Origin of the sequence: Aurantibacter sp. (assembly GCF_042094015.1) — a bacterium.
Classification (GTDB): Bacteria; Bacteroidota; Bacteroidia; order Flavobacteriales; family Flavobacteriaceae; genus Aurantibacter.
In genome coordinates this window covers 9,281-51,058 of sequence record NZ_JBELDZ010000008.1, presented here as the reverse complement: position 1 = coordinate 51,058, position 41,778 = coordinate 9,281, and the positions used below count along the sequence as shown (strand labels likewise).

Here is a 41,778-nt window from a genome sequence, read left to right as displayed (position 1 = left end):
GGTAATGTTTACAACTGGCAAGTACAACATAACGTATTACACCATACTTACACTAATATTCATGGACACGACGAAGATTTAGAAGCTGGACGTATTTTACGTTTCTCTAAACATTCTGAATGGCAAAAACACCATAAATTTCAGCATTATTATTCTGTATTGCTTTATGGTTTATTAACTATAAATTGGGCAATTACAACAGACTTCCAACAAATGAGTCGTTATATGAAACGAAAACTATCTTACGGAAAATTCCCTAATCCATTTGTTAACTGGAGTAAATTAGTGATTTCTAAAATATTATACGTTGCCATTTGGATTGTAATTCCTATTGCATTTACTAGCTTGTCTTGGTGGAGTGTTTTATTAGGTTTCTTTATTATGCATTATGTAGCTGGACTTATTTTAAGTGTTGTTTTTCAGTTAGCTCATGTTATGGAAGAAGCAGAAATGCCTTTACCAGAAGAAGATGGCAAAATGAAAAACACTTGGGCAATTCATCAATTAAAAACTACAGTTAATTTTGGAGCAAAAAGCAAAATTATAAACTGGTATACAGGAGGATTAAATCATCAAGTAGAACATCATATATTTCCAAATATTAGCCACGTACATTACAATAAAATTGGCGAAATAGTAAAAAGAACCGCACAAGAATTCAACTTACCATACAACGAATATAAAACCACACGTAAAGCTATTATTGCTCATTTTAACCACTTAAGACAAATGGGAATAAATCCTGCTTTACAACAAGCTTAATTTACACTTATGAATTCAAATCCGTTATCTGAACGTATTTTAAATATGGCAACTTCTGCCACATTAGCTATGGCTGCAAAAGCTAGAGAACTAAGAGAAGAAGGCAAAGACATTATTGGTTTAAGTCTTGGAGAACCAGATTTTAATACACCAGATTTTATTAAAGAAGCAGCTGTTAATGCTATTAACGAAAACTACAACGGATATACACCAGTAGATGGTTATGTCGATTTAAAACAAGCTGTTATTACTAAATTTAAACGCGATAACAACTTAGAATTTACTTTACCGCAAATTGTAGTTTCTACTGGAGCTAAACAATCTTTAGCAAATGTGGCGCTAGTTATGTTAAACAAAGGTGATGAAGTTATTCTGCCTTGTCCATATTGGGTAAGTTATTCTGATATTGTAAAGTTAGCTGAAGGAGTTCCTGTAGAGGTTAAAACTTCTATAGAAACAGATTTTAAAATGACTCCTTCGCAATTAGAAGCAGCTATTACACCAAAAACTAAAATGGTTTGGTTTAGTTCGCCTTGTAATCCAAGTGGATCTTCTTACACAAAAAAAGAATTAGAAGCTTTAGCTGTAGTATTAAAAAAGCATCCAAATATTTATGTAGTTTCTGATGAGATTTACGAACACATTAATTATACTGGAGTTGCACATGCAAGTATGGCAGGAATAGATGGTATGTTTAATAACACTATAACTGTAAATGGCGTTTCTAAAGCATTTGCTATGACTGGTTGGCGTGTTGGTTACATTGGTGCTCCAGATTGGATTGCACGTGCGTGTAACAAAATGCAAGGTCAAATAACAAGTGGAACAAACTGTATTGCCCAAAGAGCTGTAATAACCGCTTTAAACGCTTCGCCAAGTAAAGTGAAGTATATGATAGATGAATTTAAAATTAGACGAGATTTAATTTTAAATCTTCTAAATGATATTGAAGGATTTAAGACCAATATACCTCAAGGTGCTTTTTATGTGTTTCCAGATGTATCAGCTTTCTTTGGAAAAACATTTAAAGGAAAAACAATACAAAATGCTACCGATTTTTCTATGTATTTATTAGAAGAAGCTTTAGTTGCAACTGTTTCTGGTGATGCTTTTGGTAATCCAAATTGTATGCGTATTTCTTATGCAGCTAGTCAAGACCAAATTATTGAAGCTATAAAAAGAATTAAAACTGCTTTAAGTTAATTTTAAGGACCTAAATAATTTTATTAAACGAGCATACTTATTAGTTTTGCTCGTTTTTTTTTATGCAAAATATATAAAAACAGAAATTAGAATTATCATAATTACAGTTAATAAAACAATCTGTTTTACACGTCTTTCAATATGTTCTTTCTTTAGCTTATTACGAAGTTTTTTAATATCTTCTTTTGTTGCTTTAGGAAAGTTATATTCCGTTTTTTTTCCACTTTGATTATGAGCTAACCCGCCAAAACCACGCTTCTTTTTGCTTAACTGACTTCTATTTGCTTTTAACGATTGGTTTGCCGCCATCATTGCTCCTTCTCCTCCCATAATTATATTTGTTTGATTATATAATATGAGTAGCTAATTTTATGAAAATGTTACAATTGTGTCAATTAAACTATTTCACTAACTAAAAAACTCAAGAAAAATAAAATAATTGACTCTTATCTATTTCTCCAGAAAAAAGGCGTCATAATAACAAGAACTGTAAACAACTCTAAACGACCAATAAACATTAAAAAAGCAGACCACCATTTTCCTATTGGTGGCAATGCTGCATAATTATTTACTGGGCTAAAATCACCTAAAGCAGGACCTACATTTCCTAAACTTGATGCTGCAATTCCAATAGAAGATTCAAAATCTAACTGCATCATAGAAAACCCCAAAGAACCTATTATAAAAGAGATAAAATAGAGAACAAAAAAGCCAAGTATATTAAAAACAATATCTCCAGAAACTGATCGCTTATTATAACGAACTGGTAAAATTGCATTTGGATGTAAAGCTCTTTTAAACTCTAAAAAACCATTCTTAATAGTAATTAAATGTCTTACAACTTTAATTCCTCCAGATGTACTACCTGCAGAACCTCCAAGGAACATTAGCCCAAAAAAGAAAACAACCAAAAATGGAGTCCACATTGTAAAATCTGCCGTTACAAAACCGGTTGTTGTTATTACAGAAATAACTTGAAATAATCCGTGTCTAAAAGCACTTTCAACCTCGCCAAAAACCATTGGATGATTTATTGTAGACAAAGAAACATCTGCTCTAAAATAAATTAAAACTGAAGCTATTAATGTGAATGCTAAAATAAATTTAGTGTATAATTTAAATTCATCATCTTTAATAATATTGGAGAATTTACCTTTAAACATATAATAACTTAATACAAAATTAGTTCCTGCCAAAAACATAAAAAAGATAATAATATACTGTATTAGTGGATTATCATTCCAAAACGCTACACTTGCGTTTTTAGTAGAAAACCCACCAGTAGACAACGTACACATGGCGTGATTAATGGCGTCAAAAAAGCTCATTCCTGCTAATTTCAACAATAATGTTTCTGCAGCAGTATATCCAAAATAAATTAACCACAAACGCTTTGCTGTATCTGTAATTCTTGGATGTAACTTATCTGCACTTGGCCCTGGCGCTTCTGCGGCAAATAGCTGCATTCCTCCAATTCCTAACAAAGGTAAAATAGCTACTGCTAAAACTATAATTCCCATTCCACCAATCCAATGTGTTAAACTTCTCCAAAATAAAACACCATATGGAACTGCTTCAATATCGTTTAAAATAGATGCTCCAGTTGTAGTGTAACCAGACATAGTCTCAAAAAAGGCATTTGTAAAATTTGGAATACTTTCTGTTATTAAATAAGGTAATGTTCCTGAAAGTGTCATTGCAATCCATCCAAAAGTTACAACAATATAACCTTCACGTTTATTTAAAACTTTTTTGTGATTTCTAGTAAAAAGCATAAAAAGTCCTCCAATAGCAATAGAGATTAACCCAGAAAGACACAACTGCAAAGTAACTCCATCCGAATAAATAAAACTAACTAATGCAGATAATAACATAAAACCGCCATTAAAAAGGAGTAATAATCCTAAGAAATAGAATATAATTTTATAATTAAGTTTTATAAACTTTCTCATAAATTACAGAAATAGTTTTTCAACAGATTTAATAGACTTTGGCAAACAACACACTACCATAAAATCGCCTTCTTGTATTTTAAAATCGCCTAAAGCAATAAATCCTTTTCCATTTCTAATAACACCACCAATAATTGCGGAACGAGGGAAATCGATATCTTTAATTAATCTATCGCAGACTTTAGAAGTTGGCTTTACTTTAAACTCTAAAAGCTCAGCATTCATATTATTCAGTTTAGTCATTGCTACAACTTCACCTTTTCTAATATATCTAAAAATATTATTTGCCGCTAAAAGCTTTTTATTAATTAAAGTATCAATTCCTATAGATTGCGACAACTCGAAATAATCCATATTCTCGACTAGAGCTATTGTTTTTTTAACACCTTTAGATTTTGCGACTAAACAAGACATTATATTTGTTTCGGAATTACCTGTAACTGCAATAAACGCATCCATATCGTTTACATTTTCTTCCTCTAAAAGTTCGACATTTCTTCCGTCTCCATTAATAACTAGAGCTTTATCAAGCTGATCTGCCAAATCAAATGCTACTTCTTTATTTTTCTCTATAAGCTTAACGTTAAAGTTATGATTACTTAAATCTCTTGAAGTTTTATAACCAATTTTACTTCCTCCAAGAATCATGACATCTTTAACTGGCTCATTAGTTTTTCCTGTCATTTTACACAGCTCTTCTCCTCCACCTTCACAAGTTATAAAAACAACATTGTCGCCATCTCTAAATTCTGTATCTCCGCGAGGAATTATGGTGTATTGTGTCCCAAAACGCTGAATTGCAATGGGAACAAAATGAAATTCCGAAAACTGTTCTGCAGCTTCTCGAACCGATTTACCAACAAAAGAAGCTGTTCTAGACAAACTTAAACTTACCATAGTTAGTGCGCCATCTTCAAACTCGTAACTGTCTTTAAACGCAGATTGATTCAATAATAGTTCTATTTCTGAAGCAGCTAAACTCTCAGGAGAAATTAATTCATCAATTCCAAAGCGGGTAAAACCAACCTCATCTTTATGTGTTATAAATTCTGTATTTGTAATACGTGCAATAGTACGTTTTGCACCTAATTGCTTAGCTATAGCGCAAACCGTAATATTAGTAGTTTCGGAGGCTGTAACACCAATAACTAAATCACAATTATCAACACGTGCGTCTTTTAAAATAGCAATAGATGTAGCATCGCCTTTTAGAACTTTAATATCTAAATGATTGTCTGCATAAGACAAACTTTCTCTATTCGTATCTATTAACGTAATTTCTTGAGATTCGTAAGATAATAATTTCGCTAAATGAAATCCTACCTCACCAGCACCAGCAATTATTATTTTCATAGTGTATATAACTAAAAGTAAGAGCGCAAAGATACGACTTTTTTTGTGCTTTAGTATTTCAAAAAAATCATTAAAATAGAATTAACAACACTATAATAATACACAAATGAGACAACTAATTATTAAAAAACCATTAATTTTGTAAAAAAAAGTTTTGGCTAAAGTTACTCCATACAAAGACAGCAATTCAAGTAAGAAAGAACAGGTTACAAAAATGTTTGACACTATCTCTGGTGAATATGACAATCTAAATCGTGTAATTTCTTTTGGAATTGATATTAAATGGCGAAACAGAGTTGTTGCGATTGTAAAAGCAAGCAATCCAAAAAACATTTTAGACATTGCTACTGGAACTGGTGATTTAGCTATTAGTTTGGCTGAAACTGATGCCGAAAAAATAATAGGATTAGATATTAGTCCTGGTATGTTAGAGGTTGGTAAGAAAAAAATTAACGCAAAAAAATTAGACACTAAAATAGATATGATTATTGGTGATTCTGAAAACTTACCGTTTGACAACAACACCTTTGATGCAATAACTGTAGCTTTTGGCGTTAGAAATTTTGAAAATTTAGAAAAAGGGTTAGCAGATATTTTAAGAGTTTTAAAACCAAATGGAACGTTTGTTATTTTAGAAACTTCTGTACCAACAAAATTCCCTTTTAAACAAGGTTACGCATTTCATTCTAAAGTAATTCTTCCTACAATAGGAAAACTTTTTTCTAAAGACAAAACAGCATATACTTATTTAAGTGATTCTGCAAATGTTTTCCCTTATGGAGAAGCTTTAAACAATATTTTACAAAAAGTTGGGTTTATAAATGTTACAGATATACCTCAAACTTTTGGAGTTGCTACCATTTATAAAGCATCAAAGTAATTTTATGAAGAAAATCACCATCTTATTAAGTCTATTTTTAGTTTGCCAAATAGCAAATGCTCAGATGTTTTCAAAAGAGAAAATTCAGCATAAAGTTAATGTGGACAAAAAACTATTGAGTTGGGGTTATTATTTAGGCTACAATAGTTTGGATTTTAAATTTGATTACAAAACGCTTGCTAAAGATATTACAACTGCAAAATCTGGAGGATTTAATGTAGGTTTACTAGGTAATTTACGAATTACGGAGCATATAGATTTACGCACAGAGCCAGGATTAGTCATTACAAACAGAGTCTTATTATTTGACGAAAGTTATTTTTCTAGTATTCCTTTTGACGACAGGAAACCATCTGATTTAGATAGAGAACTTAAAGCAACTTATGTTTATTTACCTTTAAGTCTTAAATTCTCTACAACTAGAGTTAATAACCTAAGACCTTTTGTACAAATTGGTGTTGCTGCAGCTATAAACCTATCTAGTAACGAAAAAAACCCAGATGATAATAGTAATGGTACATTTAGAACAAAATCTAATATGTCTTTTTATGAATTAGGTCTTGGTATAGATTTTTATTTTCAGTGGTTTAAGTTTTCTCCTACTATAAAAGGCGTTTTTGCTTTAAATGATGAAGTTGTTAGAGACAAAGATGTAAATAGTCCTTGGACAGGAAACATAGAACAAATGCAAACACGAGGCATTTTTATAAATTTTGTAATTCAATAATTTTAAACATAGCGTTTAAATTCACTTAAAATAATCGCTGTAGCCGTAGCGACATTTAAACTTTCTGTTTCTTGTATATTACCAAATCTTGGAATAGCTAATCTTTTGGATACTAAAGCCTCTATATTAGAAGATATTCCATTAGCCTCATTTCCCATAACTAAAATACTATTTTGAGGTAATTTATTAGTTTTATATACATTTTCCCCATTCATAAATGTCCCGTAAATTGGCAATTTTGTAGTCTCTAAATAACATTCTAAATCAACATAAGCAATCTTAACACGAGTTAAAGACCCCATTGTAGATTGTACTACTTTTGGATTATAACAATCTACAGTATCTTTACTACAAACCAACTTAGAAACCCCAAACCAATCACACAATCTAATTATTGTTCCTAAATTTCCGGGATCGTTTATAGTATCTAACACTACAATTAGTCCAGAGGCTTCTTTGTTTTCAATTACGTCTGGCAGTTTAAAGAGCGCTAAAGCTGTGTTAGGGTTTGTAAAAAAACTAATTTTATTTAATTCAGTTTCTGAAATTATAGTTTCTAAACTTGTAGATAAACCAAATGTCTCTGTAGTATATATTTGATGTAATTTAAAAGACGATTCTATAAATTCTTTTATAGTTTTAATCCCTTCTACAACAAACAAACCTTCTTGAATACGATACTTTTTTTGCTTTAAGCGCGCTATAAGTTTAATGTCGTTTTTAGTTAGCATTTGTCTATTTTTTTGTTAAAGAAAAGAAAAATATTTAGTTAAATAAAAGCTTCTTATTTAAAAAAAGTGTCAAGCAAAATAATTAATGTATTTTTGATTCTATTTCATATTCAAAATTAAATCTTTTGGCGTTAAAACCTTCATTTTGCATATTAATTTGTACTGTTTTTTTATTGAGTTCCTGCAACTCACTTAAGCGTGTAGGCAAGAATAAACATCTATTAACTAAAAATAGTATTTTAGTTAACGACACTTTAGTCAAAAATGAAACTTTAACTAACTTAATTTATCAAAAACCAAATAAAAAACTCTTAAAAACACCTTTAAGACTTTTTATTTACAACTTAGCAAGACCAAATATTGATTCTTTAATCAATTCAAAAATATATGAAAACCCTAAAAAACTAGAACGTAAAACAAAATTTTTATCTAGAAAGCAAGTCGATAAATTAGCAGAATCAAAACGTGGTTTTAATGCTTGGTTAAAAAAAATGGGTGAAGCACCGGTAATAGTAAACGATTCATTGTCTGAAAAATCCTTAAAACTTTTAAGAAGTTATTACTGGAATAATGGCTGGTTTAATGTTACTCTAGATTACGATACAAAAAAAGACAGTAATCAACGTGCAAAAACAACTTATAAAATAACTACTGGAAAACCTTATATTCTAGACTCTTTAAATTCTGATATTAAAACAGCTGCTGTTGATTCTATTTATCAACTTCACAAATCTAAATCTTTTTTAAAAAAAGGTCAACAATACCGAACAGCTAATATCTTAAATGAAAAAAAACGAATTACAGATTTAATGAGAAACAATGGTGTATTTCATTTCTCGCAAGATTATTTTCTATTTGCTATGGATACTTTTGGTATAAACAACCATACCAACGTAGATATGAAAATTACAAATAGATCTAAAAGAAGTGGAGATTCTACTATTACAGAACCTTTTAAAATCTATAAAATAAAAGACGTTAACATTTACACAAACAGTTCTTTCGAATCCAGAAACCAATCTTATACTGACACTACTAGTTTTAATGGATATAAAATATACAGTCAAGGTAAATTAAAATACAAGCCTAAAGCACTTACCAATTCGGTTTTTATTACGCCAAATACTATTTTCAAAGATAAAAACAGACCATTAACATCAAGAAAAATAAGTGATTTAAAAACTTTTAAATACCCAAGAATAGAGTATATAGAAAATATTGATACTACATTGACTACAAACATTTATCTTAATCCATACAAAAAGTGGAGTCTTGGTTTTAGTACAGAAATAACCCAAAGTAATATTCAAACCATTGGTTTTTCTTTAATACCAAGCTTAAAAGTAAGAAATTTATTTAGAGGAGCAGAAACGTTAGAACTTTCTGGATTTACTTCAATTGGAGCCTCAAAAGATGCAGCCAATAATAGAGATGATTTTTTTGATATTAATGAACTTGGGGTTAATTTAAAATTAAATATACCGCGTTTTCTATTCCCTTTTAATACTGAGAGAATTATACCAAAAAGTATGTTCCCAGCAACAAAAATAACTTTAGCAACAACAAGTCAAACTAATGTTGGTTTAGACAAACAAACTTTTAGTGGTGTTTTTAATTACACATGGTATCCTAATAACAATGTTACTAATAGGTTAGATGTTTTTAATATTCAATATGTAAAAAATCTAAATACTTCTAACTACTTTAATGTATATCAAAACTCTTTTAATACACTTAACAGTTTAGCACAAAGCAATGGTTATGTTTCAGCTGGAACTAATCTAGAAATACCTTCAGAAGCAAACCAATTTTTAGCAGATGTAACCTCTAATAGTTATGCAGTAAACAATGAAGACTTTTTAACTATTAATGCCATTGACGAAAGAAAAGAACGTTTAACAGAAGACAATCTAATTATTGCATCTAACTTTAATTATGTTAAAGATAAAAGAGAATCAATATCAGACAATGCTTTTTCAATCTTTAGATTTAAGTTAGAAACTGCAGGAAATTTAGCTTCATTATTAGCAAAACCTTTAAACCTTAAAAAAAACGAAAACAACAATTACGAATTATTTAAAGTAGGGTTTTCTCAATACGTAAAAACAGAAATAGACTATATAAAATATTGGAGTTTTGGAAACAAAAACACCATAGCTATTAGAAGCTTTTTTGGAATAGCTATTCCTTTTGGAAATGCATCTAGTATACCATTTTCTAAGAGTTTTTTTGCTGGTGGAGCAAACGACAACAGAGCTTGGACTGCCTATAACTTAGGCCCTGGGAGTTTAAATTCAAATAATGAGTTTAACGAAGCTAACTTAAAATTAACACTAAGCGCAGAGCAGCGCTTCAATATTTTTGGCGCTTTAAACGGTGCTTTATTTTTGGATGCAGGAAATATATGGAACGTATTAGATGATGTAGCCCAAGAAGAGGCTACTTTTAATAGTTTCAGCTCTTTAAAAGATATTGCAATTGGTTCTGGTTTTGGTTTTCGTTACGATTTTGATTTCTTTATTTTAAGACTAGATATAGGTTTTAAAACATATGATCCTTCATATCAAAATAAAAACAGATGGTTTAATGATTATAATTTCTCTAAAGCTGTATATAATATTGGAATAAACTATCCATTTTAAAAAAAAATGCCAAAAATATGTATCAAAAAATCACTACATTTGGCACTTAAAATTAGAACTCAGTTAAACTAAACTTAAAATGTCACACAACATAAAACCAGGAGTTGCTACAGGTAAAGAAGTTCAAGCTATTTTTAAATTAGCAAAAGAAAAAGGCTTTGCTTTACCAGCTGTAAACGTTACAGGATCAAGTTCAATTAATGGAGTATTAGAAACCGCTGCTAAACTAAATGCACCAGTAATTATTCAATTTTCAAATGGCGGAGGACTTTTTAATGCAGGAAAAGGGCTAAATAACGAAAATCAAAAAGCCGCTATAGCAGGCTGTGTCGCTGGCGCAAAACACATCCACATAATGTCAGAACTTTATGGTGTCCCAGTAATTTTACATACTGACCATGCAGCTAAAAAGTTATTACCTTGGATTGATGGTTTATTAGATGCTAGTGAACAATTTTATAAAGAAACAGGCAAATCACTTTACAGCTCTCATATGATTGATTTAAGTGAAGAACCTATTGAAGAAAATATTTCAATTTGTAAAACCTACCTAGAACGCATGTCTAAAATAGGTATGACACTTGAAATAGAATTAGGTATTACTGGTGGAGAAGAAGATGGTGTAGACAATAGCGATGTAGATGAATCAAAACTTTACACACAACCAGAAGAAGTAGCTTATGCTTATGAAGAATTAAGTAAAGTAAGCGACCAATTTACAATTGCTGCAGCTTTTGGAAATGTTCATGGTGTTTACAAACCTGGAAATGTTAAGTTAACGCCAAAAATACTAAAGAACTCTCAAGAGTTTATTTCTAAAAAATTTAATGTACCTCATAACCATATTGATTTTGTATTTCACGGTGGATCTGGTTCTACTGTAGAAGAAATTAGGGAATCTATTGGTTATGGTGTTATTAAAATGAATATTGATACAGATATGCAGTTTGCATTTACTACAGGTGTAAGAGACTACTTTGTAGAAAAAGCAGATTACGTAAAAACACAAATTGGCAATCCAGAAGGACCAGACGTTCCTAATAAAAAGCATTATGATCCTCGCGTATGGTTACGTAAAGGTGAGCAAACATTTGTAACTCGTTTGGAAAAAGCTTTCGCAGACCTAAATAATATAAACACACTATAAAAACGTATATTTAGCTATACTAAAAAGCGTTAACAATAAAATTGAAACTATGGCTTGGTTTAAAAGAAAAGACAAAGGAATTCAAACATCAACAGAACAAAAGAAAGATACACCAAAAGGACTTTGGTACAAATCACCTACAGGTAAAATTGTAGATACAGAAGAGCTTGCAAAAAACTTTTATGTAAGCCCAGAAGACGGCTACCATGTTAGAATTGGAAGTAAAGAATACTTCGAAATTTTATTTGACGATAATAAATTTAAAGAATTAAATACAAATCTAACATCTAAAGATCCATTAAAGTTTGAGGATACTAAAAAATACCCGGATCGTTTAAAAGCTGCTAAAGAAAAAACCAACCTTAAAGATGCCGTAAGAACAGCTGTAGGTAAGTCTAAAGGTAAAGATTTAGTTGTAGCAGCAATGGATTTTACATTTATTGGAGGATCTATGGGATCTGTGGTTGGAGAGAAAATAGCTAGAGCTGCAAATTACTCTCTAGAAAACAACATTCCTTTTATGATTATTTCAAAATCTGGAGGAGCAAGAATGATGGAAGCTGCAATATCTCTAATGCAATTAGCAAAAACATCTGCTAAACTGGCACAATTAGCTGATGCACAAATTCCTTACATTTCTTTATGTACAGATCCAACAACAGGAGGAACAACAGCTTCTTTTGCCATGTTAGGTGATATTAATATAGCAGAACCTGGTGCTTTAATTGGATTTGCTGGACCAAGAGTTGTTAGAGATACTACAGGTCAAGAATTACCAGAAGGTTTCCAAACCTCAGAATTTTTACTAGAGCATGGCTTTTTAGACTTTATTATGGTTCGTCAAGAACTTAAAAATAAAGTAAATCAATATATAGACTTAATTACTAATTCTCCAATTCGAGCATAAGTAATAAATTCTTTTCATTATAAGAAGCTCATTCAAATTTAGTTATGAATGAGCTTCTTTTTTATACCTCTACAATACAAGTTAATTAAATAAAAAGCTGTATATTTGCAGCTTGAAAGAAAAACTTTCAATTACATAACAATCATTTACAATAATATTAGAATGTATTTAACTAAAGAAGAAAAAGCTAAACTTTTCGCTAAGCACGGAAAATCGGCAACAGACACAGGTTCTGCAGAAGGGCAAATTGCAATTTTCACACAAAGAATTGAGCATTTAACAAAACACTTAAAGAAAAACCATAAAGATTATAACACTGAGCGTTCTTTAGTTATGTTAGTAGGTAAACGTAGATCGTTACTTGACTATTTAACTAAGAAAGATATCTTAAGATATCGTGCAATTGTTAAAGAATTAGGTTTAAGAAAATAAGATTACTAAAAGAGGCTTTATGCCTCTTTTTTTTATTAATACAACTCAAACGAAAGAGTGAAAAAATCGTAAAAAAGAAGCTATATTATAGTTTTTCATTGGTCATCGTCTCTAACTAAGACAAACAACAACTACATACAACAACACAACGACCATTGTTTAATTAAAATTAAAAACACTTTTATGATTCCAAAAGTATTTAAAGAGGTTATAGACCTTGGAGATGGAAGAGAAATTTCTATCGAAACTGGAAAGTTAGCAAAACAGGCACATGGATCTGTTGTTGTACAATCTGGAAAATGTATGATGCTATGTACAGTAGTGTCAAATTACAAACAAAGCGATGTAGATTTCCTACCTTTAACAGTAGATTATCGTGAAAAATTTGCAGCTGCAGGACGTTATCCAGGAGGTTTCTTTAAAAGAGAAGCAAGACCAAGTGATGGAGAAGTTCTAACTATGCGTTTAGTAGATAGAGTTTTACGTCCATTATTCCCAAAAGATTATCACGCAGAAACACAAGTAATGATTCAGTTAATGTCTCATGACGAAAATGTTATGCCAGATGCTATGGCTGGATTAGCTGCTTCTGCTGCTATACAATTATCTGATTTCCCTTTTGAATGTCCTATTTCTGAAGCAAGAGTAGCTCGTGTAAACGGTGAATTTGTTATCAACCCAACTAGAGCACAATTGGCAGAATCTGATATCGATATGATGATTGGAGCTTCAGCTGATTCCGTAATGATGGTTGAAGGTGAAATGGATGAAATTTCTGAAGAAGAAATGGCAGATGCAATTAAATTTGCTCACGAAGCTATTAAAGTACAATGTGCTGCTCAAGTAAAATTAGCAGAAGCTTTTGGTAAAAAAGAAACACGTGAGTATGCTCCAGAAAGAGAAGATGCTGATTTAGCTAAAAAAATAAACGACTTAGCTTACGATAAGGTATATGCAATTGCTAAAAATGGGTCTTCTAAAAAAGAACGTAGCGCTGCATTTTCTGAAATTAAAGAAGAAATCAAAGCTACTTTTACTGAAGAAGAATTAGCAGATTATGGAGATTTAGTCTCAAAATATTATGCTAAAGCAGAAAAGTCAGCTATTAGAAACTTAACATTAGATGAAGGCTTACGTTTAGATGGTCGTAAAACTGATGAAATTAGACCAATTTGGTGTGAAGTGGATTACCTACCTTCTACACACGGATCTTCAGTATTTACTCGTGGTGAAACTCAAGCATTAGCTACAGTAACTTTAGGAACATCTAGAGACGCAAACAAAATAGATATGCCATCTTACGAAGGTGAGGAGAATTTCTATTTACATTACAACTTCCCTCCTTTTTGTACAGGTGAAGCTAGACCGTTAAGAGGAACATCTCGTAGAGAAGTTGGTCACGGTAACTTAGCACAACGTGGTTTAAAAGGAATGATTCCTGCAGATTGCCCTTACACAGTACGTGTCGTTTCAGAAGTATTAGAATCTAACGGTTCGTCTTCTATGGCAACAGTATGTGCTGGAACAATGGCTTTAATGGATGCTGGTGTTAAAATGACAAGACCTGTTTCTGGTATTGCAATGGGATTAATTTCTGATGCTGAAACTGGTAAATATGCTGTATTATCTGATATTTTAGGTGATGAAGATCACTTAGGAGATATGGACTTTAAAGTAACTGGTACTTCTGAAGGTATTACTGCTTGCCAAATGGATATTAAAGTAAAAGGTTTAAGTTATGAGATTTTAGTAAATGCACTAAAACAAGCTCGTGACGGTCGTTTACATATCTTAGGTAAATTAACTGACACAATTGATGCTCCTGCAGAAAGCGTTAAAGATCACGCTCCTACAATGGTTACTCGTAGAGTGCCAAACGAATTTATTGGTGCTTTAATTGGACCTGGAGGGAAAGTGATTCAAGAAATGCAAAAAGAAACAGAAACAACTATAGTTATTAACGAAGATCCTGTTACTGAAGAAGGTATTGTTGAAATCTTAGGGGTTGGTAGCACTGGAATTGATGCTGTTATGGCAAAAATTGATGCTATTTTATTCAAACCTGAAAAAGGATCTGTGTACGAAGTTAAAGTTATCAAAATGTTAGATTTTGGAGCTGTTGTTGAGTATATGGATGCACCAGGAAATGAAGTTTTATTACACGTATCTGAATTAGCTTGGGAACGTACAGAAAATGTTTCTGACGTTGTTAATATGGGTGATGTTTTCGATGTAAAATACTTTGGTTTAGACCCAAGAACTCGTAAAGAAAAAGTATCTCGTAAAGCAATTTTACCAAAGCCTGAAGGTTTTGTTGAAAGACCACCAAGAGACGACAAACGTTCTGGAGGAAGAGATAATCGTGGACGCGATAACCGTAGAGACGATAGAAAACCAAGACCTAAAAAAGAAGATTAATTCTTATTAGTTTTATGATATTAAAAAGCTCAACAAAATTGTTGGGCTTTTTTTTATATCTTTAATAGTTAATTCATAATACTATGAACACTATAACTTTAGAGCAATTTATTCATAACAAAAAAAGTTGCATCGCAATTAAATTTCCTTACTGTTTTGAAACTAAAGAATACATAAAAAAGTTTAAAGGAGTCTATTGGACAAAAACACACAGAACATTTTATTTTTATTATGATGAAGTTAGATTAGAAAATTTTAAAAAATACATAAAAAAAGAGGGAATAGTTCTTTTAGATAATTACAAAAAAGATACTGTTCCAAGATTAAGTAATAGGACTACATTTGAACTTAAACCTTTAAATCAAGAAAAAACACTAGTCTATCGTCATTTTATAGAATTCCTAAAAGGCAAAAGATTAAGTACTAGCTCAATTGCTTCATACAGCGGATTTATATTGGAATTCCTACGTTTTACAGAGAACAAACCAGTTAACAGCCTTAATGAAAATGATGTAAGGCATTATATTGAATGGACTGTTAAGACGCTTAACTACGCTATTAGTACACATAGACAAATGGTTAGTGGGTTTAAACACTTTGCTTATTTCTATCCTGCATGCGCAATAAATATAGAAAAAATTTATATGCCTAAAAAAGACAAAAAATTACCAATTGTTTTAAGTATTGAAGAGGTTTTCTCCTTATTAAAACATGCAAAAAACTTAAAACATAGAATTATCATTGCTATGTTGTATGGTTCTGGTTTAAGAATAGGTGAATTGATAGATTTAGAACTTAAAGATTTTGATTTTTCAAGAAAACAATTACATATTAAAAATGGTAAAGGTCGCAAAGACAGATATACCACTATAGCTGAAAGCCTGTTCCCGTTATTAAAAAATTATCACATTGCTTACAAACCAAAAGTGTACTTTATTGAAAATCCTAAAGGAGGTAAGTACAGCCCTGAGTCAATTCGTTCTTTTTTAAGAAAAATCACTAAAACAGCTGGTATAACAAAAATTGTTACACCGCACACACTTAGACATAGCTATGCTACACATATGCTAGAACAAGGAACAGATATAAGACACATACAAGAGCTTTTAGGACACAGCAGACCAGAAACAACAATGATTTACACACATGTTACCAGAAAAGATTTACAACAAATAATTAGCCCATTGGATAATGCAATAAAAAAATTATCTTTACGAGATAACAGTGATGAGAATCTTACCATATCCTGAGTTATTTACGGGATATCAATGATAAAAGTTACTATATAACACGTTGGCAAACATTTGAAAATGAACAAAACCTCAATATTCTTCATTCTGATTTTAATAATCATTAGCTGTCAGAAAAAGGAAAAGATAATTGATTTTAAAAATGAGTTGAAGGGAAAAACTTTCAACGTAATGAATAATGAAAACTATCCATTAGATTTTGAATTCAAGGATTCTACTTTTGTATCATATCAATTCAATATTAGTAAAGGTTCGTATGAGATAATTAAAGAGAAAGACACTGCATTTATTTTATTGAATAATGAATTGTGTTACATCAGTCAAAGCAAAAATGAATTATTTGATTTTTTACTAATTGGTAGAATGTATAAAGACACATTTAAACTAAAAGAAAGAAAACCAACTTGGAAACTAAATGGGCTCTATGGAAAATGGATTGAGGAAAATCCAACTCAAACGGAATTAGATTCTCTTCCCTTCTACTCGATTGAAAAAACAGGAATAACTTTTCATAAAAAGGATGAACAAATTGAATCTAAATTAAACGTGAACTCATCTTACGAATACATTGAAATAAATTTAACTCATTCTTCTACGAAAATTGAAACCATGTGGAGAATAAAAAATCTGACTGACAGTACAATGGTAATTGATAGAACTACCAACTCAAGTCCAATTGAATATGGAATTCATAATGACATTAAGCTGATTAAAAAACGTTAGCCAACAACGTGTATAGCAAATTGCTCATTTTGTGTGTACTCGGAAAATCCTACGGATTTTCCTCTGGTTCGTTTTCTTTTGCTAACTTAGTTCTTACCAACGCAACTAGCCATACACGAACACGTTGCCAATAATTTTTAAAAAAATAAGGTATGTCTATGCCTTAATTAACAAAAAATAACATACTTAAAACAATATAATACTATGAAAAAAATTATACTTATTTGCATCCTTTTCTTTTTTTCTAATGGTATTAATGCTCAAGCATCTGGTCTTTTAATTTATGTTAGAATTCCTGATGGTAATGGCTCACAATACACTTCTTCTATTGATGCACTTTATTCAGATACAATATTAGTTTTAAAACAAAAAATTCAAATAAACGAAGGTATTGACCCAAACACATTTGATCTTTTATCTTTTACCGGTTCTTTACTAGAAGAATCGAGAACTATTGCTGAATATAATATACTGAATGAATCAACTATTTATTTACGTTATAATGATACTTTAAGTATTGAACAAGTTAATTTTGATGACAGTTTATCAATATTACCAAATCCAAGCATTGGACAGGTTACAATTTCTACCGAACAAATCTTTCAAGAACTTCACGTTAAGATTCTAAGCATAACTGGGCAGACTATGATTGAAAATAAATATTACAACACAAATAAAATTGCGCTAAGTTTTGAAGGAAACTCAGGACTATACCTTATTAAAATTAAGAACGAAAACGGAATAATAATAACAAAAAAAATAATTAAAGAATAGTCTAAATAATTAAAAAAAAAGATTTGATAAAAAAACTAATGGCAACAACGGGATATAACTTATAAAAAAGCATTAAAATTAAACACTACATCTTAACTGCTTTCAATTCAAAAATTAATGGATATAATTTATCTTTAGTTTCATAAAAACCATCTTTATTTTCAACCAAATCTGGCAATACATTATAAGGAGAAGCGTCGTGTTCTTTTAAATACTCTATATGTAATCCTGCTTCAGTTAATGCATTAATTACTTCGCTTAAACCATGATTCCAACCATACTCTTTACTAATCATTTTAGAAGATTGGTTGGCGTAAGTACCTTCATATTCTTCGTAAATAGCTTCGTCTTGCATATAGCCGTATTTCATAATAGGCTTTCCTTCTAAGTAATCAAACATCCAAACTATAGGATGAAACTCCGCCATATAAAACGTTCCATCTTTCTTTAATTTATCAGCTATCATTTGTCCCCAAGGTTTTAAATCGGGCAACCAACCAATAACACCATAACTTGTAAAAACAATATCGAAAGTCTCTTTTACGTGCTTTGCAGTATCTAAAACATTGCAACACATAAATTCCGCATCTAAATTTAATTCAGAATTTAAAGATTGGGCTAATTTAATACCTTCATTGCTTAAATCTACGCCTGTACATTTTGCTCCTGCTCTACTCCAACTTAACGTATCTTGTCCAAAATGACATTGCAAATGCAATAAAGATTTTCCATTTACATCACCCAAAGCATCAATTTCATAAGACTTTAAAGAGGTATTTCCATCTTTAAAAGTCTGCATATTATACATATCGCTTTCTGCGTGTACTTTAACTTTATCGTTCCAAGTTGCCTTATTAGCAGCGAAATATTTAGAATTATCAGACATTGTTTTAATATTTTATTAGAGCAAAATAAGACAACTTTTAGACTTCTGTTTTATAACTTTGAAATAAATTAATTTTTTATGAAAACATATATTTTAATAATTGGACTTTCACTTTCGTTATTTTCTTGTAAAAATGACATTAAAAAAGACACTCCAAAAACTTCAAACACAAAGTTAACTATAGCGGAAAAAATAGCAGAAGCTCATGGTTTATCAAACTGGAAAAACGTTACCGAAATCAAATTCACATTTAACGTAGATAGAGACTCAAGTCATTTTGATAGATCTTTTATTTGGAAACCAAAAACTAATCAAGTTACTGCAATTACAGTAAAAGACACTATTTCGTATTTTAGAAAAAATGTAGATAGTATAAGCCTTAGAGCTGATCAAAGCTTTATAAACGATAAGTTTTGGTTGCTACCAGCTTTTCAATTAGCTTGGGATAAAGGCACAACTATTTCTAAACCTAAAAGAGAAATTGCGCCAATAAGTAAAGATTCTCTAAATAAAATAACATTAATCTATAATTCTGAACTTGGTTATACGCCTGGTGATGCTTATGATATTTTTTATGATAAAAATTACCATATAAAAGAATGGATTTTTAGACAAGCAAACCAAGAAAAACCGAGTATGATTACAGTTTTTTCTGAGTATAAAACAATAAAAGGAATTTCTTTTCCTACAAAAAGCACAAAAGAAACCCCAAATTGGTCGCTTTATTTTACAGATCTAAAAATTACAACCGAATAAAATTCTACTTTTTGCAAAATTCGCAAGGATTTCAGAAATTACAAAAGCATATTTCTTTTGTTTGTATCACTTCATTGGTAAATTAATAATTCTTATTTTTGAGGAAACCAAAACTAAAATTACGTGTCTAAATATAAAACTGGTCTTGATTATGCAAAAGAATTAGACCAAAACGATGTTTTAGCATCGTTTAGAAATCAATTTCATATTCCAAAAGATAAAGACGGAAACGATTTAGTTTATTTCTGCGGAAACTCATTAGGTCTTCAACCAAAAAACACTAAATCCTATATCAATCAAGAGTTAGAAGATTGGGCTAATTTAGGCGTTGAAGGTCATACTGAAGGAAAAAATCCTTGGTTGCATTACCATGAGTTTCTAACAGAGACTATGGCAAATGTTGTTGGTGCAAAAGAAAAAGAAGTTATTGTAATGAATTCTCTTACAGCTAACTTACACTTAATGATGGTTAGTTTTTATCAGCCTACACCAAAACGTTATAAAATTCTAATTGAAGCTGATGCTTTTCCAAGTGATAAATATGCGGTAGAATCTCAATTACGTCATCACGGTTACGATGATAAAGAAGGCTTAATTTTATGGAAAGCTAGAGAAGGCGAAGAATTGGCTAATTACAACGATTTAGAAACCATTCTTGCAGAACAAGGCGATGAAATTGCTTTAATTATGATTGGTGGCGTAAATTACTACACAGGTCAGTTTTTCGATCTAAAACGCATTACAGAATTAGGACATAAAAACGGTTGTATTGTAGGATTCGATTGTGCTCACGGCGCAGGAAATGTAGATTTAGACTTACATAATTCAGGCGCAGATTTTGCAGTTTGGTGTTCTTATAAATATTTAAATTCTGGACCAGGAAGTTTATCTGGTGCATTTGTTCATGAACGTCATGCCAACCGAAAAGACTTAAATCGTTTTACAGGTTGGTGGAGTCATAACAAAAAAACACGCTTTAGAATGCGAGATGAATTTGACCAATTAGAAGGCGCAGAAGGTTGGCAATTAAGTAATCCTCCAATTTTATCTATGGCTGCAATTAGAGCATCTTTAGATGTTGTAAAAGAAGCTGGATTTAAAAATATGATTGCTAAATCTAAAGAGTTAACAGGTTATTTTGAATTTTTAATTAACGCATTAAATCATTCAGATATTAAAATAATAACACCAAGTAATCCTGAAGAACGTGGCTGCCAATTATCTATTCAGGTTAAAAATGCGGATAGAAGTTTACATGATAAATTAACTAATGCAGGTGTAATTACAGATTGGCGTGAGCCAGATGTTATACGTTGTGCTCCAGTACCATTGTATAACTCTTTTGAAGATGTTTATAATATGGTGGAGCGATTGAAAGGTTTATTATAATGAATGTCTCCTCGAGCATAGTCGAGAGGTTATTCTAAAATATTAAGGTTTCGACTACGCTCAACCAGAAAACACACATATGGAAGTAAAAAATCAAAACATACAAATAATTGGCGCAGGTCTTTGCGGAAGTTTACTCGCTTTGCGATTAGGACAACGCGGATATAATGTTACTGTATTTGAAATGCGTACAGATTTACGTAAAACAGATATTTCTGCGGGTCGTTCTATTAACCTTGCGTTTTCAGATAGAGGAAACAAAGCCATTAAAATGGTTGGCTTGGAAGATAAAGTTGAAAAACTTTGTATTCCAATGAATGGAAGAATGATTCACGATAGAGAAAGTAATACCTTTTTATCTAATTATAGCGGTAGAGAGTACGAATATATTAACTCTATTTCTCGTGGCGGATTAAACGCTTTACTTTTAGATGAAGCTGAAGCATTAGATAATGTAACTATACATTTCAACAAAAAATGTAAGTCGGTAGATTTTGAAAATAGTACAGCAATTTACAAAGACTATTTAACTAAAGACGAATCTAAAATAACTTCAGATTCTATAATAGCAACAGATGGTGCAGGTTCTGCATTACGTAAAAGTTATGTTACAGAACGTAAGTTCTTATTTAGTTATTCGCAAGAATATTTAACACACGGTTATAAAGAGTTATGTATTCTACCTGCAGAAAATGGGGATTATAAAACCTATAAAAACGCATTACATATTTGGCCTAGAGGCGATTTTATGGTTATTGCATTACCTAACTTAGATGGTAGTTTTACAGTAACTCTATTTTTAAGTTATGAAGAAGGCGAATACAATTTTAATAATTTAACAACACCAGAAATTGTAACCGAATTCTTCCAAAAAGAATTTCCAGACGCTTTAGAGCTAATGCCTAATTTAGTAGAAGACTTTTTCGAAAACCCAACAGCACCATTAGGAACTGTAAAATGCTCGCCTTGGAACTACAAAGGAAACACCTTATTAATGGGAGATTCGGCGCACGCTATTGTACCTTTTTACGGACAAGGAATGAATGCTTCTTTTGAAGATGTAGTAGAATTTGATGCTTTTTTAGATAAAAATGAAGGCAACTGGGAAGACGTTTTCAAAGCTTATAGCCAATCTCGCAAAAAAGATACCGATGCTATTGCCGATTTAGCAATAGATAATTTTCACGAAATGAAAAGTCACGTTGGTCAAGCTATTTTTCAAGAAAAGAGAAAAATAGAAATGGCTTTAGAAAAAGAGTTTCCAAATAATTATTCATCAAAATACAGCTTAGTCACTTTTAACGAAAACATTGGTTATCGCGAAGCTATGCTTAGAGGAAGAGCTCAAGACAAAGCCATTCTTAATATGTTATCTGATGGCGATATCTCAACAAATATTGACTTTAAAGACAAAGCAGTTTTAAAAATAGTTTTAGACAAAGTAATAGCGGAAACCAATAACATTTTAGAAGATGACATGGTTGCTAAAACAATGCATCATTAATGTTCAACATATCAATTAGATAATTTGAAAATGTAATAATTAGTAATAAATTAAAATTTGAATATTTTGTCATTCTGCGCTACGACGCAGAATCTAAATAAGATAAAGAATATAGAAAACAGGATAAGATATTAAACCATCAAAATTAAGAAATAATGAATGAAGGAATGTAGATGCGAAGCGTAGCTTCAAGCACGAAATTCCGAGAATGAATGTCGCTTTAGCGATTTCCTAATTTTGATTTGATTTTTTGGTTCGTTTTTCATCAAGGAAAAATGAACAGAAAGAGAAAATAGTAGAAACCTTAAAATAAGATTCCTGCCTATGCAGGAAATAATTATGGAAAACAAAATAGTAACACCAAGAGGCGCATATCCACACGTAAAACAAGTAGGCGACTTTATATTTGTATCAGGAACAAGTTCTAGAAGACCAGACAATACAATAGCTGGTGTAGAAATTATTGACGAAATGGGTACAAAGCGTTTAGATGCCTATGTACAAACCCAAGAAGTGATTAAAAACATAGAACGCAACTTAGCAAAAGTTGGTGCTACATTAAAAGACGTTGTAGATGTATCTTCTTTTTTAGTAAACATGAACGATTTTGCAGGTTACAATAAAGCCTATGGCGAATTTTTTGAAAAAGAATCTGGACCAACACGTACCACAGTTGCAGTACACCAATTACCACATCCAGATTTAGTGATTGAGATTAAGGTAACAGCTTATAAAAAACAAGGCTAAAATAATTTAGCAATTTGTTAATTTTAAAATGTAATAATTATAAACTCTAGTTCATTTGTCGTTCTGCTGAAAAGCAGAATCTATAGTTTTATATATGAAGATGAATTTTAAACACATCACAATTCTATTCATACTACTAAGTTTTTCTTGTAAGAACTCAGAAGCCAATAAACCTATTTTATATATTGAAGAAAAAGAGATTGAAACACCAATTATTACTGATGAATTTAAGTTAAAGTTTTTGAATGATATACTGAGTAATAAAAATGATTCTTTATTGTTTCCAATTGAAAAAGAGCCATATATAAATTACTGGCCATACAAATATAATGGAAATAGAAATGACATCAGATTAAATGTGATTGTTGGAAAGGATGCTAACTTTGTAGAGTATCTAGATTTTATTTTTAAAGAAAAAGACACAACTTACATCTCTAACCAATTAAAATCTAACAAAAATTTAAAAATATCTAATCTCTCGAAGTTTGGCCATAAATCTATTGATTGGAATACCATTTGGTATTTTGATAAAAATAATAAAAGAGTAAATATTGTTTCAGAAGATTCAATCAAAAGATTATATTCTGAAATAAAAACATCTGACCAAATAAACCTGAGTAAATTAGTCTTCAACAAAAAACTAGACAAAGCACACATAAGTATTAATTATTATGTGCGCCATACTAAAGAAGTTCTTTATACTAAAGAAAATGGGAGATGGAAAGCTGAAAAGGTATTAATACATCTGATGAATTAATAATTCAATATGAACATACAAAACTACATAAACGGGGAATTTAAAAATCCAATTAACAACAATTGGATTGACAATTACAATCCATCTAACGGAGACGTTTATGGGCAAATCCCAAACTCATCTCAAGAAGATGTGGAATTAGCTTATAAAGCTGCTAAATCTGCTTTTCCAAGTTGGTCAAAAACTACTTTAGATGAACGTAGTAGAATTCTAATTAAGATTGCTGATTTATTAGAAGACAACTTACAACGTTTTGCAGAAGCAGAAAGTAAAGACAACGGAAAACCAGTAAGCTTAGCAAAAGCAGTAGATATTCCAAGAGCTGCAAGTAACTTTAGATTCTTTGGAAATGCCATAACACAATTTGCTAGCGAAAGTCACGAAAGTGTTGGTCAAGACGCTATAAATTATACATTGCGTCAACCTATTGGTGTTGTAGGATGTATTTCGCCATGGAATCTTCCACTTTATTTATTTACGTGGAAAATTGCACCAGCAATTGCAGCGGGAAATTGCGTGGTTGCTAAACCAAGTGAAGTCACACCAATGACCGCTTATTTATTAGGAGAAATTTGTAATCAAGCAGGCTTACCAAAAGGTGTTTTAAATATTGTTCACGGATTAGGAACAACTACAGGACAAGCCATTATAGAACACACAGATATTAAAGCCATTAGTTTTACTGGCGGAACAGCAACTGGTGCACATATTGCACGTATTGCAGCTCCAATGTTTAAAAAATTATCTTTAGAATTAGGTGGAAAAAACCCAAACATCATATTTGCAGATTGCGATTATGATGATATGTTAAACACAACAGTAAGATCATCTTTTGCTAATCAAGGTCAGATTTGTTTATGCGGAAGTCGAATTTTTGTTGAAGCTTCTATCTATGAAAAATTTAAAACAGATTTTGTTACTAAAGTAAAAGCCTTAAAAGTTGGTCATCCATCAGATGAAGCGACAAATATTGGCGCATTAGTATCAAAACCACATTTAGAAAAAGTAAAAGAATATATTGAGATTGCCAAAACAGAAAACGGAACTGTTTTATGCGGTGGAAATAAAGTCACTGTAAATGGTTACGAAAATGGTTACTATCTTGAACCAACAGTAATAGAAGTAACATCTGATGATTGTAGAGTTAATCAAGAAGAAATTTTTGGGCCTGTAGTAACTATAATGCCTTTTGAAACTGAAGCACAAGTTTTAGAAATGGCTAATAAAGTTAAGTATGGTTTGTCGGCTACGCTATGGACTAACAACTTAAAACGCACAATGATTCTAAGTAACAATCTACAAGCAGGAATTGTTTGGGTTAACACTTGGATGATGCGTGATTTACGCACACCTTTTGGTGGCGTAAAAGCTTCTGGTGTTGGACGCGAAGGCGGTTTTGAAGCCTTACGTTTCTTTACAGAAGCAAAAAATGTTTGTATAAAATATTAAAAATTAAAAATGAATTTAGACTTAAACAACACATACGCATTAGTTTGCGGTAGTACAGCGGGAATAGGAAAAGCAACTGCAATGGCTTTAGCTAACGAAGGTGCAATCGTCACTTTAATAGCAAGAAACGAAGATAAATTAAAAGCAACTTTAGCTGAATTACCTCAACAAAGAGCTCACGATTATATTGTAGCAGATTTTTCTAATCCAGCAGAATTAAAAGCCAAAGTGTCTGACTATATAGCTAAAAATCACGGATTTCATATTTTAGTAAATAATACTGGCGGACCAAAAGGCGGACCTGTATTTGCAGCAGATGTAGATGAGTTTGAAAACGCGTTTACACAGCATTTAAAATGCAATCACGTGTTAACACAAGCTGTGGTTCCTTTTATGAAAAGTGAATCTTTTGGTAGAATTATTAACGTAATTTCTACATCGGTTAAGCAACCTTTAGATGGACTTGGTGTTAGTAATACTATTCGTGGAGCAGTTGCCAATTGGAGTAAAACATTAGCTAACGAACTTGGACAATTTGGCGTTACTGTTAATAACGTATTACCAGGAGCAACAGGAACAGATCGTTTAGCTGAAATTATAAAAAACAAATCTGCTAAAACTGGTGTAACTCAAGACGAAGCAAGTAATGCAATGAAAAGTGCGGTTCCAGCAAAACGTTTTGCTCAACCTGAAGAATTAGCAGATGCTATTACATTTTTAGCTAGCAAACGTGCCAGTTACATTAATGGAATTAATCTTCCTGTGGATGGCGGAAGAACTAAATGTTTATAATACCGAATTTTCAATTTTTATTGTTAATTTTATTAAATTGATGAATTTGCGTTAAGGGTTGAAGTGGTATCCTTTTTTTGCTGACATATATGGCAAAAAAAGATATAACGAAAAACCTGGCCCGATAGGGAAACGCCATAAAAATAATACTATGAGTAAAATAGTTTCGCCTTTAAATTTTAAAGCTTGGATAGAGGAAAATCGTCATTTATTAAAACCGCCAGTTGGAAACAAAGTGGTTTGGAAAGATGGCGAATTTATAGTTATGGTTGTTGGTGGACCAAATAGTAGAAAGGACTATCATTATAACGAAACACCTGAGTTTTTCTACCAGGTTGAAGGAGACATCGTCTTGAAAATTATAGAAAATGGCACACCAAAAGATGTACATATAAAAGAAGGCGATATTTATTTGTTACCATCTAAAGTGCCGCATTCTCCACAACGTGGTGCAAATACGGTTGGATTAGTTATAGAATATCAAAGACATGAAGGCGTAAGAGATGCTTTGCTATGGTTTTGCGAAAGTTGTACAACAAAACTTTATGAGGAAGATTTTACGGTAAAAAATATTGAAACTGATATGCCAATAATTTTTGATAAGTACTATGGAGATGAAGAAAAACGCACGTGTCCAAACTGTTGTGAAGTTATGCAACCGCCAAAAAAGGTGAAAATCGATTAAATAGTATTAAAACCAACCTTAAACACTATCTTGAAATTGCTTTAAGATTAAGATCATGACAAAACGTAAACTAAGAATAAACGGACATTCGCACTTATTACCTTATCCTGAGGAAATCCCTCAATTTATGCAAGATAAAGGGATTTTTTGGGTTGATAAAGACCGAAAATACATGCTTCAAAAAGACTGGAACAGACCAATTACGGATTCTAGTTTTTTCTTAGACGAGAAGTTAGCTTGGATGGAGCGTTTTAATATTGACCATGCAGTTGTTTTAAATTTATCTCAGCTTTACGGAAATGGTTTGCGTGTTGAAGAAATGAAGCAAGCTTTACGTTTTCAGAATGATTTTAATGCTAAAGTACAGAGAGAAAATCCTTCTAAATTTACAACTGGATTTGTGGTTCATCCTGGTTTTGTACGTGGTGCTTGTTGGGAAATAGAACGTTGTGTAGAGGAATTAGGTATGCAATTATTATGCTTACCAACCCATTATATGGATACTATTGGTACGTGGCGTTGTATTTTTGATGAAGAAAACGAGCCTATTTTTGAATTGGCAAACAAATACAATTTAGCAGTAGAAATCCATCCTTATGATGGTGAGAAATTTATAAAATTAGAAAACACCTCTTGGCGTTTTCACTTAATTTGGATGTTAGCACAATGTGCAGATGCGTATCATTTTTTAACTTTAAATGGTTATGCAGATAAATATCCTAACATGAGAACGTGTTTTGCGCATGGCGGACAATTAGCACAAATAAACTTAGGAAGACGTATTCAAGGTTTTGATGGTAGACCAGATTTATTTGAAGGCAAAAGTCATCCAAGAAAAGCGGTTGGACATAAAAACATCTTTTTTGATACTTTAGTTCATGATACTGGTGGATTAGAATTATTACTAAAAAACCAAGGTTCTAAACAAGTTTTAATGGGATTAGACGATCCTTATCCTTTAGGAGAAATGGAAAGCGAAAAACAAGCGTCTTACCCTGGTAAAATTTTAGACTTAGCAATGGAACGCAGCATAATTACAGAACCAGAACGCGATGCTATTTGGGATGATAATGTGGTACAATGGCTTTGCGGAGATAATAAAGATGCCAAAGACAAATTGTATAAACGTATTTTGGGATAATTACTATGACAAAAAATGGCATTATTACAATGATGGTTTTTATTATTTCAGTAATTAATTCTTATGAATTAAGTGCTCAAATAAAATCTATAAAAACAACATCAAAATCTAGTATTGATGGTAAATCTCATGTTTCTGAATTCAAAAAATATAACAAAAAAAAGAATCTTATAAAGCTTGATAATTACGACTCTGACGGGAAATTAGAAAGCAGGATTGAATATATTTATGTTAATGACAAATTAATATTAAAATCGGACATTAATTTCGATTTTAACGAAAAAGAAATCACTAAAATAAAATATGATACAATTTTAAATAATAAAACTACTAAAGTTTTTAGGAATGAAAAATTAGCATATGGATTTATAGAAACTTATGATAAAGATGAAAATATTATTAAAATAGTTCAAGATATAAAAGGTGATATAGTTACAGTTAAATACAGCTATCTGCTTAACGATGATAATAAAGTAATATCTGTAACAGATGAAACTAAAAACCTTTTTAAAACTTTTAAATACGATAGTCTAGGTAATGAAGTTGAAGTCATAAAATATGGCACATACCTAACCTATAAAACATTAAAAGAATTTAAAAAAGGGAAAATCCATAGAATCTTAAAAACAAGAATTACAAAAGATTCAACTGAATATGTAGATTCTGACATAACCTATGATGACTTCTTCAATCCAATCTATCAAAAAATTTACAATGACAAAAAGTTAATTCGTGAACACAAAAGGACTTATACTTTTGATAAAAAAGGAAACTGGGTTACTAAAACAGTAACAACAAAAGACTATATATTTGACAGAAGCAACACCTTTAAGCCTAATTACATCGAAACTAGAAAAATAAAATATTGGTAATTTTATGTATTTCCTACCAGAAAAATTAGACGATTATGTAGTTGCACATTCTGAAAACGAACCAGAATTACTGCAACAATTAACTCGCGAAACCTATCAGAAAATACTACAACCAATTATGCTTTCCGGTCCATATCAAGGCAGAGTATTAAGTATGATTTCTAAATTAGTAAACCCTAAAACCATTTTAGAATTAGGAACATTTACAGGTTACTCTACACTTTGTTTAGCTGAAGGTTTACAAAAAGATGGCGAAATCCACACCTTAGATATTAACGAGGAATTAGAAGATTTTCAGCGTAAGTATTTTAATAAATCTGAATTTGGTAATCAAATACATCAGCATATTGGAAATGCAATTGAGATTATTCCTAAAATAGATAAAACCTTTGACTTAGTTTTTATTGATGCAGATAAACCTAACTACTCTAATTACTTTCATCTTATTATAGAAAAGCTTAATCCTGGTGGCATTATACTTTCGGATAATGTATTATGGCACGGAAAAGTTGTTGAACCTTTAAAAGATAAAGACAATTCTACCAAAGCGGTTTTAGAATACAATACATTATTAAAGAATGATGATAGAATTGAAACGGTTCTTTTACCAATTAGAGACGGATTAACTATTAGTAGGAAGAAGTAAATTATAGACTATAAAAAAAACCGCTTAAAAAAGCGGTTTAAATTATTATTAGAAAAATTTTACATTTTTCGTCTTACCGAGCCTGAAAACTCTTCTATATCGTCTTTTACTTTATTTATTTCATTCTTTATATCTAAGCCCAAATCAGTATCTATACCATTTTTTTCTGCACTTTTAGTGATTTCGTATTTAATATCATTAGTTGCATTTTTAACTTGCTTAATACCTTTTCCTAATCCACGAGCTATTTCAGGAATTTTATCGGCACCAAAAACCATAACTATAATAAGTATAATTACACCAATTTCTCCGCCGCTAATAAATAATAAGGTTGTTAACTGTATCACGTTACAAATATACTAATTAGTCATTTAACTTTCCCCAAAGCATATCTTTAAGTTCCACAAGACCTTTTTGAGCAACTGAAGACATGAATAAATAAGGTACTGGCATTTCGTTATCTAATTCTATTTTTAATTCTGCTTCTAACTCATCATCCAACATATCACATTTAGAAATAGCAACAATACGTTCTTTGTCTAACATTTCTGGATTATAGCGGCGCAATTCATCTAACAAAATATCGTACTGCTTTTTAATATCTGGCGCATCTGCTGGAATTAAAAATAACAATATTGAATTACGTTCTATATGACGCAAAAAGTAATAACCTAATCCTTTTCCTTCTGCTGCACCTTCAATAATACCAGGAATATCTGCCATTACAAAAGACTGGTAATCACGATATTCTACAATTCCTAAATTTGGTTTAAGTGTTGTAAACTCGTAATCTGCAATTTTAGGTTTTGCTGAAGTTAATACCGATAATAAAGTCGATTTTCCTGCATTAGGAAATCCAACTAAACCAACATCTGCTAATAACTTTAATTCTAAAGTAATATACTTTTCTTCTAACGGAATTCCAGGTTGTGCGTAACGTGGCGTTTGATTTGTTGAACTCTTAAAGTGCCAATTTCCTCTTCCTCCTTTTCCACCTTCAGCAGCAATAAATTCTTCGCCAACATCTGTAATTTCGTGAATAATTTGATTAGTTTCTGTATCTCTAATTACAGTTCCTAATGGTACATCTAAATATATATCTTCTCCATCTGCACCAGTACTTCTACCACTACTTCCGTGAGATCCATGACCTGCACGAACATGTCGCTTAAATTTTAGAGGTAAAAGCGTCCAAAGATTAGAGTTTCCTCTTAAAATAACATGACCACCACGACCGCCATCTCCACCATCTGGACCACCTTTTGATATGTACTTTTCTCTATGCAAATGCGTAGATCCTTTTCCTCCATTTCCAGAAGAAACATACATTTTTACGTAGTCTACAAAATTCCCTTCAGTCATAATTAAGTTAAAAAGTTAACTGTTATAAGTTTAAAGTCTCCACTTTTATTTTAGATAAACTTATAGCTTATCAATTACCGCGCTAATACGTTCAGTAATATCTGCTATACTACCAACACCATTTACACCATAATATTTATCTTGTTCAGAATAAAAATCTTTTAAGATTGATGTTTCTGCATAGTATACTTTAATCCTGTTACGAATTACATCTTCGTTAGCATCGTCTTTTCTTCCGCTTGTTTTTCCGCGTTCTAATAAACGTTCTACCAAAACTTCATCTTCTACCTCTAATGCAATCATAGCATTAATTTGAGAATCTTTTTTAGTCATTAATTTATCTAAAGCATCTGCTTGCGCACTAGTTCTTGGAAAACCATCAAATATAAACCCTTTAGCATCGCTATTTTTTTCAACCTCAGCCTCAAGCATATCAATAGTAACTTCATCTGGAACTAACTGACCTTTATCTATAAAAGATTTTGCTAGTGTTCCAAGTGCAGTTTCATTCTTAATGTTATATCTAAATACATCTCCTGTAGAAATATGTACTAAGTTGTATTTTTCTTTTAAAAATTCGGCTTGCGTACCTTTACCTGCTCCTGGAGGACCAAATAAGACTAAATTCGTCATGTGTTTTGTATTTTTAATTTGATAAACTTCCGGTAAATCTCTTCCTAATCCATTATAGTCTAAACCGTAGCCTACAATAAACTCATTAGAAATATTTATGCCAGAGTAGTGAATTTTAAAATCTTTTTTATAAGCTTCTGGTTTAAAAAACAATGAAGCTATAATTAATTGCTTTACATTTTCGTTTTTAAAAATACGATGTACTTCGTTTAAAGTATTTCCTGAATCAATTATATCCTCAAGAATCACTACAGTTCTACCGCTTAAATCTTGAGTTAAACCAATTAAACGTTGTATGTCCTCTGTAGATTTAACACCTTCATAGGACGCTAATTTTATAAAAGTAACCTCGCAAGGTTTTGGATATTTTTTCACAAAATCGCTAACAAACATAAACGAGCCATTAAGAATCCCTATAAAAACAGGGACCTCATCACCTAAATCTTCTGCTATATCCAAAGCCATTTTTGTTACTGCATCATCAATTTGTTGCGCAGACTTAAAAGGTTTAAAATATAAATCGTCTAATTTAATGGTTTTCATCAGTTTACTTTAAGGCCTCAAAGATAGTTAATTGCTATTTCAAATTCTAAACTTATACGCTATATTTAATAGTCTAATTGCTAAGAAATAGCTATTTTTGTACTTCAAATTTTAGATATGAATTATTTTTCTTCAGACTTTAAATTAGGTATTCTTGGTGGTGGACAATTAGGTAAAATGCTCCTTTATAATACAAGGAAATTTGATATAACTACTCACGTTTTAGATCCAAGTGATGATGCGCCAAGTAAATTAGCCTGTAACCTATTTACTAAAGGTGACTTAATGAATTATGATGATGTTTATAATTTTGGAAAACAAATAGATGTTTTAACTATTGAAATTGAAAACGTAAATCTTGATGCGCTAGAGCAATTAGAAAAAGAAGGGAAAAAAGTTTATCCGAGTTCTAAAACACTACGCAAAATTCAGAATAAAGCCACTCAGAAACTATTTTATGTAGATAATAATTTACCAACTGCTCCTTTTTCTCGTTTTGCTTATTTAAGCGAAGTTAAAGACGCCATCTCTAACGAAGCTCTCGAATTTCCTTTTGTATGGAAAAGTGCTCAGTTTGGTTATGATGGTAATGGTGTTCAAATTGTTAGAAAAATTGAAGACCTACAAGACTTACCAAAAGGAGAATGTATTACAGAAGAATTAGTTCCATTTAAGAATGAATTAGCTGTAATTGTTTCAAGAAATCCATCTGGAGAAGTAAAAACATATCCAGTAGTTGAAATGGAATTTCATCCAGAAGCTAACCAAGTAGAATATGTAATTTGTCCTGCAAGAGTTTCTAACGATATTCTAAAAAAAGCACAAAATGTAGCTATTAAAACTAGTGAAGCTTACAATCATGTTGGTTTATTAGCTGTTGAATTATTTTTAACACAAGACGATGAAATTTTAATAAACGAAGTTGCTCCAAGACCTCATAATTCTGGACATCAAACCATAGAGGCAAGTTACACTTGCCAGTTTGAACAGCATATTCGTTCTATTTTAGATTTACCACTAGGAAACACAGACAATAAAGCTGCTGGAGTTATGGTGAATTTAGTAGGCAAAGAAGGACATACAGGAAATGTAGTTTATAAAAACATAGAAAATATTATGTCCTTAGATGGTGTTACACCACATATTTATGGAAAAAAACAAACCAGACCTTTTCGTAAAATGGGACATGTTACCATTGTAAATGCAGATATTGATAAAGCTAGAGAAATAGCACAAGAAGTAAAACAGAGTATAGAAGTTATTTCTATATAACTAAAAAACACAACAAATTATGAGTAAAGTAGCCATAGTAATGGGAAGTAATAGCGATATGCCAGTTATGCAAGACGCTATAGATATTTTAAACGGATTTGATATAGAGATTGAAGTTGATATTGTGTCGGCTCACAGAACTCCAGAAAAATTATTCGATTTTAGTATGAATGCTCACAAACGTGGTATTTCTGTAATAATTGCTGGTGCTGGTGGTGCTGCACATTTACCTGGAATGGTTGCTTCTATGTCTCCTTTACCAATTATTGGAGTTCCTGTAAAAAGCAGCAATTCTATAGATGGTTGGGATTCTATTTTGTCTATTTTACAAATGCCTGGTGGCGTTCCTGTTGCAACTGTTGCTTTAAATGGTGCAAAAAACGCAGGTATTTTAGCAGCTCAAATTATTGGATCTGCAGATAAATGTGTATTAGATAAAATGGTAGCGTATAAAGAAGGTTTAAAAATGAAAGTTGAAGAAGCTGCAAAAAGCATAAAACAATAAAACCAAGCAAATTTACTGTAATACCACTTGACAAAAACACCTTGATTTAATTATGAGCATTCTAACATCACCCTTTAATACACCATATAATTCAGCGCCTTTTAATTCTATAAAGAACGAAGACTACAAACCTGCAATTATTACACTTATTGAAGAAGCTCGCAAAGAAATAAGCGCTATTACTTCTAATCCTGATGCGCCAACTTTTGAAAACACTATTGAAGCCTTAGAGTTTTCTGGTCAGCAATTAGATCGTGTTACTAGTGTGTTTTTTAACTTGAATTCTGCTGAAACTAACGAGGATATTCAAAAAATAGCTCAAGAAGTTTCGCCGTTATTAACAGAATTTGGAAATGATATTACACTAAATGAAACCTTATTTAAACGTGTAAAATCGGTTTATGATGTTAAAGAAAGCCTAGGATTAAATACAGAACAAACCACTTTATTAGACAAAAAATATAAAGGTTTCTCTAGAAATGGAGCAAATTTAAATGAAACCGACAAATCTAAACTTAGAGAAATAGATAAAGAATTAGCAACTTTAAAATTGAAGTTTGGCGAAAATCTTTTAGCCGAAACTAATAAATTTCAACATATAATTACAAACGAAGCAGAACTTAACGGTTTACCTGAAGGCACTAAAGAAGCGGCTAAACAATTAGCAGAAAGCAAAAATTTAGAAGGTTGGCTATTCACTTTAGATTACCCAAGCTACATTCCGGTTATGACGTATAGTGCCAACCGAGAATTACGTAAAACAATGAGTTTAGCTGCTGGAAGTAAATCTTTTAAAGGCGACAATTTAGATAATCAAGAGAATGTTTTAAAGATTGCCAATCTACGTCAACAACGCGCTAACTTATTAGGATATAATACACATGCTAATTTTGTTTTAGAAGAACGAATGGCTAAAAACCCTGAAACGGTTAAAACGTTTTTAAAAGAATTATTAGATAAAGCAAAACCTGCAGCAATTAAAGAATTTGAAGAGCTAAAGGCATTTGCTAAAGACTTAGATGATTTAGATGATTTTCAAAAATGGGATTCTGGTTATTATTCTGAAAAATTAAAACAAAAGTTATTTAGTTTAGATGACGAAAAACTAAAACCTTACTTTAAATTAGAAAACGTAATTGATGGTGTTTTTACTATAGCCAACAAATTATTCAATTTAGAATTTAACGAAATCGATGTAGTAGACAAATACCACGAAGATGTTTTAACTTACGAAGTAACAAATACCAAAGGCGAATTCATAGCCTTATTCTATGCAGATTTCTTCCCAAGAGCTGGAAAAAGAAATGGCGCTTGGATGACAAGCTACAAACCACAGTTTGTAAAAGACAACGAAGAGGAAAGACCACACGTTTCTATTGTGTGTAATTTCACAAAACCTACAAAAACGAAACCTTCTTTATTAACGTTTAACGAAGTCACTACTTTATTTCACGAATTTGGTCACGCATTACACGGAATGTTAGCAGAAACAACATATCCGAGTCTATCTGGAACAAGTGTTTTTTGGGATTTTGTAGAGCTACCAAGTCAGGTTTTAGAAAACTGGTGTTTCGAGAAAGAAGCTTTAGAATTGTTTGCTAAACATTACGAAACAGGAGAAACTATTCCAATGGAATTAGTTCAAAAAATAAAAGAAAGCGCAACCTTTCATGAAGGCATGCAAACGTTACGTCAAATTAGTTTTGGTCTTTTAGACATGTCTTGGCACGGATCAGACAATACTGTAAGTATTAAAAATGTAAAAGATTTTGAATCTAAAGCTTTTGCAAATACAAACCTTTACCCAGAAGTTAAAGAAAATTGTATGAGTACTGCTTTTTCACATATTTTTCAAGGTGGATACAGTTCTGGTTACTACAGTTACAAATGGGCAGAAGTTTTAGATGCAGATGCTTTTGAGTATTTTAAAGAAGAAGGCATTTTTAGTAAAGACGTTGCCACAAAATTTAAAGACAATGTATTAAGTCAAGGTGGAACAGAAAACCCAATGGCACTTTACAAACGTTTTAGAGGTCAAGAACCTAAACCAGAAGCGTTGTTGCGTAGAGCTGGATTGATTAAGTAAAACCAAATTTTAAAGACCGTAATATATTTTCGGTCTTTCTTTTAAAACAAACTTTCAATAATTACTGAAAGTTTAAAATATTTCATATATTTGCTTTATGCAATACAAGGAAGCGAAGGATAAATTTATAAATACTTGGGGAAGCCTAGGTTCTTTATGGGGAATTAACAAAGCTATGGCACAAATACAAGCGTTGCTTTTTATAACACCGAAACCATTATCTATGGAGGATATCATGGTAGAATTAAAAATTTCTCGTGGTAATACTAGTATGAATTTACGTCAACTTATAGATTGGGGAATTGTTAGTAAAGAATTGGTTGCTGGCGAACGTAAAGAGTATTTTACTACTGAAAAAGACGTTCAAGAATTAGCAAGAGTAATTGCTAAAGAGCGAAGCAGACGTGAAATTAAACCTGTAATAAAAGTATTAAAAGATGTTTCTAGCATTGAAGACAACTCGCCAGAAGCAAAAGAATTAATTAAACAGACAAAAGCTTTACACGAATTAACAGAAACAGCAGACGAAATGATTAACAAGTTAGTTAATCAAAAGCAAAACTGGATTACTAAATCTTTAGTAAAACTATTTACTTAAAAAAATTTAAACACAAGTTTCAGTATTTCCTGAAACTTTAAAAAAATAATTATGCTATCATTTATAAAAAAACATCTTTATTTAATTATTACTTTATCTATAATTGGACTTGTCGCTTTTTGGTTCGTGTTAATTGATGACGGGAATTATGGCACTACTCTATTCTTTACAATCCCGGGAAGCATATCTTTTTTAATTGGATATCTAAAGAAGTATGAAGGCTTGAAAAACTCTAGGATAAAAAAAGGGTTAATAGGTTTCTTTAAAATCAATTTAATCATTTTATTACTATCTGGAGTTCTAATAGCTATAGGATTAGAAGGAGCTATTTGCATACTAATGGCGTATCCTTTTTTGGTTTTACCGATGACTGCATCATACTTACTAGGTTTGTTTATTGGTAACGCAGATAAAAATATAAAACGTAATGCACTAATTATTTTGATGGTAATAAACCCAAGCACTTATATATTTGATAGTTACACAAATCCTATAAAAGAAGAAATCACTTCAGAATTAATTATAAACACTTCAAAAGAGAATATATGGAAAAGTCTTTCTACAAAAATAGGGTTCACAAACAAACCTAATATTTTATTTCAAAAAGGTGTTTCCTATCCAAGGTTTATTGAGTTTAATAACAATAAAGAAGCGCTAAGTTATTTTTGCATAACAAATAATGACACTATAAATTTAAAAATTACAGAATTCAAAAATAATGATCACGTAACTTTTAAACCAGAAAAACAAACAATGCCAATGAAGGAACTTTCTCCTTATAAATCTATTGACGCAGAGCATCTACATAATTACTTCTATGTACATTATGGAAATATAAAATTAGAATCTATAGCCTTTAATAAAACTAAAATTATCGCAAAAACTTCTTACAGTTACAAAATTGCTCCAAAATGGTATTGGAAATTATGGTCAAATTACATAATAGATGAAATGCAAATGCACGTATTAAAATCAATCAAAAATGAACACATTAACTAAGCCACTATTAATAGATTATTTTAATTCTTTAAGTATGTCTTATTCAGTTAATGAATTTGCTTCTTTTTATTTAACTAATTATATGAGAAGAAAGTTGATTAATAAAATTAACAACTTTAACGGAAAAAGTGTTTTAGATTTAATGAGTGGTAGAGGTGAAAATCTAAAATATATAAATAATAAGAGCACAAAAGTTACAACAATAGATTTTTCTTATAAAATGAATATTGCTGCAAAACTTAAACAAAATAATACAAACTTATTACAAATAGAGGATGACTTTTTTAATACAAATTGCAAACCTAAATCTTTTGACATTATAGTTTGTTCGTTTGGAATAAAGACTATTAACAATAATAACTTAAAAGAATTTTCACAAAAACTAAATAGACTTATAAAGCCTAACGGAGAAATCCTCTTTTTGGAAATGGTAAAACCAAGAAACCGATTCAATTACAAATTCATTAAATTTTATTTAGACATCTTATTACCTAAATTGTTTGGAAATAAATTTAAACTTCTATTTCCTTATTTAAACAACCACATAAGTATGACTCCTTTAAAAACTAATATGATTAATGAAAATCTAAATATTATAGAACATAAAAGATATTTTGATTTTTTTGAAATAATTCATGCGAAAAAGGAAATTGTAATATAATAACAATCATTTACGAATCTATATCTACTTGTGAAAAATAAATTCCTGGAAATACGATTTACTTTTCTATTAAAGTAATCCTAACTTAAAAAATTAATATTCTAAATACAGCTATTCTTTTTATAATTAATAATTACTTACATTTACTCTTGAAAAAAGAAAACTATTAATGCCAAACCACGAAATCAATCCTAATAGTTGGGTAAAGCTTTACAGTGATTATCTTTATAATTACACAATTACTCGTGTAAATAACCATGAAATTGCTCAAGATTTAATTTCGGAAACCTTTATGGCTGGATTAAAATCTATGAAAAATTTTAAAGGAGAAGCAAGCGAACGCACGTGGCTTATTTCTATTTTAAAACGAAAAATTATAGACCATTACCGAAAAATAAATTCTAATAAAGGTAAAGCTGAAATTAGAGTTAATTTTAGTAATTCCGAAGATTCTGAAGGTGATTGGCTTGAAGAACGAGTTTCTGACCCTTTTGATGGCAATGCAGAATCTGCCATGGAAAACGCAGAACTAGGAAATGCTATCCAGAATTGTTTAGGAAAACTACCTGCAAAACAAGCTTCTATTTTTGAAATGAAAACCATTTTAAATTACGATACAGAAACCATTTGTAATGAATTAGGAATTACATCGTCTAATCTATGGGTTATTATCCACAGAGCTAGAACAGCTATGGCTGGTTGCTTAGAAAAAAATTGGTTTTAATTATGAAAAAATTATTTCTCCCTTGCGAAGAAGCTAATCACGTTTGCGATAAAAGTCAGTACAAAGAATCTTCTTTTTCAGAAATGATAAAGCTTAATTTACATTTATTATATTGTAAAGCATGCAGAAAATATAGTAGTAGAAATGCTAAACTAACAGCTATATTAAAAAGAGAAAAGCCTATTACAATGGAACAAGGCATAAAAAATACGCTACAAAAACAAATAGAAAATCAGTTAAAAAACCAGTAACAGAATTAACCAAATTACCGGTATCGCTTCTACAAAAAAACTACTATAATATTTCCCTTGTTTTTCTGACGAACACCTCAACAAAACAAACAGTATTAATCCAACAACAAACAAAGCTATTTGATTAGAAACAGCTGTTTCGTCTTTAAAAAACTCAATCAAAAAGAAAATAACTAAAAGAACAGTTCCAAAAAACTTTGTGTTCTTTATTCCTATAACCTGAGGCAATGTTTTTAGGTCTGGTAAATCATATTTCAAATCTCTTATTTCAAAAGGCAACATTAAAATTATTACCAATAAAAAATACTGAATAAACGTTAACCATACATCTAAATCTACAATTACATTATTTTGTATTATAGGCAAAAACAAAGCAACACTACTCCACACTATAGCAATTACAAAAATTTTAATTCTAGGGAAAGTTCTTAACGTCTTTTCAGATTTAAAAGGAAACACATATAGTAAAGTAATAAGTCCAAAAATAATTAAAAACAACACTAGTTTGATTTGTATTTTCAGAGCATAATTAATTAACAACAATCCCGAAAAAAAAGACACAAAAAGCACCAATTTAAGTTTTAAATTGAATTTAAAACGTTGTCTTTTTAACACAGGATAAAATTTCACAAAATTATAACCTAAAATCGTCCCGTAAAAAGCAATATATAGACTGTTTTCGTCGTAGGATAAATCAAATAATGTTAAGGTTATAAAAGTTAAAGCATAAACAGACAATGCAACGTGAATACTTGCTTCTAAATAAAAATTAAAGATTCTTTTTAACCAAACCATTAAACAAAAGTACACAACTTGTTAATAAAGTAATCATTTGTTTAAAAACTTTAAGTCGTAACTTAAAATTAACTATTTGTTTTCATTATTTTTGCAAAAAATTTAACTCATTTTCAAGATGAATACAAACGATTTTTCAATCAGACATATTGGTCCTAGACAAGCAGACCAAAATGCGATGTTAAAAACTATTGGTGTTGACACTTTAAATCAATTAATTTTTGAAACTATTCCAGACAACATTAAACTTCAAAAGGAATTGGATTTAGAAGCGCCATTAAGCGAATTCGAATATTCAACTCACATTAATGAGTTATCAAAACTAAATAAAACATACAAAACCTATATTGGTCTAGGATATAATCCTTCTATTTTACCCGCAGTTATTCAACGTAACATTTTAGAAAACCCAGGTTGGTATACAGCTTATACGCCTTACCAAGCAGAAATTGCTCAAGGACGTTTAGAAGCTTTATTAAACTTCCAGACAATGGTAACGGATTTAACCGGAATGGAATTAGCAAATGCATCTCTTTTAGATGAAAGTACTGCAGCTGCAGAAGCTATGAGTCTTTTATTTTCTGTTAGAGAAAGGGCTCAGAAAAAAGCAGGTATTAATAAATTCTTTGTTTCTGAAGCTATACTACCCCAAACACTATCTTTATTACAAACACGTTCTACGCCAATTGGTATAGAATTAGTCATTGGAAATGAAGCGGATTTTGATTTCTCATCAGAGTTTTTTGGTGCAATTTTACAGTACCCAGGAAAAAATGGACAAATAACCGACATCAAATCATTTATAGAAAAAGCTACAGCAGCAGATATTAAAGTTGCAGTTGCAGCAGATATTTTAAGTTTAGTAAAATTAGAAGCTCCAGGTAAATTTGGTGCATCTGTAGTTGTTGGAACAACACAACGTTTTGGAATACCAATGGGTTATGGTGGACCACACGCAGCATACTTTGCTACTAAAGAAGCGTACAAACGTGATATTCCAGGTCGTATTATTGGTGTTACCAAAGACAAAAATGGAAATCGCGCTTTACGTATGGCGTTACAAACTCGTGAGCAACATATTAAACGTGATAAAGCAACCTCTAACATTTGTACAGCACAAGTATTATTAGCTGTTATGGCTGGAATGTATGCTGTTTACCATGGTCCAAAAGGTTTAGAATATATTGCAAACCAAGTTCATAATAGTGCAGTAACACTAGCAAATAGTTTATCTAAATTAGGATTTACACAAAAAAATACATCTTTCTTCGATACTATTCAGGTTGAAGCTAATGCATCAACTGTTAAATCTATTGCAGAGAAAAACGAAGTAAATTTCTTTTATCCAAATGAAAACACAGTAACCGTTTCTATAAACGAAACAACTTCTATTTCAGATATAAATCAAATGATTGCCATTTTTGCTGAAGCGGCAAACAAAGAAATATTTACTATTTCCTCAATTGAAGCAACAGATAATATTCAGGAAGATTTAAAACGTACTTCAGAATTTTTAGCTTTAGATGTTTTTAACTTACATCATTCTGAAACTGAATTGATGCGTTACATAAAAACATTAGAACGTAAAGATTTAGCATTAAATCATTCTATGATTTCTTTAGGTTCTTGCACAATGAAATTAAATGCAGCATCAGAAATGCTACCTTTAAGTTCTCCTAACTGGGGAAATATTCACCCATTTGCTCCTCAAAATCAAGCACAAGGTTATTTAACTATGTTGCATAAGTTAGAGGATCAACTTACCAAAATTACAGGTTTTGCAGGAACTTCTTTACAACCAAATTCTGGCGCACAAGGAGAATA

At 31.0% G+C, this 41,778-nt stretch carries 40 protein-coding genes and 1 pseudogene; 32 read left to right on the top strand and 9 right to left on the bottom strand.

Going from position 1 to position 41,778, the window contains the following annotated elements:
* A partial coding sequence (locus ACFDSN_RS02495; RefSeq protein ID WP_375238247.1) for a fatty acid desaturase family protein occupies positions 1 to 762 on the top strand: 762 nt, incomplete at its 5' end.
* 9 nt (positions 763 to 771) lie between these two features.
* Entirely contained in the window at positions 772 to 1,965 is a 1,194-nt protein-coding gene (locus ACFDSN_RS02490) for a pyridoxal phosphate-dependent aminotransferase (RefSeq protein WP_375238246.1), read from the top strand.
* A 60-nt stretch (positions 1,966 to 2,025) separates the two neighbouring features.
* Here the strand turns inward: ACFDSN_RS02490 and ACFDSN_RS02485 are convergent, their stop codons facing one another.
* The 3 genes from ACFDSN_RS02485 to trkA form a co-directional block, all read right to left on the bottom strand.
* The gene (locus tag ACFDSN_RS02485; RefSeq protein WP_375238245.1) at positions 2,026 to 2,295 is read right to left on the bottom strand and encodes a hypothetical protein; all 270 of its coding nucleotides are present in this window, start codon (positions 2,293 to 2,295) and stop codon (positions 2,026 to 2,028) included.
* A gap of 116 nt (positions 2,296 to 2,411) precedes the next feature.
* Positions 2,412 to 3,917: a TrkH family potassium uptake protein gene (locus ACFDSN_RS02480; protein ID WP_375238244.1), complete on the bottom strand. Its 1,506-nt coding sequence runs from the start codon at positions 3,915 to 3,917 to the stop codon at positions 2,412 to 2,414.
* A 3-nt stretch (positions 3,918 to 3,920) separates the two neighbouring features.
* Positions 3,921 to 5,270, bottom strand: coding sequence for a Trk system potassium transporter TrkA (gene trkA, locus ACFDSN_RS02475; protein WP_375238243.1), 1,350 nt, complete (start codon positions 5,268 to 5,270; stop codon positions 3,921 to 3,923).
* Positions 5,271 to 5,424: 154 nt separating this feature from the next.
* Here trkA and ubiE point away from each other — a divergent pair, with 154 nt between their 5' ends.
* Together ubiE and ACFDSN_RS02465 are read left to right on the top strand one after the other, a co-directional pair.
* Positions 5,425 to 6,150 (top strand): bifunctional demethylmenaquinone methyltransferase/2-methoxy-6-polyprenyl-1,4-benzoquinol methylase UbiE, encoded by a 726-nt coding sequence (gene ubiE / locus ACFDSN_RS02470; protein ID WP_375238242.1) that lies wholly within the window; start codon positions 5,425 to 5,427, stop codon positions 6,148 to 6,150.
* A gap of 4 nt (positions 6,151 to 6,154) precedes the next feature.
* Positions 6,155 to 6,877 carry a porin family protein gene (locus ACFDSN_RS02465; RefSeq protein WP_375238241.1) on the top strand — a complete coding sequence of 241 codons (723 nt, stop codon included), beginning with the start codon at positions 6,155 to 6,157 and terminating at the stop codon, positions 6,875 to 6,877.
* 2 nt (positions 6,878 to 6,879) lie between these two features.
* Here the strand turns inward: ACFDSN_RS02465 and ACFDSN_RS02460 are convergent, their stop codons facing one another.
* Complete coding sequence (locus ACFDSN_RS02460) at positions 6,880 to 7,608, bottom strand: TrmH family RNA methyltransferase (protein ID WP_375238240.1); 729 nt, start codon at positions 7,606 to 7,608, stop codon at positions 6,880 to 6,882.
* A gap of 173 nt (positions 7,609 to 7,781) precedes the next feature.
* On the opposite strand from ACFDSN_RS02460, the gene ACFDSN_RS02455 reads away from it, so the two are divergent.
* The 8 genes from ACFDSN_RS02455 to ACFDSN_RS02420 all read left to right on the top strand — a co-directional run bounded on the left by ACFDSN_RS02455 (position 7,782) and on the right by ACFDSN_RS02420 (position 17,901).
* Complete coding sequence (locus ACFDSN_RS02455; RefSeq protein ID WP_375238239.1) at positions 7,782 to 10,250, top strand: BamA/TamA family outer membrane protein; 2,469 nt, start codon at positions 7,782 to 7,784, stop codon at positions 10,248 to 10,250.
* Between the two features lie 79 nt (positions 10,251 to 10,329).
* The gene (gene fbaA / locus ACFDSN_RS02450; RefSeq protein ID WP_375238238.1) at positions 10,330 to 11,397 is read left to right on the top strand and encodes a class II fructose-bisphosphate aldolase; all 1,068 of its coding nucleotides are present in this window, start codon (positions 10,330 to 10,332) and stop codon (positions 11,395 to 11,397) included.
* Between the two features lie 49 nt (positions 11,398 to 11,446).
* Complete coding sequence (gene accD, locus ACFDSN_RS02445) at positions 11,447 to 12,304, top strand: acetyl-CoA carboxylase, carboxyltransferase subunit beta (protein WP_375238237.1); 858 nt, start codon at positions 11,447 to 11,449, stop codon at positions 12,302 to 12,304.
* 162 nt (positions 12,305 to 12,466) lie between these two features.
* Entirely contained in the window at positions 12,467 to 12,736 is a 270-nt protein-coding gene (gene rpsO / locus ACFDSN_RS02440) for a 30S ribosomal protein S15 (RefSeq protein WP_375238236.1), read from the top strand.
* Positions 12,737 to 12,919: 183 nt separating this feature from the next.
* Positions 12,920 to 15,154 carry a polyribonucleotide nucleotidyltransferase gene (locus ACFDSN_RS02435; protein WP_375238235.1) on the top strand — a complete coding sequence of 745 codons (2,235 nt, stop codon included), beginning with the start codon at positions 12,920 to 12,922 and terminating at the stop codon, positions 15,152 to 15,154.
* Positions 15,155 to 15,237: 83 nt separating this feature from the next.
* Entirely contained in the window at positions 15,238 to 16,404 is a 1,167-nt protein-coding gene (locus ACFDSN_RS02430; protein WP_375238234.1) for a tyrosine-type recombinase/integrase, read from the top strand.
* A gap of 60 nt (positions 16,405 to 16,464) precedes the next feature.
* Entirely contained in the window at positions 16,465 to 17,127 is a 663-nt protein-coding gene (locus ACFDSN_RS02425; RefSeq protein WP_375238233.1) for a hypothetical protein, read from the top strand.
* 204 nt (positions 17,128 to 17,331) lie between these two features.
* Complete coding sequence (locus ACFDSN_RS02420; RefSeq protein ID WP_375238232.1) at positions 17,332 to 17,901, top strand: ubiquitin-like protein; 570 nt, start codon at positions 17,332 to 17,334, stop codon at positions 17,899 to 17,901.
* A gap of 85 nt (positions 17,902 to 17,986) precedes the next feature.
* Here the strand turns inward: ACFDSN_RS02420 and ACFDSN_RS02415 are convergent, their stop codons facing one another.
* A complete protein-coding gene (locus tag ACFDSN_RS02415) occupies positions 17,987 to 18,787 on the bottom strand; it encodes a class I SAM-dependent methyltransferase (protein ID WP_375238231.1) in 801 nt (266 codons plus the stop codon).
* A gap of 78 nt (positions 18,788 to 18,865) precedes the next feature.
* Here ACFDSN_RS02415 and ACFDSN_RS02410 point away from each other — a divergent pair, with 78 nt between their 5' ends.
* The 11 genes from ACFDSN_RS02410 to ACFDSN_RS02360 all read left to right on the top strand — a co-directional run bounded on the left by ACFDSN_RS02410 (position 18,866) and on the right by ACFDSN_RS02360 (position 29,525).
* Positions 18,866 to 19,543, top strand: coding sequence for a hypothetical protein (locus tag ACFDSN_RS02410; protein ID WP_375238230.1), 678 nt, complete (start codon positions 18,866 to 18,868; stop codon positions 19,541 to 19,543).
* A 123-nt stretch (positions 19,544 to 19,666) separates the two neighbouring features.
* The gene (gene kynU, locus ACFDSN_RS02405; protein WP_375238229.1) at positions 19,667 to 20,932 is read left to right on the top strand and encodes a kynureninase; all 1,266 of its coding nucleotides are present in this window, start codon (positions 19,667 to 19,669) and stop codon (positions 20,930 to 20,932) included.
* 79 nt (positions 20,933 to 21,011) lie between these two features.
* Positions 21,012 to 22,436, top strand: a complete 1,425-nt coding sequence (locus ACFDSN_RS02400) for an FAD-dependent oxidoreductase (protein WP_375238228.1) — start codon at positions 21,012 to 21,014, stop codon at positions 22,434 to 22,436.
* Positions 22,437 to 22,775: 339 nt separating this feature from the next.
* Positions 22,776 to 23,183: a RidA family protein gene (locus ACFDSN_RS02395; RefSeq protein ID WP_375238248.1), complete on the top strand. Its 408-nt coding sequence runs from the start codon at positions 22,776 to 22,778 to the stop codon at positions 23,181 to 23,183.
* A 94-nt stretch (positions 23,184 to 23,277) separates the two neighbouring features.
* Entirely contained in the window at positions 23,278 to 23,940 is a 663-nt protein-coding gene (locus ACFDSN_RS02390) for a hypothetical protein (RefSeq protein WP_375238227.1), read from the top strand.
* Between the two features lie 9 nt (positions 23,941 to 23,949).
* Entirely contained in the window at positions 23,950 to 25,389 is a 1,440-nt protein-coding gene (locus ACFDSN_RS02385) for an aldehyde dehydrogenase (protein ID WP_375238226.1), read from the top strand.
* Positions 25,390 to 25,398: 9 nt separating this feature from the next.
* The gene (locus tag ACFDSN_RS02380) at positions 25,399 to 26,181 is read left to right on the top strand and encodes an SDR family oxidoreductase (protein ID WP_375238225.1); all 783 of its coding nucleotides are present in this window, start codon (positions 25,399 to 25,401) and stop codon (positions 26,179 to 26,181) included.
* A gap of 151 nt (positions 26,182 to 26,332) precedes the next feature.
* On the top strand, positions 26,333 to 26,866 hold the full coding sequence (locus ACFDSN_RS02375; protein ID WP_375238224.1) for a 3-hydroxyanthranilate 3,4-dioxygenase: 534 nt from the start codon (positions 26,333 to 26,335) through the stop codon (positions 26,864 to 26,866).
* 55 nt (positions 26,867 to 26,921) lie between these two features.
* A complete protein-coding gene (locus ACFDSN_RS02370) occupies positions 26,922 to 28,007 on the top strand; it encodes an amidohydrolase family protein (RefSeq protein ID WP_375238223.1) in 1,086 nt (361 codons plus the stop codon).
* Positions 28,008 to 28,012: 5 nt separating this feature from the next.
* Positions 28,013 to 28,879, top strand: a complete 867-nt coding sequence (locus tag ACFDSN_RS02365) for a hypothetical protein (RefSeq protein ID WP_375238222.1) — start codon at positions 28,013 to 28,015, stop codon at positions 28,877 to 28,879.
* A gap of 4 nt (positions 28,880 to 28,883) precedes the next feature.
* Positions 28,884 to 29,525 carry an O-methyltransferase gene (locus ACFDSN_RS02360; protein WP_375238221.1) on the top strand — a complete coding sequence of 214 codons (642 nt, stop codon included), beginning with the start codon at positions 28,884 to 28,886 and terminating at the stop codon, positions 29,523 to 29,525.
* A 59-nt stretch (positions 29,526 to 29,584) separates the two neighbouring features.
* Here the strand turns inward: ACFDSN_RS02360 and ACFDSN_RS02355 are convergent, their stop codons facing one another.
* Genes ACFDSN_RS02355 through ACFDSN_RS02345 form a run of 3 tightly spaced genes read right to left on the bottom strand, consistent with a single transcriptional unit; the run spans position 29,585 to position 32,063 of the window.
* The gene (locus ACFDSN_RS02355; protein ID WP_375238220.1) at positions 29,585 to 29,872 is read right to left on the bottom strand and encodes a twin-arginine translocase TatA/TatE family subunit; all 288 of its coding nucleotides are present in this window, start codon (positions 29,870 to 29,872) and stop codon (positions 29,585 to 29,587) included.
* Between the two features lie 16 nt (positions 29,873 to 29,888).
* The gene (obgE, locus tag ACFDSN_RS02350; RefSeq protein ID WP_375238219.1) at positions 29,889 to 30,887 is read right to left on the bottom strand and encodes a GTPase ObgE; all 999 of its coding nucleotides are present in this window, start codon (positions 30,885 to 30,887) and stop codon (positions 29,889 to 29,891) included.
* A 60-nt stretch (positions 30,888 to 30,947) separates the two neighbouring features.
* Complete coding sequence (locus ACFDSN_RS02345; RefSeq protein WP_375238218.1) at positions 30,948 to 32,063, bottom strand: adenylate kinase; 1,116 nt, start codon at positions 32,061 to 32,063, stop codon at positions 30,948 to 30,950.
* Between the two features lie 117 nt (positions 32,064 to 32,180).
* Here ACFDSN_RS02345 and ACFDSN_RS02340 point away from each other — a divergent pair, with 117 nt between their 5' ends.
* The 8 genes from ACFDSN_RS02340 to ACFDSN_RS02305 all read left to right on the top strand — a co-directional run bounded on the left by ACFDSN_RS02340 (position 32,181) and on the right by ACFDSN_RS02305 (position 39,159).
* Entirely contained in the window at positions 32,181 to 33,335 is a 1,155-nt protein-coding gene (locus ACFDSN_RS02340; RefSeq protein WP_375238217.1) for a 5-(carboxyamino)imidazole ribonucleotide synthase, read from the top strand.
* A 19-nt stretch (positions 33,336 to 33,354) separates the two neighbouring features.
* Entirely contained in the window at positions 33,355 to 33,840 is a 486-nt protein-coding gene (gene purE, locus ACFDSN_RS02335; protein ID WP_375238216.1) for a 5-(carboxyamino)imidazole ribonucleotide mutase, read from the top strand.
* A 52-nt stretch (positions 33,841 to 33,892) separates the two neighbouring features.
* Positions 33,893 to 35,926 carry a M3 family metallopeptidase gene (locus ACFDSN_RS02330; protein ID WP_375238215.1) on the top strand — a complete coding sequence of 678 codons (2,034 nt, stop codon included), beginning with the start codon at positions 33,893 to 33,895 and terminating at the stop codon, positions 35,924 to 35,926.
* Between the two features lie 97 nt (positions 35,927 to 36,023).
* Positions 36,024 to 36,524: a GbsR/MarR family transcriptional regulator gene (locus tag ACFDSN_RS02325; RefSeq protein ID WP_375238214.1), complete on the top strand. Its 501-nt coding sequence runs from the start codon at positions 36,024 to 36,026 to the stop codon at positions 36,522 to 36,524.
* Positions 36,525 to 36,575: 51 nt separating this feature from the next.
* On the top strand, positions 36,576 to 37,523 hold the full coding sequence (locus ACFDSN_RS02320) for a hypothetical protein (protein ID WP_375238213.1): 948 nt from the start codon (positions 36,576 to 36,578) through the stop codon (positions 37,521 to 37,523).
* Positions 37,507 to 38,184, top strand: coding sequence for a class I SAM-dependent methyltransferase (locus ACFDSN_RS02315; RefSeq protein ID WP_375238212.1), 678 nt, complete (start codon positions 37,507 to 37,509; stop codon positions 38,182 to 38,184). Before ACFDSN_RS02320 ends, ACFDSN_RS02315 begins: the two co-directional genes overlap by 17 nt.
* A 169-nt stretch (positions 38,185 to 38,353) precedes the next feature.
* Entirely contained in the window at positions 38,354 to 38,908 is a 555-nt protein-coding gene (locus tag ACFDSN_RS02310) for a sigma-70 family RNA polymerase sigma factor (protein WP_375238211.1), read from the top strand.
* Between the two features lie 2 nt (positions 38,909 to 38,910).
* Positions 38,911 to 39,159, top strand: coding sequence for a glycine dehydrogenase (locus ACFDSN_RS02305; RefSeq protein WP_375238210.1), 249 nt, complete (start codon positions 38,911 to 38,913; stop codon positions 39,157 to 39,159).
* Here the strand turns inward: ACFDSN_RS02305 and ACFDSN_RS02300 are convergent.
* Entirely contained in the window at positions 39,145 to 39,954 is an 810-nt protein-coding gene (locus ACFDSN_RS02300) for a hypothetical protein (protein WP_375238209.1), read from the bottom strand. The genes ACFDSN_RS02305 and ACFDSN_RS02300 overlap by 15 nt on opposite strands.
* 118 nt (positions 39,955 to 40,072) lie before the next feature.
* Here ACFDSN_RS02300 and ACFDSN_RS02295 point away from each other — a divergent pair.
* Positions 40,073 to 41,778: pseudogene (locus ACFDSN_RS02295) on the top strand (glycine dehydrogenase (aminomethyl-transferring)); the annotation flags it as partial.

Excerpts from the sequence above, each read along its gene's own strand:
- ACFDSN_RS02490 (WP_375238246.1), top strand. The coding sequence starts at position 772 with ATGAATTCAAATCCGTTATCTGAACGTATTTTAAATATGGCAACTTCT.
- ACFDSN_RS02485 (WP_375238245.1), bottom strand. The coding sequence starts at position 2,295 with ATGGGAGGAGAAGGAGCAATGATGGCGGCAAACCAATCGTTAAAAGCA.
- ACFDSN_RS02480 (WP_375238244.1), bottom strand. The coding sequence starts at position 3,917 with ATGAGAAAGTTTATAAAACTTAATTATAAAATTATATTCTATTTCTTA.
- trkA (WP_375238243.1), bottom strand. The coding sequence starts at position 5,270 with ATGAAAATAATAATTGCTGGTGCTGGTGAGGTAGGATTTCATTTAGCG.
- ACFDSN_RS02465 (WP_375238241.1), top strand. The coding sequence starts at position 6,155 with ATGAAGAAAATCACCATCTTATTAAGTCTATTTTTAGTTTGCCAAATA.
- ACFDSN_RS02460 (WP_375238240.1), bottom strand. The coding sequence starts at position 7,608 with ATGCTAACTAAAAACGACATTAAACTTATAGCGCGCTTAAAGCAAAAA.
- fbaA (WP_375238238.1), top strand. The coding sequence starts at position 10,330 with ATGTCACACAACATAAAACCAGGAGTTGCTACAGGTAAAGAAGTTCAA.
- accD (WP_375238237.1), top strand. The coding sequence starts at position 11,447 with ATGGCTTGGTTTAAAAGAAAAGACAAAGGAATTCAAACATCAACAGAA.
- rpsO (WP_375238236.1), top strand. The coding sequence starts at position 12,467 with ATGTATTTAACTAAAGAAGAAAAAGCTAAACTTTTCGCTAAGCACGGA.
- ACFDSN_RS02435 (WP_375238235.1), top strand. The coding sequence starts at position 12,920 with ATGATTCCAAAAGTATTTAAAGAGGTTATAGACCTTGGAGATGGAAGA.
- ACFDSN_RS02430 (WP_375238234.1), top strand. The coding sequence starts at position 15,238 with ATGAACACTATAACTTTAGAGCAATTTATTCATAACAAAAAAAGTTGC.
- ACFDSN_RS02425 (WP_375238233.1), top strand. The coding sequence starts at position 16,465 with ATGAACAAAACCTCAATATTCTTCATTCTGATTTTAATAATCATTAGC.
- ACFDSN_RS02420 (WP_375238232.1), top strand. The coding sequence starts at position 17,332 with ATGAAAAAAATTATACTTATTTGCATCCTTTTCTTTTTTTCTAATGGT.
- ACFDSN_RS02415 (WP_375238231.1), bottom strand. The coding sequence starts at position 18,787 with ATGTCTGATAATTCTAAATATTTCGCTGCTAATAAGGCAACTTGGAAC.
- ACFDSN_RS02410 (WP_375238230.1), top strand. The coding sequence starts at position 18,866 with ATGAAAACATATATTTTAATAATTGGACTTTCACTTTCGTTATTTTCT.
- ACFDSN_RS02400 (WP_375238228.1), top strand. The coding sequence starts at position 21,012 with ATGGAAGTAAAAAATCAAAACATACAAATAATTGGCGCAGGTCTTTGC.
- ACFDSN_RS02395 (WP_375238248.1), top strand. The coding sequence starts at position 22,776 with ATGGAAAACAAAATAGTAACACCAAGAGGCGCATATCCACACGTAAAA.
- ACFDSN_RS02390 (WP_375238227.1), top strand. The coding sequence starts at position 23,278 with ATGAAGATGAATTTTAAACACATCACAATTCTATTCATACTACTAAGT.
- ACFDSN_RS02385 (WP_375238226.1), top strand. The coding sequence starts at position 23,950 with ATGAACATACAAAACTACATAAACGGGGAATTTAAAAATCCAATTAAC.
- ACFDSN_RS02380 (WP_375238225.1), top strand. The coding sequence starts at position 25,399 with ATGAATTTAGACTTAAACAACACATACGCATTAGTTTGCGGTAGTACA.
- ACFDSN_RS02375 (WP_375238224.1), top strand. The coding sequence starts at position 26,333 with ATGAGTAAAATAGTTTCGCCTTTAAATTTTAAAGCTTGGATAGAGGAA.
- ACFDSN_RS02370 (WP_375238223.1), top strand. The coding sequence starts at position 26,922 with ATGACAAAACGTAAACTAAGAATAAACGGACATTCGCACTTATTACCT.
- ACFDSN_RS02365 (WP_375238222.1), top strand. The coding sequence starts at position 28,013 with ATGACAAAAAATGGCATTATTACAATGATGGTTTTTATTATTTCAGTA.
- ACFDSN_RS02360 (WP_375238221.1), top strand. The coding sequence starts at position 28,884 with ATGTATTTCCTACCAGAAAAATTAGACGATTATGTAGTTGCACATTCT.
- obgE (WP_375238219.1), bottom strand. The coding sequence starts at position 30,887 with ATGACTGAAGGGAATTTTGTAGACTACGTAAAAATGTATGTTTCTTCT.
- ACFDSN_RS02345 (WP_375238218.1), bottom strand. The coding sequence starts at position 32,063 with ATGAAAACCATTAAATTAGACGATTTATATTTTAAACCTTTTAAGTCT.
- ACFDSN_RS02340 (WP_375238217.1), top strand. The coding sequence starts at position 32,181 with ATGAATTATTTTTCTTCAGACTTTAAATTAGGTATTCTTGGTGGTGGA.
- purE (WP_375238216.1), top strand. The coding sequence starts at position 33,355 with ATGAGTAAAGTAGCCATAGTAATGGGAAGTAATAGCGATATGCCAGTT.
- ACFDSN_RS02330 (WP_375238215.1), top strand. The coding sequence starts at position 33,893 with ATGAGCATTCTAACATCACCCTTTAATACACCATATAATTCAGCGCCT.
- ACFDSN_RS02325 (WP_375238214.1), top strand. The coding sequence starts at position 36,024 with ATGCAATACAAGGAAGCGAAGGATAAATTTATAAATACTTGGGGAAGC.
- ACFDSN_RS02320 (WP_375238213.1), top strand. The coding sequence starts at position 36,576 with ATGCTATCATTTATAAAAAAACATCTTTATTTAATTATTACTTTATCT.
- ACFDSN_RS02315 (WP_375238212.1), top strand. The coding sequence starts at position 37,507 with ATGAACACATTAACTAAGCCACTATTAATAGATTATTTTAATTCTTTA.
- ACFDSN_RS02310 (WP_375238211.1), top strand. The coding sequence starts at position 38,354 with ATGCCAAACCACGAAATCAATCCTAATAGTTGGGTAAAGCTTTACAGT.
- ACFDSN_RS02305 (WP_375238210.1), top strand. The coding sequence starts at position 38,911 with ATGAAAAAATTATTTCTCCCTTGCGAAGAAGCTAATCACGTTTGCGAT.
- ACFDSN_RS02300 (WP_375238209.1), bottom strand. The coding sequence starts at position 39,954 with ATGGTTTGGTTAAAAAGAATCTTTAATTTTTATTTAGAAGCAAGTATT.